Source organism: Nitrospirota bacterium, assembly GCA_035516965.1.
GTDB lineage: Bacteria > Nitrospirota > UBA9217 > UBA9217 > UBA9217 > MHEA01.
The window spans coordinates 1-57671 of the sequence record DATIZR010000065.1 but is presented as its reverse complement, the minus strand read 5'-3'; the positions used below and the strand labels follow the sequence as shown (position 1 = coordinate 57671).

At 59.4% G+C, this 57671-nt stretch carries 46 protein-coding genes and 2 tRNA genes (1 of these 48 running past the window's edge); 34 read left to right on the top strand and 14 right to left on the bottom strand.

Annotated features, from left to right (window positions below; translation table 11 throughout):
- The 8 genes from VL197_10850 to VL197_10815 form a co-directional block, all read right to left on the bottom strand.
- On the bottom strand, positions 1-1155 hold the 5' portion of the coding sequence (locus tag VL197_10850; GenBank protein ID HUJ18475.1) for a hypothetical protein. It extends 87 nt beyond the left edge of the window; 1155 of the gene's 1242 nt are visible here — the first part of the coding sequence; the start codon lies at positions 1153-1155; the stop codon falls past the left edge of the window.
- Positions 1139-2299 (bottom strand): SPFH domain-containing protein, encoded by a 1161-nt coding sequence (locus tag VL197_10845; GenBank protein ID HUJ18474.1) that lies wholly within the window; start codon positions 2297-2299, stop codon positions 1139-1141. Before VL197_10845 ends, VL197_10850 begins: the two co-directional genes overlap by 17 nt.
- Before the next feature lie 193 nt (positions 2300-2492).
- Complete coding sequence (locus VL197_10840; protein HUJ18473.1) at positions 2493-3854, bottom strand: diguanylate cyclase; 1362 nt, start codon at positions 3852-3854, stop codon at positions 2493-2495.
- Between the two features lie 3 nt (positions 3855-3857).
- Positions 3858-4718 carry a phosphate/phosphite/phosphonate ABC transporter substrate-binding protein gene (locus VL197_10835; protein ID HUJ18472.1) on the bottom strand — a complete coding sequence of 287 codons (861 nt, stop codon included), beginning with the start codon at positions 4716-4718 and terminating at the stop codon, positions 3858-3860.
- A 172-nt stretch (positions 4719-4890) separates the two neighbouring features.
- Positions 4891-5958: a PilT/PilU family type 4a pilus ATPase gene (locus VL197_10830; GenBank protein ID HUJ18471.1), complete on the bottom strand. Its 1068-nt coding sequence runs from the start codon at positions 5956-5958 to the stop codon at positions 4891-4893.
- Between the two features lie 282 nt (positions 5959-6240).
- Entirely contained in the window at positions 6241-8040 is a 1800-nt protein-coding gene (locus VL197_10825) for a DUF4388 domain-containing protein (GenBank protein HUJ18470.1), read from the bottom strand.
- Positions 8041-8418: 378 nt separating this feature from the next.
- On the bottom strand, positions 8419-10323 hold the full coding sequence (locus VL197_10820; GenBank protein ID HUJ18469.1) for an AsmA family protein: 1905 nt from the start codon (positions 10321-10323) through the stop codon (positions 8419-8421).
- 377 nt (positions 10324-10700) lie between these two features.
- Positions 10701-11276, bottom strand: coding sequence for a hypothetical protein (locus VL197_10815; protein ID HUJ18468.1), 576 nt, complete (start codon positions 11274-11276; stop codon positions 10701-10703).
- A 289-nt stretch (positions 11277-11565) separates the two neighbouring features.
- On the opposite strand from VL197_10815, the gene VL197_10810 reads away from it, so the two are divergent.
- Both VL197_10810 and VL197_10805 read left to right on the top strand, forming a co-directional pair.
- Entirely contained in the window at positions 11566-11928 is a 363-nt protein-coding gene (locus VL197_10810) for a hypothetical protein (protein ID HUJ18467.1), read from the top strand.
- Between the two features lie 159 nt (positions 11929-12087).
- The gene (locus VL197_10805) at positions 12088-12909 is read left to right on the top strand and encodes a C1 family peptidase (protein HUJ18466.1); all 822 of its coding nucleotides are present in this window, start codon (positions 12088-12090) and stop codon (positions 12907-12909) included.
- Between the two features lie 183 nt (positions 12910-13092).
- Here VL197_10805 and VL197_10800 read toward each other — a convergent pair whose 3' ends face one another.
- Together VL197_10800 and VL197_10795 are read right to left on the bottom strand one after the other, a co-directional pair.
- Positions 13093-13296, bottom strand: coding sequence for a hypothetical protein (locus VL197_10800; protein ID HUJ18465.1), 204 nt, complete (start codon positions 13294-13296; stop codon positions 13093-13095).
- A gap of 89 nt (positions 13297-13385) precedes the next feature.
- Complete coding sequence (locus VL197_10795) at positions 13386-14225, bottom strand: NADPH-dependent F420 reductase (GenBank protein HUJ18464.1); 840 nt, start codon at positions 14223-14225, stop codon at positions 13386-13388.
- A gap of 429 nt (positions 14226-14654) precedes the next feature.
- On the opposite strand from VL197_10795, the gene VL197_10790 reads away from it, so the two are divergent.
- The 3 genes from VL197_10790 (at position 14655) to VL197_10780 (ending at position 16700) form a co-directional block, all read left to right on the top strand.
- Positions 14655-15476: a prohibitin family protein gene (locus tag VL197_10790; GenBank protein ID HUJ18463.1), complete on the top strand. Its 822-nt coding sequence runs from the start codon at positions 14655-14657 to the stop codon at positions 15474-15476.
- Positions 15477-15571: 95 nt separating this feature from the next.
- A complete protein-coding gene (locus VL197_10785) occupies positions 15572-15979 on the top strand; it encodes a MaoC family dehydratase (protein HUJ18462.1) in 408 nt (135 codons plus the stop codon).
- A gap of 85 nt (positions 15980-16064) precedes the next feature.
- Positions 16065-16700: a DUF2238 domain-containing protein gene (locus tag VL197_10780; GenBank protein HUJ18461.1), complete on the top strand. Its 636-nt coding sequence runs from the start codon at positions 16065-16067 to the stop codon at positions 16698-16700.
- A 334-nt stretch (positions 16701-17034) separates the two neighbouring features.
- Here VL197_10780 and VL197_10775 read toward each other — a convergent pair whose 3' ends face one another.
- Together VL197_10775 and VL197_10770 are read right to left on the bottom strand one after the other, a co-directional pair.
- Positions 17035-18465, bottom strand: coding sequence for a hypothetical protein (locus VL197_10775; GenBank protein ID HUJ18460.1), 1431 nt, complete (start codon positions 18463-18465; stop codon positions 17035-17037).
- Between the two features lie 736 nt (positions 18466-19201).
- A complete protein-coding gene (locus tag VL197_10770; GenBank protein ID HUJ18459.1) occupies positions 19202-19741 on the bottom strand; it encodes a YtxH domain-containing protein in 540 nt (179 codons plus the stop codon).
- Positions 19742-20100: 359 nt separating this feature from the next.
- Between VL197_10770 and VL197_10765 the strand changes: the two genes are divergently transcribed.
- From VL197_10765 to VL197_10750, 4 genes are all read left to right on the top strand, one after another.
- Positions 20101-21408 (top strand): peptide MFS transporter, encoded by a 1308-nt coding sequence (locus VL197_10765; GenBank protein ID HUJ18458.1) that lies wholly within the window; start codon positions 20101-20103, stop codon positions 21406-21408.
- A 204-nt stretch (positions 21409-21612) separates the two neighbouring features.
- The gene (locus VL197_10760; protein ID HUJ18457.1) at positions 21613-22224 is read left to right on the top strand and encodes a DUF488 domain-containing protein; all 612 of its coding nucleotides are present in this window, start codon (positions 21613-21615) and stop codon (positions 22222-22224) included.
- Positions 22225-22356: 132 nt separating this feature from the next.
- Positions 22357-22899: a DsbA family protein gene (locus VL197_10755; protein ID HUJ18456.1), complete on the top strand. Its 543-nt coding sequence runs from the start codon at positions 22357-22359 to the stop codon at positions 22897-22899.
- Positions 22900-23001: 102 nt separating this feature from the next.
- Positions 23002-25482: a glycogen/starch/alpha-glucan phosphorylase gene (locus tag VL197_10750; GenBank protein HUJ18455.1), complete on the top strand. Its 2481-nt coding sequence runs from the start codon at positions 23002-23004 to the stop codon at positions 25480-25482.
- A gap of 364 nt (positions 25483-25846) precedes the next feature.
- Here the strand turns inward: VL197_10750 and VL197_10745 are convergent, their stop codons facing one another.
- On the bottom strand, positions 25847-27469 hold the full coding sequence (locus tag VL197_10745) for a methyl-accepting chemotaxis protein (GenBank protein HUJ18454.1): 1623 nt from the start codon (positions 27467-27469) through the stop codon (positions 25847-25849).
- Positions 27470-27658: 189 nt separating this feature from the next.
- Here VL197_10745 and VL197_10740 point away from each other — a divergent pair, with 189 nt between their 5' ends.
- From VL197_10740 to VL197_10620, 25 genes are all read left to right on the top strand, one after another.
- Entirely contained in the window at positions 27659-28684 is a 1026-nt protein-coding gene (locus VL197_10740) for a zinc-binding dehydrogenase (GenBank protein ID HUJ18453.1), read from the top strand.
- A gap of 354 nt (positions 28685-29038) precedes the next feature.
- Positions 29039-29875 carry an undecaprenyl-diphosphatase UppP gene (gene uppP, locus VL197_10735; GenBank protein ID HUJ18452.1) on the top strand — a complete coding sequence of 279 codons (837 nt, stop codon included), beginning with the start codon at positions 29039-29041 and terminating at the stop codon, positions 29873-29875.
- Between the two features lie 22 nt (positions 29876-29897).
- Positions 29898-32087 (top strand): DNA translocase FtsK, encoded by a 2190-nt coding sequence (locus VL197_10730; protein HUJ18451.1) that lies wholly within the window; start codon positions 29898-29900, stop codon positions 32085-32087.
- 114 nt (positions 32088-32201) lie between these two features.
- Positions 32202-32750: an acyltransferase family protein gene (locus tag VL197_10725; GenBank protein ID HUJ18450.1), complete on the top strand. Its 549-nt coding sequence runs from the start codon at positions 32202-32204 to the stop codon at positions 32748-32750.
- Positions 32751-32761: 11 nt separating this feature from the next.
- Positions 32762-33412, top strand: a complete 651-nt coding sequence (locus VL197_10720) for an outer membrane lipoprotein carrier protein LolA (protein HUJ18449.1) — start codon at positions 32762-32764, stop codon at positions 33410-33412.
- Positions 33413-33497: 85 nt separating this feature from the next.
- The gene (locus VL197_10715) at positions 33498-33995 is read left to right on the top strand and encodes a YajQ family cyclic di-GMP-binding protein (GenBank protein HUJ18448.1); all 498 of its coding nucleotides are present in this window, start codon (positions 33498-33500) and stop codon (positions 33993-33995) included.
- A 240-nt stretch (positions 33996-34235) separates the two neighbouring features.
- Complete coding sequence (locus tag VL197_10710) at positions 34236-35399, top strand: DUF4388 domain-containing protein (protein HUJ18447.1); 1164 nt, start codon at positions 34236-34238, stop codon at positions 35397-35399.
- On the top strand, positions 35396-35764 hold the full coding sequence (locus VL197_10705; protein ID HUJ18446.1) for a response regulator: 369 nt from the start codon (positions 35396-35398) through the stop codon (positions 35762-35764). The genes VL197_10710 and VL197_10705 overlap by 4 nt, the downstream gene beginning before the upstream one ends.
- A 103-nt stretch (positions 35765-35867) precedes the next feature.
- Entirely contained in the window at positions 35868-37868 is a 2001-nt protein-coding gene (locus VL197_10700) for a chemotaxis protein CheA (protein ID HUJ18445.1), read from the top strand.
- A 116-nt stretch (positions 37869-37984) separates the two neighbouring features.
- Positions 37985-38779, top strand: coding sequence for an AAA family ATPase (locus VL197_10695; protein HUJ18444.1), 795 nt, complete (start codon positions 37985-37987; stop codon positions 38777-38779).
- A 122-nt stretch (positions 38780-38901) separates the two neighbouring features.
- Positions 38902-39561 carry a chemotaxis protein CheW gene (locus VL197_10690; protein ID HUJ18443.1) on the top strand — a complete coding sequence of 220 codons (660 nt, stop codon included), beginning with the start codon at positions 38902-38904 and terminating at the stop codon, positions 39559-39561.
- A gap of 105 nt (positions 39562-39666) precedes the next feature.
- Complete coding sequence (locus VL197_10685; protein HUJ18442.1) at positions 39667-42327, top strand: hypothetical protein; 2661 nt, start codon at positions 39667-39669, stop codon at positions 42325-42327.
- Positions 42328-42357: 30 nt separating this feature from the next.
- Positions 42358-43365, top strand: a complete 1008-nt coding sequence (locus VL197_10680; protein HUJ18441.1) for a DmsE family decaheme c-type cytochrome — start codon at positions 42358-42360, stop codon at positions 43363-43365.
- A 15-nt stretch (positions 43366-43380) separates the two neighbouring features.
- Complete coding sequence (locus VL197_10675) at positions 43381-45276, top strand: MtrB/PioB family outer membrane beta-barrel protein (protein ID HUJ18440.1); 1896 nt, start codon at positions 43381-43383, stop codon at positions 45274-45276.
- Between the two features lie 10 nt (positions 45277-45286).
- Entirely contained in the window at positions 45287-46213 is a 927-nt protein-coding gene (locus VL197_10670) for an ABC transporter substrate-binding protein (protein ID HUJ18439.1), read from the top strand.
- Positions 46210-48303, top strand: a complete 2094-nt coding sequence (locus VL197_10665) for a HAMP domain-containing methyl-accepting chemotaxis protein (protein ID HUJ18438.1) — start codon at positions 46210-46212, stop codon at positions 48301-48303. Before VL197_10670 ends, VL197_10665 begins: the two co-directional genes overlap by 4 nt.
- 137 nt (positions 48304-48440) lie before the next feature.
- Positions 48441-50465 carry a methyl-accepting chemotaxis protein gene (locus tag VL197_10660; GenBank protein HUJ18437.1) on the top strand — a complete coding sequence of 675 codons (2025 nt, stop codon included), beginning with the start codon at positions 48441-48443 and terminating at the stop codon, positions 50463-50465.
- Positions 50466-50512: 47 nt separating this feature from the next.
- Entirely contained in the window at positions 50513-50818 is a 306-nt protein-coding gene (locus tag VL197_10655) for a hypothetical protein (GenBank protein ID HUJ18436.1), read from the top strand.
- Positions 50819-50854: 36 nt separating this feature from the next.
- Positions 50855-51379, top strand: a complete 525-nt coding sequence (locus VL197_10650) for a chemotaxis protein CheW (protein ID HUJ18435.1) — start codon at positions 50855-50857, stop codon at positions 51377-51379.
- On the top strand, positions 51372-53369 hold the full coding sequence (locus VL197_10645) for a HEAT repeat domain-containing protein (protein ID HUJ18434.1): 1998 nt from the start codon (positions 51372-51374) through the stop codon (positions 53367-53369). Before VL197_10650 ends, VL197_10645 begins: the two co-directional genes overlap by 8 nt.
- A complete protein-coding gene (locus tag VL197_10640) occupies positions 53362-54219 on the top strand; it encodes a protein-glutamate O-methyltransferase CheR (GenBank protein ID HUJ18433.1) in 858 nt (285 codons plus the stop codon). Before VL197_10645 ends, VL197_10640 begins: the two co-directional genes overlap by 8 nt.
- A 118-nt stretch (positions 54220-54337) precedes the next feature.
- On the top strand, positions 54338-55426 hold the full coding sequence (locus VL197_10635) for a chemotaxis response regulator protein-glutamate methylesterase (GenBank protein ID HUJ18432.1): 1089 nt from the start codon (positions 54338-54340) through the stop codon (positions 55424-55426).
- Between the two features lie 87 nt (positions 55427-55513).
- Positions 55514-56794 carry an ISNCY family transposase gene (locus tag VL197_10630; GenBank protein HUJ18431.1) on the top strand — a complete coding sequence of 427 codons (1281 nt, stop codon included), beginning with the start codon at positions 55514-55516 and terminating at the stop codon, positions 56792-56794.
- A gap of 121 nt (positions 56795-56915) precedes the next feature.
- Positions 56916-56991, top strand: a tRNA-Val gene (locus VL197_10625).
- 78 nt (positions 56992-57069) lie between these two features.
- Positions 57070-57146: transfer RNA gene (locus VL197_10620), tRNA-Asp, on the top strand.
- Positions 57147-57222: 76 nt separating this feature from the next.
- On the opposite strand, the gene VL197_10615 is transcribed toward VL197_10620, so the two are convergent.
- A complete protein-coding gene (locus VL197_10615; protein HUJ18430.1) occupies positions 57223-57648 on the bottom strand; it encodes a ferritin-like domain-containing protein in 426 nt (141 codons plus the stop codon).
- Between the last annotated feature and the right edge of the window lie 23 nt (positions 57649-57671).

Sequence of the window (57671 nt, the reverse complement as noted above, 5' to 3'; positions counted from 1 at the left end):
GAGCAGCACGATCTGAGCGTTCTTCAGCGTCAGTTCCGCAGCGGGCAGATCAGGGTAGAGTTTTTTCGGAGCGATTTTCGCCAGCGCAGCCTTGAGTCCGTTCGCGGCCTCCTGCGCCCGGAGGGAGACGGCTGCGAAGGACTGCCTGCCGGTCCAGATGCGTTTTTCGTCATTCACGACTTGGGGCTGGTCGATGGTGAGGAGCGTGGCGATCCGCAAAAAATAATCGGGGCTCGTCTTGAACGCGGGGAACCAGAAAAACAGCTCCTGCCGCTCCCACTCCGGTTTGATCGCCTTCGGCAGGTTGACGGCCCGCGCAAAATCGCCGTATGTGCGGAGATCGATTACCTTCGTGCCGACCGAGATCCTCCAGAAGGGAGCGTAGAACAGCCCCTCATCCCCGCCGGGAGCGATGATGCATTCGACCCTCCGGAGGGCCCCGCCGGACACTTCCCAGACGGAAACGCAGTTGCCGCAGATGAAGATGGCGCTTTCGTTTTCGCCGGTCAGCTGCCAGCCGCATTCGGGACAGAGCGTGGAAAGGAATTCCACGCTCCAGTCGGCCCGCGTTGCCGCCGTCCTGAGCGCTTCCGCGATCGCCGGCGTGCGCGCGGACAACGGTCTTTTCAGCACGGCATCATAGATCGTCCCGTCCCGATCATAAACAGGCGCGTAGATCATGCTGGCGGTCCTGCCGACAAAGGCATGGTGGAGCATGTTCGCGTCGCCGCCGGCATGACCTTCAACGAGGGTGAACGCATCGCTTATCGGGACGTTGGTGGGAAGAAACCTGCCGGCTGCATCGGGCGAGAGGAACCGCAGCGTCAGGACCTGGGTGCGGAACCCGAGAGTGGCCGGGAACGATCCTGAACCGAAGGCCAGGGACGTCTGGTCCATATATTTGCCCGAGACCTCGAAGGGCACAACCGTGTACGCCAGGCCCTTGAACCTCCAGTAGGGGACATAGAATATCTCCCCCTGGACGTCTTCGGCGGGCGGGATGGTGAATCTGAAGAAGTCCCGGCCGGACAGGAACAATTTCACCCTGCAGTAGGCGCAGCAGAACATGCGATCATCCTCGAGCAGGGTGATCGGCGCGCCGCACTGGGGGCATTCGTGCCGGATCAGCAAGCCGTTGTCAGAGCTTTTCTCCACAGTGATTGCAGTAGGTGGCGTCCTTCAGGTTCTCGGTCCCGCAGTGCGGACATTTCCGCGGTGCGGGCTTCTGGTCAACGGCCGCCCCGCACCGGAGACAGAATTTCGCAGTCGGCGGGAGGTCCGTTCCGCACGCGCCGCACTGCTGAACGACCATGAGTTGATGACCGCAGGCCGCGCAGAACTTTGCATCTGCCGCGATCGGGTTCCCGCACTCCGGACAGACGAGGGCCTGCTTCAGAAGCTCCGGCTTTGCGGGGTCCTTGAAAAGTCCGGCGATCATCGAGGGCATCATGAAGCCCATGCCGAGCCCCATGCCCGCGCCCATGGTCGATGCCATGTTGCCTGCCGGGCCGGCCGCAGTACCGCCTCCCGGCTGCCTGCTCACGTTCTCGAGGGACGCGGCGGCCTTCAGCTTCAGGAACGCGTTCATGTCGTTAAGCGCGCTCAGCTTTGACCGGTCGTCGATGGCCTGCTGGACTTCCTGGGGCGGGGTAATGGAATTGATATAAAGCTGGGCCAGGCCGAGCCCCAGGCGGTTGAAATCCGCTGCCAGCCGCTTCATGAGCTCCTCCGCCATCTCGTCGTAGAGCTTCGGCAGGTTCAGCATGGTATCCACCTTTTCGCCCAGCACGTCATTCAGCCGCGAGACGATCACCCGGCCGAGGTATTCTTCGATGTCGGCGGTTGAATATGCTCCCTGCGCTCCCACAATGGTGTTCACGAAGAGCACGGGCTGAAGCACCCGCATATTGAAGATGCCGAAAGCCCTGAGGCGCACCAGACCGAGTTCAGAGTCCTTGAACGCCACCGGGTCGCGCGTGCCCCACTTGAGGTCGGTAAAGAGATTCATGTTGACGAAATAGACCTCGGTCCGGAGCGGGTTGTTCATGGCCCACGGGATTGCCAGCACTTTGTTCAGAACAGGGATATTGCCCGTCTTCAGCGTATGCTTGCCGGGTCCTATTGCGTCAAAGGCTTTGCCCTTGTAGAAGAATACCGCAGCCTGGTATTCACGCACGATAAGCTGTGCGCCCCACTTGATTTCACCCGAGCCCCGTTCAGGAATCCGGTGTACGATCTCTTTGCCCGTTTCGTCGAACCATTCGATAAATTCGAGAAAGAAAAGGTTGTTGTCGCCCAAGGGTGGCTCCTTTCAATGCTTAAGAAATGCGGATCTTCTCCGACCATGAACAGGAGAGGACGTCGTTACCAAGGTTGCGTTCCTTATTCAGCCTATTTCCCGGGCCTGAACGGGATGTATTAAGGGGTGAGACCTGACTGCAGGGTGTGCGGTCCGGCGGAACGATTGAGTTATCGCCGCCAGGTTCCCCTGTCTAGGTGCTTCCCGCCCTCCCCTGCGAGGCCCCGGCCGGCTCGTAATAGCACGTCTTGTTCCTGCCGCCGGTCTTCGCCATATACAATCCCTTGTCGGCCCTGTCGAGCAGCTCGCTCACGCTCTGTGCGTCCCGGGGATAGGTGCAGACGCCCCCGCTGATCGTGATCCTGACGGGGGTGTCTGCGATGCCCGTGAACTCCGTGCCTTCGATCTTTTTCCGTATGCGCTCGGCCACCTCCCGCTCCGCGCCTTTGCTGTCCGGCATGAGCATGGCGAACTCCTCGCCGCCGTAGCGCGCCACGGTATCCATCCGCCGCGCATTCGCCTTCAGGATGTCGGACACCGCCCTGAGCAGGATGTTCCCCTTTTCATGGCCGTAGGTATCGTTCACCGCCTTGAACAGGTCGAGATCGAAGAGGATGACGCCGAAGTTCGAATTGCTCCGCTGGGCCCGGGCCTCCTCCTTTATCAGCTCGTCCATGAAGTGCGCGTAATTGCACAGGCCCGTGAGGCCGTCCGTGATGGAGACTTCGTGCAGTTTCCGGTTGACCTCCTGGAGCTGTTGGGTCGACCGTTTCATGTCCGCGACCATCCGGTTGAAGGTCGCCGCCAGTTCACCTATCTCGTCATGGGTATCGATCTCAACGCGGCAATCAAGGTCGCCTTGCGCGACGCGGTTTGCGGCGTGCTTCAGAAGCACGAGCGGACGGGAGATGGTGCCGGAAAACAGAAAGCTCAGCAGCGCCGCAATCGCCAGCGACGCCCCGATGCCGATCAGGCTGATCCGCAGGAACACCGTCCGGAAGTCCATCCATTCCGAATCGAGCATCGCGTGGAGTTTCCCGATCGCCGATGTCAGGGGTGCTTTCGAATAAATGATCTGGCCGTATCCGGCGAAGTGATTTTTTGATTGAATCGTGAAAGAAATGCGCTCCCCCTGTTCGGTATTCTCCACGATGATCTGTTGCTGCTTCAGCCGCGCAAGGTCCACGTCAAGCTTTGTTCCAAATGCGTCATTCCGCCGGGACCCGTCGGTCAGGATCATGCCTTTTGCGTCGGCCACGACGAACGAGGTGAACGGCAATCCGAGCTTCATGTCGTTGATCAGGCGGTTGACGGCGCCGATATCGCTCTGATACAGCGGAACAAAAAGATGCTGTCCCAGGTACTGGGCGATATTGAAGAGCGTTTTCCCCTGGCTCTCCCGGTAAAAGATGGCGTCATTGACCTTGATGTTCTTCCTGAGCTTCGCTCCCTTTTTGACCATGATAAAGGCGAAGGATGCGACCAGGATCAGCATGATCGCGACGCTGCTGATACCGAAGAAGAGGGCGTATTTCTTGCTGATGTTGATCCTCATGCGTCAGTCCGTGGCAAACAACAGCCGCTTAAAACGAAGAAGGGAGTATCCGTCCTCCTCCGTCAGCCGTTCAAATTTTGTCATATGGAGCGCCCTGGCCAATGCAACCCGTCCCTTCCCGTTCCCGGACATGTCGACCAGCGTATTCTCAACGACTTCCCTGAGGGCCGGAGGAAAAGACGGGTGAAAAGAGCCGAGCAGGTTGATGACCGGCGCTGTGCGGTGAATGATCCGCAATTGGGACCGTTCCTTCCGGGAAAGCTCTGACCAGTCGCTGCTGCTGAAAACGCCGGCGTCCGCCCGGTCCCGGATGACCCGGAAAGCCTGGTTGATCGCCTCGCCGGCAAACTCGCAGCGAACCGCGCCGTCGGGCGCGAGTTCGGCCGTGGTTTCGCTCACGGATACATCGTTCATGATCAGCACGGCTTTTGCCATGGCGTACCCTGCCGTGGACGAGGGTGTTCCGAAAACAAGGGTCTTTCCCCGCAGATCGCCCAGGCCCCGCAGGGAGCTCTGTCTTCGTACGAAAAATACCGCGGGGTATGCACGGTCCGTTCCTTGTACGGCGAGGACCGTGGGCACGAGCCCATCGCGCTCCATTTCAACGATCGGGAAAGCGGAGGCGAGAATGAAATCCAGTTTTCCTTCTTTTACCCGGGTGTGCATCTGGTCCACGTCTTTTGCGACGAAGACGGTTACGTCCCGGACCCCGGAACCCCTGAGCCTGCTCCTCAAATATTCCACGAAGGGATCGAAATCCTGCAAGATCTGTCCCGGGTCCGCGCCGATGAGCCCGACCCTGAATTCCCTTCCCGCATCTTCTGCCGAAGCCCCGGAACCGCAGGCGCAGGCGACGAATGCCATCAAGGCTCCAAGAAGCATGCTCCTCATAAGTGCCATATTTGCGGGCCGAATATCTCCTCTTGTCTTTTGCGGAAGTTCTGGAACAGACGCGGCGACCCAAAAGGCGATCGGGGTACGGGGCGAGAGGTTGTCGCCCTGCTCTGAGGTCATACTTGCGTCTCTGTCTCGTGTCCTAACTGTACATCAGTTTTCGCTCGAGGTCTTTTGAGCGGGAGACGCGCTTTGCCTCATCGAGCGTTATGAGCTCGTCCCTGCAGAGCTGAATGAGATGCTGGTCCAACGTCTGCATGCCGTACTCGTCGCGCCCCTTTTCGATGTACTGCTCGATCTCATCGAGCTTATTGTCCCGGATGCAGGCCTTGATGGTGGGCGTTGCATACATCACTTCGAGGACCGGCAGAACGGTCTCGCCGCTCTTTCCCCGTATGAGCCTCATGGATATGACGGCGGTGAGACTCTCTGCAAGCCTCTGCCGGGTATTCTCCTGCGCGTCGGGCGGGAAATAACCGACGATCCGGTTGATGGTCGAGGCCGTATTATGGGTATGCAGCGTGGACAATACCAGATGCCCCGTTTCCGCGGCCTTGACACAGGCGTCTATGGTCTCGAGATCGCGCATTTCTCCGACCATGATGACGTCGGGATTCATGCGCATCGCGGACCGGAGCGCGACGCTGAAACTGTCCGTATCGATGCCCACTTCCCGCTGAATGACACAGCTCTTGCTCGAGGTGAACAGGAACTCGATCGGGTCCTCGACGGTAATGATATTGTAATCGAACTGATCATTGATATACTTCATCATCGACGCGAGCGTCGTTGATTTGCCGTTGCCGGTCGGTCCGGTGACGAGTATCAGGCCGTTCGGGACCTGCGTGATCCTGCCGAGGACCGGGGGAAGATTCAGCTCCTCGAAGGTGCTTATCTGATGGGGTATGACCCGCATGACGACGCCGAGGTTGCCGCGCTGCCGGAAGATGCTCACGCGGAAACGGCCGACGTTCGCCAGGGTGTAGGATGTATCGAACTCCTTCAGGTCTTCGGGCAGCTTGCGGCTGTGCTGCTCCATGACCGTCTTTGCGACGAACTCGGTATCCTGTTTCGTCAGGTTCCCGAGCTTGGCGCGGATGAGATGGCCCCGCGCCCGGAACATCGGGGGGTTGTCGACCTCAAAATGGATGTCCGAAACCTTTTTTTCGAAGGCAATGTTCAGGATCTGATTCAGGATTGCATTGTCCATGACGGTGTTGTCCCTCCGCGTTCACTCTGAGTCAGTTGCGAATGAAATTCTTCTCAAAACGGCTGGAATATTTTCGTGCCAAGCCGCAAAGACGCAAAGAAAAGCAACCCTCCACAAGGGGAAGGAGAGAAGGTTAAGGCGAAAGGGGGAGAAGATCACGTGTCAGATTCATTCCCCGTTTCTCCCAATCTCCCCATTTCTCCTGAAAGAACTGCGTTATACGCCTTTCTCATAGCCTCTCTCCGCGTCCTCAGTGTCAAAGACCGTGATTTGCTCTTGCCTCTATGTTTTTTGCGCCGCTTTCGTCATCTGTCTGCGGAATAGCGCATATTCCAGTGAGATGCCGACCTGCTGGGCAAGGATCTCGAGTATATCGAGCTGAACCGGGGATGCCTCTTTCTTGCCGAAATCCCCGTACACGACCGCTACGACCTTTCGATCGCTTATCAGGGGCAGCAGGACAACAACCGGACTCAGGGGTTTGCCTATTTCCTGAAAGAGTCCCTTGAGCGCTTCATCGCCGCTTTCGCCGTAATACGCCAGCCCTTTTTCGAGCGCCTCCCGGAAAACTGAGGGTTTTGAGAGCGGAATCTTCAGCCTGTCCGCCGGAGTCGGTCCCGCGCTTTTTTCGGAGCTCACTCCTACGGCCCTTTCGCCGATCAGTTCTGCAGGACGGACAAGAAACGTGACCGAACGCTCGAACATTTCCGCAACAGCTGCGAGCATCACCATCGCCGCATCGGAAGGGGTGGCGATCTCGCGAAGTGATTTGATGTCCTTTTTCAGCTCCTTCACGTACCTGTCGGTGGTATCGGGCCGGTACTGAAAACCTTTGATGTACGACTTGAAGGTAGTAAGAAACTTTATTGTATCCGCGACGTACGTTTCTCTCCGGACCTCTTTGAGCGGTTTCGGAAAAACGGCCCAGACGCCGTCATTGTATGATTGAAGGATGAAGTTGCTCTCCCGGGGAGAGGCGAGTTGCAGGAGAGGAACCGAAGGGTGCCTGCCCCTCACCCGGCTCCGCAGGTCAACGATCTTTTCCTCGGGAAGCCCGACTTCGGGTCCCGCGGGACTGTCAAAAACGACCACCGGCGTTCTCATGGCAGAGAGACACTGCGATATAATCCGCTCGAGATCAGCTTCGTCGTCCGTTGCAAATACGGGCATTCCATCCTCTTTACAGATGGTCAGAACCGAATGCCTGATCAGCTGGTCACTGCTGAACATGACGACAGCCTTGCCCGCCTGCTGCGCCGCGGCGTCGGGCGGCGCCTTATGACCCAGGGATTTCCTCAGAAAAGAAACAAATGCCTCCTGCTCTTCGAAGGAAAAACCCGCGAGCATTTCCTTTATGTTCTGGCGATGGATCTCGACGGGGTCGAAGATTGCCATTTCAGAAACGGGCCGGGGTATCCTCTTTTCCAGCCGGTCGATATCGGCAAGCCCGAGATCATCCGCGGTAATGGTCGGGCGCTCTCTTTTGGTTCCCCCGGCGCCTTCCGTTGGAAGGACATCGGCATAGAGCGCCTCAAAGGACGGGACCTCTTTCCCCTTCGCACGGTCGCGCTCACGCTCGTCAAAGATACGAAGCGCATCCATCAAGACCATCTGGGCGTCGACTCCCACATCCTGCTCCGTGTCGTCGAGCGCAGCCCCGCCTTCCGGAGAGAAGACGAATGTCTCCGTATCGAACGTAAAAGTACCCTTGGTCCAGCTCATCAGCTCGACGATGGTCATCTCGACAAGCTTTTTGAGTCCCCGCAGAGCGTCTTCCCGCTTCAGCTTGCCCATCTGCATTAACGTGGCCATAAGCGGTTTGCGGTCCCCGGCAACATCGTTCGCAACGCCCAATGCCTGCTTGAGATCATCGATCGTTATGGCGCCCGACTTTACCAGAACGGTCCCGATGCGTACCCTGTTATTGATGTGATTTGCACCGACAATCGATCCACTGCTGAAGACGATCTTGCTCTCCCCCTTGTCCGCCTTTACGGAAAAAATGCCCGACTTCCGCGTTGTGTGGACCAACTGGATGATGTCTATTATTGGCAGATGTTCTAAATCTCCGGTAAATGCCATGTCGGTAATGGTCCCTCAGGGGTGCAAAACGATCAGCCGAGAAAGCACACCTTTTGTAAAGTCCGGAGGACTTCGCTCATTTGGTGCCTCAGCGAGGATATTATAGTATGACAGGGGATGAGAAGCAAGTGCCCTTCTCAAAACATCTAAGAATGAACAGGATCAGGAATCCGGCGACCTGCAATCCCCCGGCTCCAAGCGGCCGACACGGAGACCGGGGAAACACGGGGAAAGAAAGGAACAATAACGCGAAGCAATCCTGAAACAGTTCAGGGAGAATGTGACCGATTCATCTCATTGCAAGTCATGAAACACCTGATGAAAATTCCAATGCAGTTACCGACGAAAGGAGAGAGCCCCGGGGTCAGCTTCACTCGTTCACTGCGGCGCGATATCGCCCTGTTTGATGCCCGCATCCGACCTGGCTTGATCCATCAAGGCGGCGCAGTTGCTGTCCTTTTTGTCGCCGAAATCGAGAAGTGGTATCAGCCCCGCTATGCCTGTCGTCAGCGCGGCCAGTCCCACCGAGGCGCCGACACGCGTTGCCACACTGGTCGTGTCCGGCTTAAACTTCGGCTTCAGGAGCGTGCCGGTGACAAGGATCGGGCCCCGCAGCGATACCAGGCTGAACCCCTTCGACCGCGATACCAATCTCAAGTGCAGCGACTCATCGGCAAAGTTCACATCGCCGTCTCCCGTAATATTAACCTTGGGCGTCTCGAGCACCAGGTCCTGGACCTTGAAATCCCCCCCGACGGCCTTAAAGTTCGCGACCATGCATCGTATCGGGACATTCTTGTCGCCGCCCAGCAGCACCAGGAACGAGTTGGCGAAGTCGAGGTTGGATAACCTGAGCAGCATCTCGCTGATGCTGCCGCCGTCCATGATCAGCGCCGCCTCGCCGTTCGCCGTTCCCATCATTTGCGAGATCGAGTCTCCGGCGGCGTCGAGCTTTGTGCGACCGCCGATGATGCCCCGGTTGGAGGCGGTCAGCTTCGAGGTCGGGAACAGTTCGGCCAGGTGCAGGCCTTTCGCCGTGATGTCGGCACGAGTGATGATGGGTGACTTGCGCCCGTCCATCGTGATCGCCGTGACCAGATGGCCGCCGGCGGTTTCGAAGTTCAGAGGCGCAAGTTCGAGCGTCCCGTCCGTTATGATGAGATGGGCATCCATCTTTTCGATCGGCAGGTCCTCGTTAATGATCTCCTCGCCCTTGAAAAGGACATCGACATCCGCAGCGCGGATCTTTTCGAGGTTGAAGGGCTTGGTCGGCAGCACCCTGTCGCGCCGTTTTTTCCCCGGGCTTGCGCCGATGAAGCCGCCCAAGTCCTTCAAGTCCAGGCTGCGCGATTCCAGGTTGCCGGTGATCAGCTGGGGGAGTTTGCTATTGTCCACCGACAGATCTCCGTTCAGATCGCTCTTTCCCACTTTCCCCTCGATGCGCTCGAATGTCCAGATATTGCCGGTATGGGTCAGGTACCCTGATAACTTGTACGCAGGTGTCGGCGGGAAGGGTACGCCGGTGATCGGATACAGCTGCGCAAGATCGCTTCCTTCGAGAACGAAGTTCACCTTTTCTTTTTTCAGGTTCAGGGGATCGAGCAGTGTTCCGTTGATACTGGCCCTGGTCTTACCCACGATCAAGGTCGCCTTGATCGGGTAGGGCCGATCGGCTCGGCGCAGCGAAAGCAGCGCTCCGCCGCGGAGCTGGAGTTTGGCGTCCATTCCCCTGAAGGTGCCTTTCCCAACGGCCTCGACAATGGTATCCTTCTCGCCCTTGGCGGCCAATGTGTTGATCACGAACGACAGGTCGGTGTTGATCGATGGGTCGCGGAACGTGAGGGTCCCGTTGTCGATGGAGAGCGAACCTATGTGAGGGAATTCCCTGTTCTTGCCGGCCTTGCCGAATACCCAGTTCGGCGTACCGTCCTTGTTCACGTCGAGCGCCAGATGAAAGTCGGACAAGGATATTTCAGGAAATGACAGGCGGCCGATCATGAGCTTCGGTATGCTGATCGTGAAGTCGGCTCGCTTGATCCGCGCCATGGCCGGATCGTTACTCCATGCGGCGTTGCCCATCACGATGTCGTTGGCGATGATGCGCGGCCAGAGCGAAAGATGCACCTCCAGATCACCCTTGATCTCGAAGCCTCTGCCCGTCGAACGGGTGACCTGGCGCGCTATATACGGACGAGCCACATTCCAGTCAAACGCACTCACGATCACGACCAGCAGCAACAGGGCTACGCCTGTTCCGAGAAGCCACTTTCTCCGTCGGGCCATGATTTTTTCCAGCTCCTTGTATCACGTGATCCCGGGCATGCAGGTCGCACGACCGGGGTTCACCATGGTCGTCTTACCAGGCAAGATACCCTGTTCGTGCATGATTATAACACGTGATGGAAGCAAATAGAAAGGCCCCTCGCTGCATTTCGAGCGCAGCGAGTAATCCCGCTTGTGATGCTCGGGGAATCTCCGGGGGGAGTAAGGTCAGAAGTGAATCAGCAGCTATTCATGAGCGGACAATCGTTACGAGCCATAAGGGGCAGAGATTGCGCATCCCGGGCCATTGATCCGGGTCCTCCGCCCTGATCACGCGCGCATGGGGCGTGTTCCCATAAAAAAGGCTGAGGGTCAGCGAAAAAAATTCAGCGACAAACTCATTTTTCTATTTTGTCAAATAAGGAAGGATAGAGCTTGTTTGCGCATTCCGCGCACATACCGTGGGTGAATTCCGCTTTCGTGTGTCTGCTGATGTATACATCAACATCATGCCAATATCCTTCTTCATCGCGTATTTTCTTGCAATTGGCGCAAATGGGCAGTATGCCGCTCAGTTCCTTAACCGCGTTTAAAGCATTTTGCAGCTTCGTAATGAGGCCTGCTCGCTGCTGCATAGTGATCCGCAATTTGGAAAGCAGCAATGTCACGATGATAAAAAAAGCGAGGTACATAGCCATATTCCAAATCTCGATCGGGGAATTACCGTATTTTATCCCGGATATCATTCCCGAATACAGCGTCGTCATAACAGGCCAAGTCGAGAATACCATGCCGGTTCTTTTGCCGATAAACCAGGTAGCATAGGAAATCGGCATGAGATAAAATATTTTCACGCGATATTCGAAACCCGCCCAATAATCCAGGATTCCTATCGCCAGAGTAAAAAGGATGCTTATGGCCAAATGGTATCTTCTTGGTTGCTTGTCCAACCGTTCCAAAATCTTCATATCCATATGACTCCTCACCTATGATAACGAAGGCGGAGAAACAATTATTGATTAGTCTATCATATATCCGGCTGGTTGAATGAGAGAATAAAATTGAGAAGCAGCGGACGACTCGGCCTTCATGTAGGAGTAAGTGCAAGCGAGCGAATACGACAATGTTCCTACCCTGCAGTTCGAAAAAAATCTTCGTTGTATGGTGTCGCAATATTTCTTTCATGGAACTCCTGGCTCGCCCGTATTCGTGTATACTTAATTCGTATTCTTTATCCTCTTGAAGGAGGTCAGTATGAAAGCCATGTCCAAGCTTCTTGTGTTGTGTCTTATCCTCTGTCTTATCGGCTGTACGTCGGTGGCTACGTTCAAACTTCCTCAGGGTACGGAGATGAAGGTCATGGACCGGGAAGCCGAATTCAAGGCGGGTATGGTCACCACGACTCCGTTCCCCTGGAAAGCGGCGGCCGGGATAGACTACCAGCTCCTGAAAAAGGGCAAGGTCGTCAAGTCGGGAAAACTGCCGGCCAAGTTCAGGGTCGTGTCGATATTCTGGCCGCCCATTTACGCCATCATCGCCTGGCCCATGGGGTTCAAGTATGAGTGCTACGACCTGACGAAAAAGGAACCGCAGGAATGCCCCGGGTCAACGAAAAAGGAGAAATGATCTCAACGGCTCGAGGACATGTCGTGAGGAGCCGGAACCGGTCCAATGCTGTTGCACGTGCCGCGATCGTGCGCGTTGAGTTTCCAGGCAGCCCGCTGGCGGGCAGAATGCGGGTAAGCGGCCGCTCCATGCAGCAATAACCTTTTAAGGAGGACGTCTATGCCTCTAAAGAATAAGGCGGGCAAGAGAATAAACAAGGCGAGGAAAAGCGGTTACGGGTGGGTGCCGGATTTGCCCGATCAGCGTGATTACCTGTTCCGCGCTGTGAGAAAAGTGCCCGCGAAGCTCCCTTCCTCTGTGGACCTGCGGCCGCTGTGTTCAAAGGTCGAAGACCAGGGCGACCTCGGCAGCTGCACCGGGAACGCGCTCGCGGGCGCTTTGGAGTTCCTGGAGCGGAAGGACAAGGTCTCTTTCGTCGATTTCAGCAGGCTGTTCATCTACTACAACGAGCGGCTCATCGAACACTCGGTCCATTCGGATTCAGGCGCCATGATCCGAGACGGCATCAAGACCCTTGCGAAGTACGGCGTCTGCTCCGAAAGAACGTGGCCCTATGTGGTCTCCAGGTTTGAGGTGAAACCGGTCGCCGGCTGCTATAAGGAAGCCTTGACCCACACGATCACCTCCTATCACCGCATTCTGACCCTCGATGAGATGCGGACGTGTCTTGCCGAAGGGTTTCCGTTCGTGTTCGGCTTCACCGTGTATGACAGCTTCGAATCGCAACAGGTCGCCAGAACGGGCGTCGTGAACATGCCCGCAAAAGGCGAGACCGTCGCGGGCGGACACGCCGTGCTCGCCGTGGGGTACAATGATGTCAAGAAACGGTTCATCGTGCGCAATTCCTGGGGAGCGGGCTGGGGCATGAAAGGCTATTTTACGATGCCCTACGCGTACCTGAAGGACAGGAACCTGTCCGATGATTTCTGGACCATCCGGAGAGGCGGATTGATGGCGAAGCGGTCTGCAGGCCCCTCGTAGGCGGGGCTGGAGCAGTCCCGATGATCGTGAATGATGTGAGCTTGTGCGGAGCCGAAGCCTGCTGATGCCAAAACACGGGAACACCAGGCGCACGCGGAGAGAAGACCGTGAACGAACAGGACGAATCGCAAACGAACAGGACGAATCGCAGATGAGACTATTGATGCCGGCCTGCCCTCTTCCCTAGCAGTCGCAGCATGCCCCTTCTTCCAGATCCATCAGCGCCATTTTCAGCTCGCCAAGATCCTCGCTGGTGATGCTGTTATCGGTTTTCGCCCGGCTGCAGAATGCCTCTGCTGCGGGACCCGCGGTTTCCTCGCCGGCGACGCAGTCGCAGAATGAACCGACCGCATTGACCTTCGCGCATTTCAGAGGAAGTGTCTCCATAGCCAACCTCCTGTCAAATAATCCATTTTCTCTCTTAGTATGTCTCTGAAGGACTTCCCCATTCAATCACAAGCCTATACGCGGTCGAACTAAGCCGCACGCCTTGAACCGGCCGGTTTCAAGTTTAATTTTTTTCTGATCTCGCTTGCCGGGGCGCTCGTTGCATACACGGCGGTCCCGACATCGAACAATTTTGATGTGCTCAAGCTTCCCACGACTACAGGGTCAAGACCCGCACGCTCCACAAGCTCGCCGGTCACTTTCAATCCTTCCTGGTCGTCGCCGGCTATCGGGATCCCGATCTTTTCACCGCCTTCGTTCGTTGTTCTTTTGAGGTCTTCAAAATAGACAGTATTGAACGCCCTCACTATTCGCGCCCCCGGCAGGAGTCGGGCCACGAAGACGCCCATGCCGCCCGGGTCTTTTCTAGCCTCTTCAGCGATCTTCCCGTCTCTCTCAGGATAAGGATTCGACGTGTCGATCACGATCTTGCCCTTCAGGGCCTCCTTTGCCTTGGCGTCAAGCTCCGGCATGGCCTTGAGCGGAAGCGACAGCACGATAACATCTCCAAATGCGATCGCCTCGGCAACGGTCCCGGCGCAGGCTTTAGGCCCGGAGGTCTTTACAAGGTCTTTGAGCGTATCAGGATGTCTCGAACTATAAAGGACCTCGTATCCCGCCTTTGCGAGCAGAATCCCAAGATTTCCCCCGATATGACCTGATCCGACGATCCCGATTCTATTTATTTTATTTGTCTTCATGTCTTCATCTCCCTTTAGAGATCCTTTCTTCAGTCCGTGCGATTCGCCGCTGAACATTGGAGCGGGAAAAAACACGTCTACGATAATTATAGCACCGGCTTCCTTTTCAACTTTTTTGTATTGGCAGGGAGCCGAAACATATTCGGGACGTTGCAGCCCGATGAACATATACATATATCTGATCGAACGAAACTAAACCCGTCTTTAAAGGAATATCTTTCGCCTTGATATTTCGAGCCAATTATAATAAGCTTTTTGAGCTAATAGGATAAAAGCATTACGAACTGCATTAAGGTGAAAAGACGAAGCATGGCGCAAGGCCTCGAAGACATAGCGCGTGAACGGGTCGACAGCCTTCCGGTGTCCTTGGATGGAAAAGGGGGAGCGCAACGTAGGGTAGCAACGTCCCTCCCAAAGTTCCTGCGGGGCTGTAGGATGAGAGAAACGGATATGAAAAAAGGTAACATGCCGTCAAGGGGGGTGTAATAATGAGAATTCTGTTTGAAGTTTTACTCTTATCAATCGTGATAGGGGCGGTCGTGTTGTTTTATAAAATACTCATAAGCTATCTATTCCCGAAAAAGAAGGAGAAAAGCGATGGAGAATAAAGCCATGGAGAGTAAAGTCAAGGCAATTGTCATGGTGGCGCTTGCGGTGATTGCGCTTGTCGCATTTATGTCCCTTAACCCGCTCGTGATCGTACACCCTGGACAGCGCGGCGTTGTAATTCAACTCGGCGCCGTGCAGGACACGATCCTTGGTGAGGGTGTTCACTTCGTTATGCCGATTACGCAGACGGTGAAAAAAATGGATGTTCAAATACAGAAGGTCGAAGTATCGTCGGAGGCGTCATCAAAGGATCTGCAAATGGTCGCTGCACGAGTTGCCTTGAACTACCATCTGGACGCCCTGAAAGTAAATAAAATATTTCAAACGCTCGGGGACGACGTAGGCGGACGTATCATTGCTCCGGCCATACAGGAATATTTGAAAAAATCAACCGCGATGTTTACCGCGGAGGAGCTTATTTCCAAGCGGGAATCGGTCAAGGAGGAGTTCAAGAGGTCGCTGACCGCCGCGCTGTCGGTGAACAACGTGATCGTGGACAACGTGTTCATAACCAACTTTGAATTTTCCAAGGAATTCAATCACGCTATCGAGCAAAAAGTGACGGCGGAGCAGGAAGCCCTCATGGAAAAGAATAATTTAGCCAAAGTGAAGTTTTTGGCGGAACAAAAAGTGACCACGGCCACCGCGGACGCCACCGCGATCTCCATTCAGGCAAAGGCCGTTACTTCGCAGGGGGGCAAGGATTATGTGCAGCTCAAAGCGATTGAAAAATGGGATGGACGTCTTCCCACACAGATGGTGCCCGGCTCTGCGGTGCCCTTTATTGATCTGACAAAAAGTAAAAATTGACAAGTTGCCGGCCAGGGAAGAGTATCGCGCCTACTTGCAACAACAGGTCCGGTGGGCTCCAGGGACTTGGACCGGGAATAAGCAGTAGACCCTTTATGAATATATATGTCGGACAAAAAGCAAACCGCAGCATCGCTCTCACGGCCGAACATGTCAGGAGGTATGCCGAGCTGACCGGTGATTTCAACCCCCTTCATTTCGATGAATCTTTTGCTGCAGGAACCAAGTTCCGCCGGCCTGTTGTTCAGGGCGGCCTGACAACGGGTCTTTTGCATGCGCTGGTAGCCAACGATTTGCCCGGACCGGGAACGGTATTTCTGAGCCAGAACTGGAAGTTTACCGCACCGGTTTTTATCGGAGACATGATCACCGCTGAGGCCGAGGTCGTCAGCGTGCATCCCGGCAAGCCGGTCACCCAACTCAGAATCAAAGTCGTGCGGCAGGATGGGGAAACGGTCCTCGAAGGCGAGGCGTGGTGTTATACTTTCTCGCCGAAGGCTTGAAAAAGGCGATCGAGCCGGGACCGCACAGGGTCATATCTAAAAGATTGCGTCGACGCGCAGCTTCTGCTGAAAGGAACTATCAACAATGTCTCGCGAACGAATCCTGATCATGTTACTCTTTATCCTCGGCGGCGTTCTCATTGCCACAGCCGTCAGCCCCTACGATCGGGCCACCTGGCTCATGGAAGTGACGCCCGTGCTGATCGCTCTGCCCGTCCTCGTCCTGACCTATCGCCGGTTTCCCCTGACGCCGCTCCTTTACTATCTTATCTTTCTGCACGCGATCATCCTGATCACGGGCGGCGCCTACTCCTACGCACGCGTTCCCCTCGGGTTCTGGCTCCAGGACCTGTTCCAGTTCGGCCGTAACAACTATGACCGGATCGGCCACTTCTTTCAAGGACTCGTGCCCGCCCTCGTGGCGCGGGAAATCCTGCTCCGTAAGCCCTATGTTTCAAGCCGACGCATGGCCTTGTTCCTCTCGATCTGTGTTGCCATGGCGATCAGCGCCTGGTACGAACTGATCGAATGGGCTGCCGCCGTGGTACTCGGCCAGAAAGCAGACGACTTCCTGGGCACCCAGGGAGACCCCTGGGACACGCAATGGGACATGTTCACGTGCTTTATCGGGGCTGTTGTCGCCATGGCAGGCCTGTCGAGGGAACAGGACCGGCAGATCGAACGCCTCCGGAATGCCGGGCCGAAGGATGCGCAGATGTAATCGGGTTTTAACAGAGGAGCCTTGAAGAGCATCGGGGAGGCAAGGAGCCGTACGTTATGCTCACCCGACCGTTCGCAAGCGTCGGGTGAAGGCGGAAAGCGCGGAGAAGATGCAGTCGGATAGACTTGTAAAAGCCGTTAAGGGTGTGAAGAAAAGCTCGCTCTGAACTTTTTGAAGTAAGTGTACCGCCGTGGGCAGTTTTCCCCAGGATGTGCCTTCCGCGTTTCTCTGTCTTCGTATCGAGAACGCCGATTTCAAGGTGCCCGAAGGACGGGATGTCCCCATTCTGATTCACCGCAGAACGGTTCAACATCCCCGCCGTACTCCCGCCGAATCACTGCCACCAGTTTCTCGTATCCGAGTGACAGGACTGCGACGTGCAGGTCGTACCGTCGAAGTTCAGCCAGCTGTTGGTGGACGCAGACGCCGTTGCCGTGGAGATCACCTGTGAGCTTAGATCGGGGAAATGGAACGAGATATTTGAAAGCTTCAGCGTGTCATGGCAGGAAATGCAGGTGATGCCGTGCTCCATGACATGGAGGTAATGCCGTCCGGAGAAATAGCCGTTGTACAGCGTATCTCCGTACACGTGGCACGAAAAGCACTGGTTTGTGTCGTTCAGGCTGATGCTTCCTGTATACCAGTCGGGGGTCTGGGCGGGATCGGACGTCCATGTGCTTTGCGACGTGACCTGCGTATAGATCCCCTGGGCGGGTATCGTACGGATCTGCTGGGACCGCGGCCCGCCGTGACAGCTTACGTTCGAGCATGCCGCTCCGGTCGTCGTCACCAGAGACGCGAGCCCCGTTTCCGCGTTGTATGCAGGGCCGAAGAGGACCTCGACCACGCCGTCGATGTGCTGATCGCAGGTCCGGTTATGACAGGTGGCGCACGTGACGCCGCTCAGCTGCATATGCTGCGCGTGGCTGCCAGGAAGGTTCGGATACACGGAACCGATCGTCCCTGCCCCGTCGGGCGGGATGCCGTGGCAGGTATTGCAGCTGGATGCATTGGGGATCGTCGGATGACACTGGGTGCAGGAAGGCCCGCTTTTCAGCACGCCCTGAAGGCCCGCGCCATGACAGGCCGCGTTCGCGCAGCCGCCAGTTCCGTTCGCGAAAGCATACGCCCCGTGGTTCGTGCAAGCGTCGCCCGCCCACTCGGCCGGATGGAAGCTGGTGACACCTCCCAAATGGCAGGAAGTGCAGGAGGGTCCGCTGCCGGGAACGCCGGCAAGCGAAGGCCCATGGCAATACTGGCTTGAACAGGTCGTGGTGCCGTTTACCTTTGCATAGGGACCGTGAGCGCTATATACGGGGTCCCAGTTTGCCGGATGCTCCGATGTGGTGCCTCCGATATGACAGGACGAGCAGGAGGGGCCGCTTTCCGGGACGCCAGTCAATGAGGCGCCGTGGCAATACTGGTTTGCGCAGGAACTCGTCGTTTTTGTCTTCACATAGGGGCCGTGAGCGCTGTACACGGGATTCCAGTCAGCCGGATGGACCGATGAGGGGCTTCCAAGATGGCAGGAGGTGCAGGAGATGCCGGATATGCCTCCCTGCAGGTTGCTTCCGTGACAGGATTCGCAAACGACTGCGTCGGTCCTGGCCGCCGTCATGTGACCGGCGGGAAGCCAGCCTGACGCGTGTTGGCCCGTGTCGGTATTGACGACAGCCTTCGTATTCGGGTCGCTGCAGCCGGCAAGGGACAGCGCCAGTAAAAGGAAACAGCAATACAGGACCTTTTTGTCTTCTCCCCGTGGCATGGTCGGCGCCTTTCGTTGTTCCGGCGGCCGGGACAGGGGAATAACAAGGCAGCGGCCCGGTCGTCGATGGTATATTTGTGAGTGAAGCAGCCCGGAGCAACGTCTGCAGCTCCGGCGAAACCGTTCGGACCCGTTCGTTTCGGCACATCATGCGTGAACGTATCCGCGGAAGGATAATCTCTAGATGTTTTCAGGATAAAAAAAGCACGTATTGCAGTGGCAGGTTCAAAAAGCATATCGTAAGCCCGATGAGATGTCAACAATAAATATTGGTCGCGTTTTGGTTTTCAACTTGGTTTTCAACCCTCCCGGTGAAGGAGCGGGGAAGGTACCCGGCGAAAGAAGGTAGCCGTGAGCAAGGGAGGGAAAATCGGACGGGATGTCGGGCATCATAGGTATGCCCGGAGGTGTCCTTTCTATGATTATCAGGTCTGATTTTCAGGTCTTTCATTATAAGGACCGATGGTCAAACTGGCGCTGAAGCAGTTCCGTGAGATCGGAGAATATTACGGGCGCTGTTTTAACGTTGCTTTGCCTAAATTGTTATGGAGAGAGCGAGAAGCTTGAAGCCGGTGAGATGCTGATCCCTGAAAACGCTGCGCCCCTCGGGGAGACAACAAGAGGCACCGGAACCTATGGCCCCGGTGCCTCGCTACTGAAAAGCCGGTTGAACACCGATTGTTGAACGGGAGCAGAGGCCTCACCCCCTGGTGCAATCTCCCGGAGTCGCCTGCTGCTACGCTGCATGCTCAAGCCTCTCCTTCCCTTCGACGTACACTTTCTTGCCAGCTTCCACCGCCTCGGTTATCGCTCCTTTGCCTGTCTCGTAGAGATCTTTGCCCTTGTCATAGGCGGAAACAACCTTCTCCCGTGTGCGCGATGCGAACCGCTTCAGGTCCTCCCTGGTCTCGCTTCCCGATTTCGGCGCCAGCAGAAGCGCAATGCCTGCCCCAATGCCTGCCCCGATGATACTGCTCGCCAGGATCGGCACGAGGAATGAGCGCCCCTCGCTGCTCAAGGGCTCCAAGGGCTTTTCCTCCACATAGGCCTTCTTGCCGGCTTCAACGGCTTTGCTCACAAACTCTCTGCTCTCTCCGTAGAGGTCCTTGCCTATATCAACAGCCTGTGAGAGCCGGTTGCCGATCCGCTTCAAATCTTTCCTGGTCTCGCTTCCCGATTTCGGCGCCAGCAAGAGCGCTATCCCGGCCCCTAGAGCGCCGCCTGTCAGAACCGGTATCAGGATCGAACCTTTCCTATTCGTTAGTTCCTCTTTCATGATCATTCCTCCTTTCTTCCGTCACTGCCACTGCTCTCAAAAAGGCGAGAGCTCTGCACCTTCATGCTCGTTTGGGAAAAATATTCTTACTTACAATAAAGTATATCACTCGTTCCGGAAAACAGGAAAGAACGACAAGAAATCCGCACAAAAAAGGGGAGAAATGGCACAAGAAGGAGCTGCCCAAGGAGTATCTATAACGAAGGTTGTACCGTAGCCCGACCGCCGATCTCGGCATCGAGCCCATCCCGACCAGTCCATTAAAGAATTCCTTTGCGTCCTTAGCTGCTTCGCGGTAAACTCTCTTTCCCTCTTGATAAGGTTTTTGTTCTTATCTGGTTGATTTCTCGGAGCGACAGATGCGCGACGCGATAACCATATCCGTGAACGGGACCAAGGGCCAGAGACACCCTGCTGGATTGTATGTTCTCTTTTTTACCGAGATGTGGGAGCGGTTCTCCTACTACGGGATGCGGTCTCTGCTGGTATACTACATGATCAAGCACCTGCAATTCACGCAGGAACGGTCGTCCCAGATCTACGGTCTCTATACCGGGTTCGTCTACTTCACACCGCTCTTCGGCGGCATGCTTGCGGACCGGCTCCTGGGGCAGCGACGAACGGTGGTCCTGGGAGGGGTGCTCATGGCCGTCGGACATTTCCTGATGGCCGTTGAGAGCCTGTTCTTCCCGGCGCTGATCTTCCTGATCCTCGGAAACGGCGCCTTCAAGCCGAATATCTCGACGCAGGTCGGGGCGCTTTACCCTGCCCACGACCATCGCCGCGACCGCGCGTTCAGCATATTCTATATGGGCATCAATCTCGGCGCGTTCTTTTCCCCCCTCGTCTGCGGGACCCTCGGCGAGAAGGTGGGGTATCACTGGGGCTTTGCAGCAGCGGGCGTCGGCATGGTGATCGGGCTTCTCGTATATCTCTCGGGCCAGAAGCACCTTGCCCCCGATCTGATCATGCTGAAAAGGGACTCCGGGCAGCGGAAGTCTCCAGAACCGATGACGCGCGAGGACTGGCTGAAGATCGGCGCGATCTTCGTCATGATGGCCCTCTCCATTGTCTTTTGGAGCGTGTACGAGCAGCAGGGCAACACGATGGCGCTCTGGGCCGACGCTAATACGGACCGGATGATCTTCGGCTGGGAGATGCCGGCCTCATGGTTCCAATCGTTCAATCCGCTCATGATCTTCATTTTCGTTCCTCTGCTGAATCTGTTCTGGGGCTGGCAGGACCGCCGAGGAAAAGAACCGTCGAGCATCGCCAAGATGGGGATCGGCTGCATCCTGCTTGCCGCGGCCTTCCTGATCCTGATACCGCCGGCCCGGGAACTGGCCGTCACTCCCCGGGCGAGCCTCTGGTGGCTCACCGCCTGCACCTTCGTGCTCACGCTCGGCGAAGTCTATCTTTCCCCGATCGGCCTCTCGCTGGTGACCAGGATCGCCCCCGCCCGGATCGTTTCCATGATGATGGGCGTCTGGTTCCTCTCGAGCTTTTTCGGCAACTATTTGTCGGGATATCTCGGGACGTTCTGGGAGAAAATGCCCAGGGAGAATTTCTTCCTGCTGATGTTCGTCCTGTCCTTTGCGGCGGGCCTGGCGTTCTTTGCGCTGCTCACACCGCTGAAAAAGGCGATCGGCTATGGCAGGCAGGCGTGAGGATCACACGGAGTCACATCCCGCACGGTCGCTTGGTATCATTAAAACGGCACAAGCCGCCGCGGGGCGCGTTCCCGCCCGGCCTCGGTGCAAGGACCGACATGGGAACGTGGAGACGCGGAGACAGTCCTTCCGGAAAGACCGATAACTCGAATTGGGAAAGTAAGAATACTTCATCATGAACCCGCGCGGGCAAATCAATAAGTGACAACCACACTCTTCACCATCGGCCATTCGGACCGCTCAATCGATGATCTGGTCGCCCTCCTCAAGCAGCACACAATAACCGCGCTGTGTGATGTGCGTTCAACACCGTACAGCAGACGGCATCCCCAGTTCAATCGCGAGCCGCTCAAGAAAGCATTACAGGCCCACGACATCGAGTATGTGTTCCTTGGCGAAGAGGTGGGAGCAAGGCCGAAAGACCGCCCGTGTTACGTCAGCGGGAAGGCGGTTCATCGGAAGATCGCCGCCTCGGCCGTGTTTCAGAAAGGCCTGGAGCGCATCAGGCTTTGCATGCAACAAAACCGTGTCCTTGCCCTTATGTGCGCGGAAAAGGACCCGATGGCCTGCCATCGGTCGATATTGATATGCAGAAACCTGCGCTGCGCGGGCATCGCTATTGAACACATCATCGATTACGAGACCACGGAGGCACAGGCCGACCTTGAGAAGCGCCTGATCGCGCACTTAAGGCTTCAACCCGACCTGTTTGACGACGTTGACCCGGGTGCCTTGATCGAGCGCGCTTATGAGTTGCAAAGCGATCGAATTGCCTATGTTGAAAAAGGCGGGAATGAAATGAAAGAAGTGTAGAACCCCAAGTTTCACTGCAACGCCATCCCTTGTGATATCATTGAAAGAGCCGAGAGAATAACGTAAAGAACGGGACGCCCCATGACGATCAACGTCAGGATATTTTCCGACTACATCTGACCCTTCTGCTACATCGGCGAGGGCCTCGTCGACAAGCTGAGACAGGAGTTCGAGCTCTCCGTCGAGTGGCTGGGCGTCGAGATCCATCCCGAGACGCCGCAGGAAGGAACGCCCATGACCGCACGGTTCCGCCGGGAGGACATCGAACGCATGATGAAGCACCTGCGCCAGATGGGCGCCCCCTTCGGCATCACCTTTGCGGACCGCCCTCTCCTGTCCAATTCACGCAAGGCCCTCATGGCGGCCGAGTTTGCTCGCGACAAGGGCAGGTTCCAGCCGTTCCACGAGGCGCTCTTCTCCGCCTACTTCTCGCAGGGTCTCGACATCGGGAACGTCGACGTCCTCATGCGCGTCGCAGCCGATACCGGCGTTGATCCGGAAGCCATGAAGAACGCGGTTCAAGACGGGACCTATCTGCGGACGCTCCAGAAGGCACATGATGAGGCTACCCGCCTTGGCGTGACCGGGGTGCCGGCCTTTTTCATCGACGAGAAAAAGTCAGTTGTCGGCGCGCAGCCGCTCGAGGTGTTCCGCAAGGCACTCCGTTCGCGATAAGCCCTGCTCCCGAAGCCCCCTATTTCTAAGGAAAAGAACGGTCGGTTTGGTCTTTTTCAGGTACAATAAAAAAACAGGCACGTACCCCGTACCGGAGGCGCCATGGTGAACAACCATTTACCAAAAAATTTCCACTACGATCCGCTCGGAAACGACCCGGAATCCCTCAAGAGGTCCCTCGCCAACCGGCTGATCTACTCGCTCGGCAAGGACCCCATCACCGCCACCCACCGCGACTGGTTCCATACCACGGCCTACGCCGTGCGCGAGCGCCTGATCGAACGCTGGATGGAGACCATGCGCAGCTATTACCAGACCGACGCCAAGCGGGTGTACTATCTGTCCCTGGAATTCCTGATCGGGCGCCTGCTCGCGAACAGCCTGTTGAACCTCGGCGTGTTCGAGGAGTGCCGCGAGGCGTTGAGCGACCTGGAACTGGACATCGACCGCATCCGCGAGCTGGAGCAGGACGCGGGCCTGGGAAACGGCGGACTCGGCAGACTTGCCGCTTGCTTTCTGGACTCGATGGCAACACTTTCCCTTCCCGGGTACGGCTACGGCATCCGCTATGAATACGGCATGTTCAACCAGCGCATCGAGAACGGCTACCAGGTGGAGCACCCGGACAACTGGCTGCGCTACGGCAACCCCTGGGAGTTTCCCCGCCCCGAGGTGCTCTTCCCGGTCAAGTTCGGCGGCCGGGTCGTTCAGGTCAGGGACGAGCACGGCATCGCGCATTTTCACTGGGTAGACACCGAGGACGTGATGGCCATGGCCTACGATACGCCGGTGCCCGGGTACGACACCAGCACCGCGAACAATATGCGGCTCTGGGCCGCGAAGGCCTCGCGCGACTTCAACCTCAAATACTTCAACGAGGGAAACTACATCAAGGCCGTGCAGGAGAAGAACGAGTCGGAGAACCTGTCCAAGGTCCTCTATCCCGACGATACGACCCAGATGGGGCGGGAACTTCGGCTCAAACAGCAGTACTTCTTCGTCTGCGCGTCGCTCCAGGACATCGTGCGGCGCTTCATCAAATACCATCCCGATTTCACGCAGCTCCCGGACAAGGTGGCCATCCAGCTGAACGACACGCACCCATCGATCGCCATTCCCGAGCTTATGCGCGTTCTGATCGACCTCCATCACCTGGACTGGGACAAGGCGTGGGACATCACGCGGAGAACCTTCTCTTATACGAACCATACGCTCATGCCCGAAGCGCTCGAGACCTGGCCGGTAAGCCTCTTCGAGGCGATCCTGCCCCGCCACCTGCAGCTCATCTATGAGATCAACTACCGTTTCCTGGAGGAGGTGCGCCACTGCTGCCCCGGCGACATTGACCGGCTCCGGCGTATGTCCATAGTGGATGAGGAGGGCGGCCGGCGCCTGCGTATGGCGCACCTGGCCATCGTGGGAAGCCATCGCGTGAACGGCGTGTCAAAGATCCACACGGACCTCATGAAAAAAACGATCTTCGCGGACTTCGAGCAGATGTACCCGGACAGGATCATCAACATCACCAACGGCGTGACGCCGCGCCGCTGGCTGCACAAGGCCAACCCGGGCCTGTCCGCGCTCATTACGAACAGCATCGGGAAGCAGTGGATCTGCGACCTGTCGGAGCTCAGGAAGCTCGTTCCCCTCGCTGCGGATCCCGGCTTCCGGAAGAAGTTCCGCGAGGTGAAGCGGGCGCGCAAGGAGCGGCTTGCCGAGATCATCCAGGCGCGGCTCAAGATGCAGGTCGACCCCGGTTCGCTCTTCGACGTGCAGACCAAGCGCATCCACGAATACAAGCGGCAGCTCCTGAACGTGCTGCACGTTGTCACGCGGTACAACCGCATCCGTGAGGAACGGGCCGGAGACCTCGTCTCGCGCACCGTGATCTTTGCGGGCAAGGCCGCGCCGGGCTATGCCATGGCCAAGCTCATCATCAAGCTGATCCATAGCGTGGGCGACGTGGTGAACAACGACCCGGCAGTGGGAGGCGCACTCAAGGTCGTCTTCATCCCCGACTACAACGTGTCGAACGCGGAGAAGATCATCCCGGCCTGCGACCTGTCGGAGCAGATCTCGACGGCGGGCACCGAGGCCTCGGGCACGGGCAACATGAAATTCGCGCTAAACGGCGCGCTCACCATCGGCACGCTCGACGGTGCGAACATCGAGATGCGGGATGAGGTGGGGGAGGAGAATTTCTTCACCTTCGGCAAGACCGCCGACGAGGCCGCTGAGCTGCACGCGAGCGGCTACAATCCCTGGGACGTGTACAACGCGAACGCCGAGCTCAGGCAGGCGCTCGACATGATTAACAGCGGCTATTTCTCGGCCGATGCGCCGGCCAGGTTCCGCCCAATCTTCGACGCGCTCACCGGGTACGGCGACCACTACCTGCTGCTCGCCGACTATGCGTCCTATGTAGCGTGCCAGGAGCATGTCGATGCGCTCTACCGGGACACCGAAGCGTGGATGGAAAAGGCCATTTTGAACGTCGCCGGCATGGGCCGCTTCTCGAGCGACAGGAGCATTACCGAATATGCACGGGACATCTGGGATGTGAAGCCTGTCCGGCGGGACTGATGGCATGAGAATCTTTTTCCCTCTCGGGAAACGAGACGTTGCGCAATCCGGCAAAGGTCATCGCAACTGGCAGTGAGATCGGGCCGGGAAGGGCTACCACCCGGGCCATTGACCCGGCGATCAACCCGGGGAACAGGTGACAAAAAGGTCCGCAGTCCCGATGCCGGCCATAGCCGGTGCGCACTCTTGAGCGGGAACTCGAGCGAGTGGGGCATGCCGGCTGAATAGTGCTGGAGATGCGTCCTGCAGCGAAGGGGAAGAGGCTGCACCAGACAGGCGAGGAACTGCGGTGCGGGGATGCGCAGGGAGATGGCGCGACGGCGCAGGCGGTGAGGCTGAGGATTACGGGTGACGCGGGGGATGTTTACACCTTGAACTCGTCCACCGTGGTCTTCAGCTGCTGAGACAGGCTCTTTAACTCCTCGAATATAGCCTTCAGGTTTTCCGTCGAAGCCTGGGTCTTTACCGCGATGAGCGAGATGTCCTCGATGTTCTTCGCGACCTCTTCCGACGTAGCCGACTGCTCCTCGACGGAGGTCGCGATCTGGGTGATCTCGTCGGCGGTCTTCTGCACCGAGGCCACGATGCTACCCAGGGATTCGCCAGCGGTGGACATGAAGCTGACGCCGTCGGTCACGTGGCCCAGGGCGCTCTTCATCGACTGCTCGGTCTTCTCGGAATCCTCCTGCACAGCCTTGATCTTGATTGCGATCTCGCCAGTGGCGTGCATGGTCTTTGCTGCAAGCTTCCGCACCTCGTCGGCCACTACGGCGAACCCGCGGCCCTGCTCTCCGGCGCGAGCCGCTTCAATGGCCGCGTTCAGGGCGAGCAGATTCGTCTGATCGGCGATCTCGCTGATGACGGAAAGGATGCTGCCGATCTCGAGCACCCGCGCGTTCATCTTCTCGATCATCGCGGCCAGCTCGCGGGTGGACTCTCCGGCGGCGGTGATCTTGTCCATGGATTGCCTCACCACATCCTTGCCCCGGTTGGCGACTTCCATGGCATCCCGTGCCGACAGCGAGGCCGTCGTGCTGTTCTTCGAGATGCCCTGCGCGGTCTGGGACATCTCCTCGGCCGCGGTCGCGATCTGAGCAGCCTGCTGCGCCTGCTGGCCGGTCCCCCGCAGTGTTTCGTCCACAGCATCCTTGAGAAGCGTCGCATTCTTCGACAGGTCTCCGGTAACGTTCGCAACACCGCGGATGGCCGACCCCAGACCCTCCGCCATCTGGTTGATGGACGTGGACAGCTGGCCGATGTCGTCGTCGAACACGACATTGAGCCGCCCCTGGAAGTCCTTTCGCGATGCACCCTCAACGATGTGAATGACCTTCGCAAGAGGCGAGATGAGCGCGGTGTTCACGGCGAAGAGCAGAATGCCGATGCCGGCGAGGGAGAGAAGCATGGTTATGAGCGCAATAATGGTGCGGGTCTTCGCCACGGACTCCCGGGTCGTTTTCATGGAGGTGCTGATGCTGAGAGCGCCGAGGACATCTCCTTCCCTGGCTCCATCACTATGGCAGGGAATGCAGTTCGATCCCATGTAATTGGTGACATTGATGTACGGAAACACGCCCCTCAGGTATTCTTCCCCATTGATCAGATCGATGGTGAATGTCGGCTTCCCTGTTTTGAAAACCTCTTTTTCCGAATCGTCCCGCGGGTAATCTTCTGCCGGCTTCCGGCCGTACTGCCTGTTCAGGATTTCCCCCCAGACCATCCGGACCGGGAGCATCTTGTTCATATGTTCCAGAAAGGGCTTCTTGTGGTCCTTCATCATGCCCGTGATCATGTAATCCGTCATCACGCCGAACACGGTCTCCGACAGATTGGTCAGGTCGCGCCTGCTCTGCTCCATGGACAGATCATGGACCTTGAGCCCTACCCAGGTGCTGTTGGCAAGCCCTACCCCCGCCATGAGAATCACGACAGGCAGCATCAGTTTCCATTTGATAGTAATATTTTTTATTCTTTCAATTAGTCTCACGAAACACTCCATCGGCGGCATGGTTGCCGGCTTAATACTATATCGGTTTTTTATTGGAAAACTTTACTTTAATATTAAGCTGTTCGCGTTTGAGCTCACGGGCAGGAGCGGCCGATGTGGGCTTACGCGTACTCTCCTTTCATTGACAGCACGATCTGGAAGCGGCTATACTTAACTGCATGGGGGGCCATGAAAGCACTCTATTACGATGAACTGAAAGGTTTCCAGGGAATCAAGGTCGGCGAATTCCCGATTCCCGAGATTGCTGAAAACGAGGTCCTGGTCAAGGTCAAGGCCTTCTCGCTGAACCACCTTGATGTCTGGGTGATGGGAGGGAAGTATCCCGTTTCGGTGCCGTTGCCGCATATCTTCGGATCCGACGCTTCGGGCATCATAGAGCGGGCGGGAACGGCGGTCGATCATCTGAAAGCCGGAGACGAAGTAATCCTCTTCCCCGGGCTATCCTGCGGCCGCTGCGAACGCTGCCTGAGCGGCCGCGACAACGAATGCGCCGGCTTTTCGGTCCTGGGCGTACTGACCCAGGGGGTATCAGCGGAGTATGCCAGGGTCCCCGCAGCGAACATCTTCAAGAAGCCCGAAGGCCTGACCTTCGAGGAGGCTGCGGGTGTGGGCGTCACGTACACGACCGCCTGGAACTCCCTGGTGCTTCGAGCAGGCATCCAGCAGGGAGACACGGTGCTGGTCCATGCGGCCGGGAGCGGGGCGGGCAGCGCGCTCATCCAGGTTGCGAAGCTCTTTAACGCCACAATCATCGCCACGGTCGGCGACGACTGGAAGATCGCGAAAGCGAAGGACCTTGGCGCCGATTTCGTCATCAACCACCGCAGGGAGGATTTTGCCGAGTCGGTGAAGCGCATCACGATGGGCGCGCTGGCTGACATCGCCGTCGACCACGTGGGCGGGGCGACCTTCAACAAATCCCTGTCCTGCCTGAGGCGCGGGGGCAGGCTCGTCACCTTCGGCGCGACCGGCGGGGACGAGGTGCCGATCAGCCTGCGCTATGTGTTCGGCAAGAACATTACCATCCACGGCGTGTATGTGGGGCCGAAGGCTGCCATGCACCATTCTTTGAAACTGATGCCCCACAAGATCAGGACGGTGATCGATTCCGTGTTCGAATTTTCCGATGCGAAGAAGGCGTACGAGAAGCTGCTGAGCAGGCAATTCTTCGGAAAGATCGTGGTGCGGGTCTGATGGTCGATCCTGCAGTGCGCAGAGGACGCAGAGAAAGACCGGCGACCCCAACAATACTCGACACTGACAAACGCGGATGAACGCTGAAAAAGCGGGCCTAAAAAAATGAAGAGCCAACTGTCCCATCCCTCGAGGTTTTTTCATACGTTATCAGTGCCCATCAGTGTCAAAAAAAGTGTTCTTTCGCCTTCGCGGTAAAATCCCCCCTTCATTCTTGAAAAAATCCAATCGCGAGCACTTCAGAGGACGGCCATTCGCACCGGTCAATTCATTCAAAAGAGCGTTCAATTCGCCTGCCGCGGCAACATTCATGTTGAAATCATCATGCCGTTGTGAAATAATGGGTGATCACTTTTGAAAGGGAACGAAGCGGGTGTACTGATGGTTCTTGAGGCGATCATACTGGGCATTGTGCAGGGGGTTGCGGAATTCCTGCCGATCAGCTCTTCTGCGCACCTGATCCTGCTCCCCTGGATCTTCGGGTGGCAGGGCACCCTCGTGGACAGTCTGACCTTTGACGTGGCGCTGCACGCGGGCACGCTCGTCGCGATCCTGGCCTTTTTCTGGAAGGACTGGGTCGACCTGATCAGGAAACTGCTCGCCGGCCTGGGCGACGGCGCCTGGAAGACCGGGGAGGGGAGACTCGTCTGGTACATCGTGCTTGCCACGGTGCCGGCGGGCATCCTGGGGCTCAAGTACGAGCATGTCATCGAGGAAAACTTCCGGAATCCCCCGCTGATCGCCGCGGCGCTCGGCATCTTCAGCATCGTGATTTGGTCCGTTGATCGGTTCTCGCGCAAGGCCGCGACCATCGACCGGATGAAGCTGGGGCACGCCATCATCATCGGCTGCGCCCAGGCCCTTGCCCTCGTTCCTGGAGTCTCACGCTCAGGCAGCACGATCGTCGGCGGCCTCGTGACGGGGTACACGCGCGAGAGCGCTGCACGGTTCTCCTTCCTGCTGTCCACGCCGGTCATTGCCGGCGCGGCGCTCCTGAAGCTCAGGAAACTCCACCTCGCGCCGGGCGAACTGCTTCCCTTCGGCCTGGGCGTTGCCAGTTCGGCCCTGGTGGGGTACCTGAGCATCAAATTCCTGCTCGCCTACCTCAACCGGCATTCGCTGAATCTCTTCGTCGGATATCGCCTGGCGCTGGCCGCGGCGGTCATGGTGATGTGGATGCTGAGAGCATGACGGGGGACTGACTCAAGGAATTATGGCGGTTTCCGCGGAAAAACATAAGCACGGGAACGAGATGGCGGCGCTGCTGCTCTTCGCCGCCGGTCTCCTGATCATGCTGAGCCTGGTCTCGTACAGCGCGTCGGACCCCTGCTTCAGCATCTCGGGCTCGGGCGGCGAAACGAAGAACTATATCGGCATCTTCGGTGCCTATCTCTCTGACGCGCTGCTACACCTCTTCGGACTGTCGTCCTATTTCCTCCCGCTCTATCTCTTCGGCTATGCCGTTTACTTCGCCGTCCAGGGCCGTGCCGTGCATCCCAATCTTAAGAAGGTCGGAGGCCTTGTACTCTTCATCTCCTTTGCGGCCTTTTGCGGGCTCCAGAATGAGAAGGTTTCGCTCTTCCGCGAAGAGGTGCCTTCAGGCGGCATGCTGGGCGGCGCCGCTTCCTATCTTCTGCTCAAGGGATTTTCGTCTCCCGGAGCCTACATCATTACGCTGACCGCCATGGTCATCTCCCTGATGCTGCTCACGCCGTTCTCGCCGCTCAAGGCCCTGGCATGGCTCCGCGACGTGTCAGGCCGGCTTCTCGAACGCCTGGACCTGCTCATGGCGGTACGCCGGGGCAGGAGGGAGAAGGCGAGAGAGGCGAAGCAGCGGCCCGTGCTCCCCAAGGAGCCGCCGAAGATCGTCGACACGAAGACCGCCGCCTTCGCGAAGGAGCCCCGGCCCGAGAAGCAGCCGAAGCCGGTGCAGGCGACCTTCGAATTCATGGAGCCGAAGGACGGCAAGGGCGCATACCAGTTGCCGACCCCCGACCTGCTCGATCCTCTGCCACACATCACGAAAAAGATCTCGAAGGAGGACATGCTCGCCCAATCCGAACTGCTCGCGCGCAAGCTCCAGGATTTCGACATCCAGGGCCGGGTGACCCAGGTTTACCCCGGCCCCGTGGTCACCATGTTCGAGTTTGAGCCGGCGCCGGGCGTGAAGGTGAGCAGGATCGTGAATCTCGCCGACGACCTTGCGCTGTCCATGAAGGCGGCGTCCGTGCGCATCGTGGCCCCGTTGCCCGGCAAGGCGGCCGTGGGCATCGAGGTGCCGAACAACACGCGCGAGACCGTCTACTTCCGGCAGATCCTCGAATCGCCCGAATACCAGTCTCATAAATCGAAGCTTAAGATACCCCTCGGCAAGGACATCTTCGGGGCGTCGGTGGTCTCGAGCATCGAGAAGATGCCCCACCTCCTTGTGGCCGGCGCGACCGGCTCGGGGAAAAGTGTTGCCATCAACTCCATCATCATGGCGCTTCTGTTCAACGCCCGTCCGAACGAGGTAAAGCTCGCACTCGTGGACCCCAAGATGCTCGAGCTGTCGCTTTACAACGATATTCCCCACTTGTTGACGCCGGTCGTGACGCAGCCCAAGAAGGCGGCCGAGACGCTTCGGGCGCTGGTCGCCGAGATGGAGCGTCGGTACCGCCAGCTCGCGGAAAAGGGTTCGAAGAACATCGAGTCCTTCAACAAGGCCGTGTCCGACGCGGAGCGGCTGCCGTTCATTGTGGTGATCATCGACGAACTGGCGGACCTCATGATGACGGTGCAGCGCGAGGTCGAGGACTCGATCATGCGTCTGGCCCAGATGGCCCGCGCCGCGGGGATCCACCTGATCGTGGCGACCCAGCGGCCGAGCGTGGACGTCATCACGGGGCTCATCAAGGCCAACCTCCCCGCGCGGATCTCCTTCCAGGTGTCATCCAAGACCGACTCGCGCACGATCCTGGATGCGAACGGCGCCGAGAACCTCCTGGGCATGGGCGACATGCTGTTCCTCCCGCCAGGCTCCGCCCACCTCGTCCGCGTCCACGGGTGCTTCGAGTCCGAAGCCGAGATCAAGCGCGTCGTGGAGTTCGTGAAGAGGCAGGGAAGGCCGAACTACGAACTTCTCCAGCAGCGGGTCAAGGAGGTCGCCGAGGCCGAGGTCGCGGAGGTGGAGGACGGAGAGCGGGACGAGCTGTACAACCGGGCCGTGGAGCTGGTCCAGCTGAACGGCCAGGCCTCGACGTCCTTCCTGCAGCGCAGGCTGCGCGTGGGCTACAACCGCGCCGCCCGCATGATCGAGATGATGCAGGAGGACGGCATCGTTGGCCCGGCGGACGGCGCCAAGCCGCGGGAAGTGCTCGTGCGCAAGAACATGGACGGGACCGTGAGGAGCCTCGATGATTGACCGCGGCCGTGCGATGCAGTTTCTGTCCTATACTAAAATTGATGTTTCCTGCCCGTTCCACCTGTCCGCTCCCGGTGATCGAGCCCCTTCTGCGTCCTCGTGCCGGAGGGTTTCTTGAAAAAGCTCGGCTATCTGGAAAGTCTGCGTGGGATTGCCGCGCTGGTCGTGGTGTTCGCCCATTATGCCGTGGGCTTCTACCCAGCCCTCTTCTGGCCCGGGGCAGACCATGCCCATACAGCCGGGAACGTGGAGTTCCTCATTGCCGGAACGCCGCTCAACGTGCTGTACAACGGCGACTTCTCGGTCTCCATCTTCTTCGTCCTGAGCGGATTCGTCCTGAGCTACAAGTTCTTCAAGGACCGGACGTCGGACGTTCTGCTTGCGCCCCTCGTTGCCAAGCGATACGTACGCCTGCTCGTCCCCGTCCTGTTCTCCAACGTCCTCGCCTACGCAATGCTGTCATCATCGCTTTTTTTCAGCGGCCCCGCGAGCGCAATTACCCGATCAAGCGAGTGGCTGGTCGGGTTCTGGCGCTTCGGTCCTAATATCTGGACCATGCTCCGGGAGTCCTTCTACGGCAACTTCCTCCACAACGAAAACTTGTACAACAGGGGAAGAGGTTCGATCCTCAGTTCTTGCGCCGGATGGCAATTAATACTATAATGGCACCTGTGATGAAACGGCTCCCCCGGACAAGCAAGGCTCTCATCATTCTCGCGTCAGCGGGCCTCGCGGTGCTCACACCCGCCCTCCTGCCCGCGCAGAGCGTGGACGAGGCCGTTCTTTCCGTCGAGAAGCATTATCAGGGCGTCAGCGACCTGACGGCCAATGTCATCCAGAAGAACTTTCTCAAGACGCTGGACAAGACACAGACCTTCGAAGGCAGGCTCTGGATCAAGAAGCCGGGCAAGCTCAAGCTCGAGTACGCGAACGGGCAGCTCATCCTCATCGACGGCAAGGCCGCGCTCTTCTATTCGAAGAAAAGCGAGCAGGTGATCAAAAAGGCCTTCTCCGATTTCGAACATATGAACGTCCCTGTTGCGTTCCTGCTCGGAGCGGCGCATATCCGCAATGATTTTGACGTTCTGCAGCCCGACCCGAGGGCGCCCCGCCAGCTCGAATTGATTCCCAGGAAGTCCGGGGCCGCCATGAGGAAACTGCAGCTGGACTCGGACGAGAACGGCCGCGTCACCGGCCTCACGATCCATGACCGGTCCGGCAACGTAACGGAAATACGCTTTACCGGCGTGCGGGAAAACGAGGGACTGGATGACAGGCAATTCACGTTCACGGCGCCGAAGGGGACGGAAGTAATCGAACAGTAGGATCATCGCAAAACGAAAGGATCATCGCAAAACGAAAAATGCACGTTGAAAATTCGCCACACTTCATTTTCGCCGGAGGTGTCACATGGCAGCAGAGAATTCATTCGACATCGTTTCGAAGATCAATATGGCAGAGGTGACGAATGCCGTGAGCCAGGCGATGAAGGAGATCGGGCAGCGGTTCGACTTCAAGGGCAGCAAGTCGAACATAACCCAGGAGAAAGATGCCCTCGTGATTGTATCGGACGATGAGTACAAACTGAAAAGTGTGGTCGACATCCTGCAGACGAAGCTTGTCAAGCGGGGTGTGCCGGTCAAGAACCTTTCCTTTGGCAAGATGGAGTCGGCCCTCGCAGGAACCGTCCGCCAGCGGCTCGGCCTGCAGCAGGGCATCCCGACTGACAAGGCAAAGGAGATCGTAAAAGCCATCAAAGACTCGAAGATGAAGGTTCAGGCGGCGATCCAGGCCGACCAGGTCCGCGTATCGGGCAAAAGCAGGGATGATCTGCAGACAGCTATCCAGCTCCTCAAGGGAAAGGATTTCGGGATCGAACTGCAATTCGAGAACTACCGGAGCTCATGAGGGGCTCAAGCGCATCGAAATCGCGGCTGTCCCACCAATCCGTCCCCTCACCTGGCAGGGTCTGGCATCTGCCGGAATAACGGCCGGGAAGTACGGCAGACAGTAATCAAAAAGCATCAACGACTCTGCAACAAAGGTATTCCCTGCCACCAGCGGTCCCGCCGCCTAACCGATTATTAAACCGTTGCTTTTTTCATTCAAATTGATATAATCGGATGACAATTCGGAGCAGGAGATTTCATGAGTCTTGTGGGCAGGCTGGAAGACCTTGCGCTACCCGATATCTTCCAGATTATCAGTCTGAGTAAAAAAACAGGCACGCTCATCGTGCGCAGCCGCAAGGGCACCGGCATGGTCGTGTTCAAGAACGGTCAGGTGATCCAGGCCGCGAGCGACAGCATTCGTGATTCTCTCGGCAATATGCTCGTTTCCCAGGGCATGCTTTCCGAGACCGCCCTCTCACAGGCGCTCTCCGTGCAGCGGCGGGAGGCAGACAAGCCCCTGGGCATGATCCTCCAGGACATGGGGGCCGTGACCGCCCAGACGCTCGAAGCCGTTGTGCGGAAGCAGATCGAGGAGATCATCTATGACCTGCTTGCCTGGGAGGAAGGTTTTTTCAACTTTGAGCTCGGCGAGATAGCCCCGAAGGACAAGATCGAGATCGATACGCAGGAATTCCTGCTGAAGCACGGCATCAGCGCCGAGTACCTCCTGATGGAAGGCACACGGATACTCGACGAGAGGCGAAAGGGCACGACCCGGCCCGCGCCCCCGCCCAAGGTGCACGGCGCATCCCCCCCGCCCCTAACACCATCCCCTCTCTCCTATGAACCTGCCAGGGAGGAGTTCCGCGCCCGCATCGAGACGGAAACGCCGCAAAAAGAGATCTCCACCCTCAAGTCCATGTTCGATGAGCTGCGGTTCCCAACGGCCACGGCGGAGGTGACCCTCCTCATTCTTCGGTACGCGAGCGAAGTGGTGAACCGGGCGATCCTGTTCATGGTGAAGAAGGACGAAGTGCGAGGCCTCGGCCAGTTCGGCATCGAGCTTACGGGCCAGTCTCCGGACCAGGTGGTCCGCAATATCAGGATCCCGCTGAACCAGCCCTCCCTGTTTCTTACCGTGATCGAAAACCGCCGCACCTACCAGGGGCAGATCGAGCAGAATGAGAGCAACAAGTACCTCGTGAACGAGTTGGGCGGTGTGATGCCCGATCAGGTGCTTGCCATCCCGCTCGTCGTGGACGGAAAGGTCGCCCTCGTCGTCTACGGCGACAACATCCCGGAACGAAGGCCGATCAAGGGCGTCGATACGCTCGAGATCTTCATGAACCAGGCGGGCATGGCGCTCGAAAAAGCACTGCTCGAAAAACGGATCGCCGAGCTTCAAAAGGAGAGAAGATGAGGAACGTTCTGATCGTCGAGGACTCCAAGGCGATCCGCTCGATGATGCGCGTCTCCCTTGAGGAGGCAGGCGGTTTCTTCGTCGTGGAGGCCGCCAACGGCTTCGAGGCGCTCAAGGCCCTTCCCTCCCGCCGGTTCGACCTCATCGTGACCGACATCAACATGCCCGATATCAACGGGCTGGAGCTCATCGGTTTCGTCAGGTCCAACCCGGCATACCGGGAGATACCGCTCATCATCGTGAGCACCGAAAAGAGCGACGAGGACAAGAAGCGGGGCCTCGCCCTCGGCGCCTCGAGCTACGTGATCAAGCCGTTCACCAAGGAAGACCTGATGTCGGCCGTGAGGGGAGCGCTGGGCGGCTGATAGGCGGCGGGGCGGCCCGACGCATGAACCAGCGAAGATTGAACATGGAGAACAGGAAGCGACCACTTGAAATTTTCCCATCCTCCAGGGAGCGAACCGACCCATGAAGTCAGACCGGAACATAAAAGATTTTCTTGCCGAGGCCGAGGACATCCTCGAGAGCGCCAGCCAAGCGCTGCTCACGATCGAGTCCGGGCAGAGCGAGGGGCGTCCGGAGCCCGAGCAGGTGAACGCGCTGTTCCGCGCCATCCACTCTTTCAAGGGGCTTGCCGGCATGTTCGACCTCAAGGTGCCGGCTGACCTGTCCCACAAGATGGAGTTCCTGCTCGATGAGGTCCGGCTCGGCAAGGTGGGGTTGAGCCGCGAGGCGCTCGATGTCCTCTTCGATGCGGCGGCGCTGCTCGGCCGCCTGGTCCAGCAGGCGGGCAGCGGGCAGGAGCCGGAAGAGATCGCACCCATGGTCGAGCGGATCGACGCGGTCCTCCAGGCGAAGCCCGCGGCCGCTTCCGACCGGTCGGTCCTGAACGAGATCGATCTCGACCGGGGGCTGCTCCAGGTGCTGACCGAGTACGAGGAATTCCGGCTGAAGGAGAATATCAGGGGACGCAAGAACCTGTTTCTCGTCAAGGTCGTCTTCGAGCTGGCCGATTTTGAAGCGGGCATCACGGGGCTCAACGAAACGCTCAAGAAGGAAGCCGAGATCATCTGCACGCTTCCCACGGCGGGCGCCGGGGGTAGCGGCATCGGCTTCACGATCATGGTCGGGACGGCCAAGTCGCGCGATGAACTGAAGGCGTCGGTCACCGTGCCCAACGCGGCAATCGAGCAGGTTCCCTACGTGGAGGGACGGAAGGCCGAGGAACCGCGGCAGGAAGCCGGGCTCCGGTCCGTCAGCAATACGGTCCGCGTCGACATTTACAAACTCGACAGCCTGATGAACACCGTAGGCGAAATGCACCTCGTCAAGAACATCATAGGTCGCATCGTGCGGGAGCTCAAGTCCCAGCAGGGCGCCAGCAGCCTTGCCGCAGACCTGCACAAGGCGCAGCGGGGGCTCGAACGCAAACTGAACGAACTGCAGGAAGGCATCCTTGAGGTCAGGATGGTGCCGATCGGGCAGATCTTCAACCGCCTGACGCAGATGGTCAGGAAATACGCGAAGGACGCGGGCAAGGAGATCGACCTCCGGCTGTCCGGCGAGGAGACCGAGCTCGACAAGCTGATGGTCGAGGACCTCGCCGACCCGCTGATGCACCTGATCCGGAACGCCGTTGACCACGGCATCGAATCTCCGGAAGTCCGCAGACAGGGCGGGAAGCCCGAACAGGGCGTGGTGGTGCTGTCCGCTTCTCCGAAGGGAAACCATGTTGTCATCACCGTGGAGGACGATGGCGCGGGGATGGACCCGCGGAAGATCCTCGCGAAGGCCGTCGAGAAGGGCGTGCTGACGCCCGACCACGGGCTCGATCCCGAAACGGACCGCAAGGAGATCCTGGACCTCGTCTTCCTGCCGGGATTCACCACCCGGGAAACGGTCACGGAAATCTCGGGCCGCGGCGTGGGCATGGACGTCGTGAAGAAGAACCTTTCGAAGCTTTCGGGCATGATAGACGTCGAAACGGAAATCGGCGAAGGCAGCCGGTTCACGATGACACTCCCGATCACGCTCGCCATCATCAAGGCGCTTATCGTGGAAGCCGGCGGACAGACGTTTGCCGTGCCGCTCAGTTCCGTCCTGGAGATCATCAGGACCACCGAGGACCAGGTGGAGACCGTTGAAACACGCGAGGTCATCGCCATCCGCAACGAAACGGTGCCGCTCCTGCGGCTCACCGAGGCATTCATGCTGCCGGTCCGGGAAGGGCGTTCATCCCTGTATCTTATCATCGTGGGCCTCGCCGAGCGCCGGCTCGGCATCGTGGTGGAGGCGCTGCGGGACCAGCAGGAAATCGTTATCAAGCCCATGGGAAAACGGCTTTCGAAGGTGCGGGGTATTGCCGGCGCAACCGAATTGGGCGACCGGCGCGGTGTCGTGCTGGTGCTGGACGTGGAGTCCCTCATGGAGGGCGTGCTAAAGAAAACTTCGGCAGGGCCGATAAGATAGGAAAGGAAAAGACCGAAATCCCGATGTCAGAAGACTGACGGTCAATCGTCGGACAGCCTGAAAGCATTGGTCAGGCCCGCAGTTGCCAGTGTTCTGCTCTCTGTCATCTGACTGATATGTACGAGGAATTCTACGGCTTAAAGGAAAAGCCCTTCAACAAGACGCCGGACCCGCGCTTCCTTTTTCAAGGCGCCAAGCACGCCGAAGCGTTGGCCAGGATGCAACTCGCCGTGGACGAGCAGGACATCGTGCTCCTGACCGGCGAGATCGGATCGGGCAAGACGACCCTGTCCCGGGCTCTGATCGACTGGATGGACCGGAGCTACCATCCGGTCCTCATCATCAACCCGCGGCTTTCGCCGTCCCAGCTCCTGCAGATGGTCGCCCTGCGGCTGGGGATCGAGGATGCCGGCCGGCAGCGTCACGGCCTCCTTGAGGCGATCAACGCAAAACTGTTCGAGCTCTTCGAGGCCGGGAAGCGGACCGTCCTCATTATCGACGAAGCGCAGCTCATCCCCGGCAAGGCCACCTTCGAGGAGTTGCGGCTGCTCACGAACTTCCAGCTCGATGACCGGAACCTCCTGGCGCTTGTCCTGATCGGCCAGACCGAGCTGAGGGACCGGCTCGATCGTCGTCCGTACCGGGCGCTCCGCCAGCGGGTCGCCATGCAGTTCCATCTGGGGCCGCTGGAAGCACAGGAAACGCGGGAGTACGTAGCGCACCGGCTCAGGGTCGCGGGCAGGGAGGCCAGGCTCTTCGATGAGGGAGCGCTCGAACTCCTGTTCCGCGAGAGCGGCGGAGTGCCGAGGCGCATCAATATCATCGCCGGGAATGCCCTGCTCGAAGGGTTCGGCAGAGGCGTCGAAATCATCGGCCCCGAGATCATCGAGAGCGTCGTAAGAGATCAATGAACCGGGATCTCGAAAGGCAAAGCGCAAATTGTAAATTGCGCAGGGGAACAGGAAGTCAAAGGGAAGATCAATTGCAATTTTAAATTTGCACTTTGGAATTTTCAGTGGAGCGTTAGCGACGTATGGACATTTTGGCAGCCCGGAAAAAAGCGGCGGAACGTGCCCGCGCAAGTACCGTCAAGGAGCAGGCGGCGGAGACCGCACCTGCTGCGCCGGGGGTCAATGAGGATCTGTCGCAGCATGGGCAGCCCGAACAGGCCGTCGAAGCGTTACCTGCGGCGGCCGTTCCCGAGGACACTTCTCCTGCGGGCGAAGAGGCCGAAGCCGGTCCACCGCCAGAACCGGTCGCTGAGGAGCAACAGGAACAGGAGCTCGAGATGCTCTCGTTCCGTCTCGGCGACGAACACTATGCGGTCATGGTCGACGACGTGAAGGAAGTGCTGAAGAGCAGGGACCTGACGCCCGTGCCGAACGCCCCCAACTATGTCCTGGGCGTGACCGCACTGCGCGGCGCCGTCCTTCCGGTGATCGCCCTTTCAAAGCGTCTCGGTCTCCCTGCGTCCGCACGGGACGAGAAGTCGCGTATCCTGGTCGTGAGCGTGACCGATGAGGACGCGGGGCTCATTGTCGACCGCGTGTCGGGAGTCGTCAAGATCCATCCCGAGGCCATACGGCCGGTACCGGAAACGATTGAGCACGGTGCGGAATACCTGAAGGGTATCGCGCGGAAGGACGACAAGCTGTATATCCTGCTCGATGTGGAGCGGGCATTGGGGACATGATCCAATAAGAAATGTGCGAGAGGCGATTGACGGCCGGTGAAGCGTCGCGTGAAAGCGAAACGACCGTCCTCTGTCCCTCGTATCCAAAAAGGGGGAGGTACGAGTATGAAGCAGAAAAGAGGAAGCAGAATGGCGTTCGCTCTGCTGGGCGCGATGCTGGTTGCCGCAGCGCTCAACGGGTGCGGATCCAGCACGGAGAACAGGCCGCCGGCATCGGGAACGGTGCTCTCGGCATCGACGCCGACCGCGGGCATCGACGTCTGCGCGGGCTGCCACACGGACACGGCAGCGGATTGGCTCTCCACGACGCACGCGAACCTGAACCCGGCGGGAGACCTGGGCAGCCCGGGAAGTCCGACGCTCGGCCAGATAGGCACCTGCACCAAGAACTGCCATAACCCGAACGGGGACAGCGCGCGTGTGGCGCTCGCAGGCTCTCTGGGGACGACGGCCCGTCCGGTCGTTGGCTGCGAAGCCTGCCACGGCCCCGGCAGTCTGCACGCGAACGCGGGCGGCGTGCAGCCCATATCGCTCCTTTCGAACACAACCGGTACCGTCCTTGGCAGCGGTCCGACCGTTACCCTGTCCGGTCAGTTCGTCATGTGCACGTACTGCCATGAACTGCTGAATTCAACGGGCACGGGGACCGTAGTCGCGGCGCATGACGCGGGAGGAGCAGAGGCGGCGAGTGCCAGCGGTAACAATCTGATCATCACCGATACCCACTTCGCCACCGCTCTCACGAGCTTTGGTTCCATAACCCCGACGGGTTACGCCATGGACTTTTCGCGCGAGACGGTCTGTACCGACTGTCACAACCCTCACAAGAACAGCGATATCGCTATCAGTAACGAGTGGGCGGAGTCGGCGCACGCTTCGCGGGCGCCGAGCGAGGCGTGGTCGAGAACCAACTGGTCCAGAAGCCCGACGTGTCAGCGGTGTCATACGACGACCGGGTATGCACAATATGCCGACGCTCTGGCAAGCGGCAATGCCGTTCAGGCCAAGGCCATCCTGTACGGGACCCTTGCCACCTTCCCGGTGCCCTCGGCCGCGAGCTGGAAACCCGAGCTGCTCGAATGCACGGGCTGCCACTCGGACAACAAGGGCGCCCTGCGCAATCCCGGCCCGTATACCGCGGATTACAGCTACAGCTTTTATGTGACCCCCCCGGCGGTCGCCACGATCAGCTCGGTGGCTTCCTTTGCCTATCCGGACCTGGCAGGCTCGAATATCTGCATGCCCTGCCATACCGGCAGGCAGAACGGAGATTCGATCAAGAACATGAACGTCGGGGCGGTGGTCCCCGTGGATTTCACGAACCGGACGATCATCGACGGCCACCACTTCATGGTCGGCGCCGTCATGTTCCGGACCGCGGGATACAACTACAGCGGCAGGGATTACACGAATATCGCCAGATACCTGCACGACAAAATCGGCACGGCCGGCGCCCCGGACACGGGAACGAACGGTCCCTGCGTCGGCTGTCATATGTCCCGCCCGAACGGCGTCGGCGATCATCTGTTCTTTCCGGCCGCGTTCGACGACAACCAAACAGTCATCTCGAGCATCACGGGCAGCATCACGAGCATTCCGAGCGAGGTCTGCTCAAAATGCCACGGCCTGAACGACTCTTCCTTTGTTGCCATGATCAATAACGAAAAGAACTTGTTCGCCAACGCGCAGAGCGCCCTTCAGAAAGTGCTGGATCAGGCCGGATTCTACCAAAGAACGGGCAGCAACACTTTTTACCGCGCCAGGAACCTGTCCTTGATTACGGCGGGAACCGTGACCGCAGTGACCGGAAGCGCGGTCATAACCGGCATAAAGACGAACTGGACTGCGCTTTCACTCGATCCGGGCGATCAGTTCCGCATTGACAGTGACGGGGCATGGTACCCCATTGCCTCCGTGGACCTTGCGACCCAGATCACGCTCTCCACGCCCTATACCGGCGCGACCTTTACTTCGGCGAGCGGGGTCAGTTATACCATCCGCAGGAACGAAACGGTATCGGTTACATACAGCTCGCCGATCGTCACCGGAACCAATACGAATTGGACGAGCCTGATAGCAACAGGAGACAAGTTCCGGGTAGACAAGAACGGCGTCTGGTATTCCATCGCTTCCGTTGACTCCGATACCCAGATTACCTTGACGACGAACTATCTCGGCGCGTCAACGACCACGTCTGGCTTCTCGCTGCAGAACAACGCCACGGCATCGGTAACTTCGGCCAGCGCGACGGTCACGATAACCGGAGCCAATCCTCTCACCCTCGATGTGGGATTGCCTGGTTCGGGCACGACGGGCGACTATTTCCGCCTTGACAGCGATGGGACGTGGTACAAGATCAACAACCGGGATGCGACGACGCTGACGCTGTCATCTGTGTACACCGGCGCAAGCGCCACCGGGGCTTTCACCATCATCAGGAGCAGCGCCAATAATAACTGGCTCTTCAGGGGAGACACCGATATCACCGGCAACACGACGGGCAAGAACACCATGGGCGCAGCCGTCAACCTGGTGGTGTTCAGCAGCACGGAAGAGCCCGGCGCTTTCGTGCATAACCGGTACTATGCGAAGCGGCTCATTTATGACTCGATCGACTGGCTGGATGACGGCGTCCTGAACTATTCCGCCGGCGCCACGCTCACGGCGATCTGCGCACCCGGACCCGGGCGGCCGGCCTGGTGTGACGGGGCGATGACCTATCTTCTGCCAAACGGCGTGATCGGCATTTCCGCGGAACGGCCCTAACCGATACTCAGCACAAGGAGGTTGTCTATAATGGAACAATTCATTCTATGGAGAAAATGGCTGGCGGTCGTGGCCTTGGGCGCCTTTTTCGTCGCCGGGTGCGCTGCGCTCAAGGAATCGAGGCCGCTCCTGCCGATCAAGGAGTATGAAAAAATGATCGTGGGGCGGCTTGACGCGGACTATATCGGAACCGACAACTGCCTCAAGGCGTGCCACGAGCATGACAAGAGGCGCCGGGACTTCGACCTCTCGACCATGGGCGCGCAGCTCTCGCGGGAATCGGGCCTGCCGCTCGTGAACTGCGAAAGCTGCCACGGCCCCGGAAGCCTTGCCGTCGAGCAGCTGACACCGCAGAAGCTCGCGGCCGACGCACAGGTGGGAAAGAAGACGCCCTGCGACTTCAAAACGCTGGTGGACATCAAGAACCTGCCGGCGCCGGCGAAATCCCTTATCTGTCTCAAATGCCACGCTGCCAATGCCACGTTCAACCTGCACAACTGGAACGCAAGCACCCATGCCGTGAACGATATCTCCTGCTCGGACTGCCACCGGATCCACGGCAGTCATAACCTCAAGGTGAAGCCGCGGGATGTGGCGGAGATGTGCGAGCGCTGCCACAGGGACGTGGAGGCGTCCTTCAGCCTGCCGAATCACCACCCCGTTCCCGAGAAGAAGGTCTTCTGCACCGACTGCCACGACCCGCACGGCGGCAGCGGCGAGAAGAACCTCCGCCGGGATACGGTGAAGGATACGTGCACCCAGTGCCATGCCGAGAAGGCAGGCCCCTTCGTGTACGAGCACGCGGACCTGAACGACGACTGCCGCACCTGCCATCTCCCCCATGGATCGGTGAACAACAACCTGCTCACGGCGCGGGAGCCGTTCCTCTGCCTCCAGTGCCACCCGACCCACCCGATTTCGGGAGCGACCACGGCAGAGCAGAAGCGGGCATACTACACCCGCTGCACCGACTGTCATTCCCAGATCCATGGTACCGATACGCCTTCGGCGACCGGCCAGGGCACTTTCGTACGTTAGAGGAGGCTCATTGTTATGAAGAAAATCATCTATTCAATCGCATTCCTGATGCTCTGGGCCTCTCCGCTTCTGGCACAACAGGCGCCCGAAGAGAAGGCGACAGAAACGAAACTGGAGGTCCCGCCCGAGTTCCGGGTCGGCGCAGGCTGGTACGGGGTGGATCAGAACGGAAACACTAAAGCAGGGGAGTACGACCATCTGAAGTCGTCACCCGCCGGCGGGTTCGACATGGAGTGGGACCCCCTTCCGCAGCGCTTCCTGCTCGAATCCTACTTCCTGAACAATAAGGACTACTTCGGCGAGGTGAACTACGCGTTCGGCGATCTCGTCCTGATCAACGGCCTCACGCGTGGCCTGTTCCATAATCTGGATCATTATAGCTTCGGGGCAGACGACCTGTCAACGCCGTCGCCGAGCTTCACGGACCTGAACCCCTTTGATCTCTACGGCGTCGAGAGCCAGCTGCGCAGGGGGTCCGTTCGGTTCAAGACCCCCGACTTCCCCCTCCATCTCTACGTCGAGGCAGTAACCCTGGACAAGGAGGGGCTGGTCCAGCAGCGCTTCCTGACCCTTGGCGGTCTGAACAAGGTTTCCGAATCAAGACCCATCGACTGGAACACGAGCGAGTACCGGGTCGGCTTGAACAGCCACCTGGGTCCCGTCGAGGCTGACTACAGCCATACGGAGATGAAGCTCGCGGTCCTCGATCAGAAGTTTCTGACCGACGCAGATGCGGGAGGTCCCCACAATCTGGTCCCTGACCTCAAGTCCTCCACGGACACGGTCAAGCTGCATACGTCCTATTCGGGCAGGCTCGTGCTGTCCGGCACGTACTCGAACGGGGACCACCAGAACGAGGACAGCAGCGCAAAGGCGAAGTTCACGAACGCGGCGGGCGACCTGATGTTCATGCCAGTGACGAGCGTGATCCTGACCGTCAAATACCGCCACTATGACACGGAAGTGACGAACCCGGCGGTCTTTAACACGGCGACGGGCATCACGCCGATCGATGTGCGCCAGTCCATCTCGTCAACGCGGGACACGGTGAGCGGAGTGGTCCGCTACCGGGCCACCGACCGCCTGACGCTCCGGGGCGAGTACGTGGGCGACAAGACCGACCGCACCAACACGAACATAGACGGGTCGACGAACCCGGCCTTCTGGGACCTGCCCCAGAGCACCACAAAAAACACGGCAAAGATCAACGTGACCTACCGCATCATGAACAAGCTGTCCTTCCGCGCCGATGTCAGCGAGACCAAGGTGGACAATCCGGCCTATGCCACGGACCCCGACAAGGCCCATGGGGCACGCACGGTCCTCACCTGGACGCCGACGCCGAAGTTCAACACCATGCTGAGCTACTCCCTGGTCCGGGAAACACGGGACAATCTCAGCGCTCCGCTCGGCGGCGGCACCCGGGACGCCAAGCGCGACCAGGGGCTCGCCAGCGCGACGGTGATGCTCGGCAACCGCTCCTCGCTCACGGCGAGCTACGGCCTGTATAAGAACGATGTCAACCAGACGATCACGCTTACGGACGGCACGTCGGGAGCGTTGACGACGGAGCCCGGGGTTCCCTACAACGATGCTTCCCAGATGGGTTCGCTGACGCTGACCGTCGCGCCCTCCGAGGGCCTGAACCTGATCGGATCGGCGAGCAGGAGCTACTCCCGCGGCAACTTCGTGATCGCGGGGGCCAACGGTGTGACGAATGTGTCAGGCATCTCCGAGCTTTCGGACATGAAAGTGGTTGACTCGCTCTACAGCATTGGAGCCGAGATGCAGCTCACGAGGCTGGCGAGCTGCGAGATCCGGTATCAGTACCGGCATTACGACGACAAGGTCGACAACTCTCAGGACGGCACGGTGAAACTGACATTGGCCACCCTGTCCATGAAATGGTAGGGGAGGAACTATGAAACCACAGCAATGGCTACTCTCAGCAATCCTGGCCCTGGTGGCCTCTACCGCCTCTGCCGCGGACAAGACGGTGGGAGTTATCATGACCGGGAACCTGGGCTTCTACCAGGAGGTTCACAAGGCGTTTGCGGGCACCCTCGGCAAGGAGGGGTTCGATCACCGCAAGGTTGATACCCTGCTCCAGATGCCGTCCCCGGACCCCCTCTCCTGGACGAACGCCGCCCGCAAAATGGCCGTGGCCGAGGTGAATGTGATCGTGGCCTACGGCGCTCCCGCAGCGATCTCGGCGCTCAAGGAGACGAAGAGCATCCCGATCGTGTACGCCGGGGTCTATGATCCGCAGGCAATCGGCGTAGCTGCGCGGAACGTCACGGGGATCAGCTGCAAGGTTCCGATGACCAGCCTGCTCAAGTATCTCCGCAAAATGATGCCGTTCACGAAGCTCGCCGTCGTGTACAACGAGAACGAACCGGACTCGGTGCGGCAGGCCGATGAACTGACCCAGCTCGAAGGCCAGTACGGGTACCAGAGCGTGCGGATGCCTATCAAGAAGCCCGATGACGCCCGGAAACTCGTCTTCGCCGGAAAGGCCGACGTCGTGTTCATCACCATGAGCTCGGCGGTCAACGAGGCGCTGGAGGGGATCGTGAAGAGCGCCCATGCGTCCAAGATCCCGACGGTGAGCCAGACCGGCGGTTCCAGCGAGAAGGGCGTTATCCTGAGCCTCGCGCCGAGCCCCGTGGAACAGGGAGAGGCAGCGGGGCGGATCGCCGCGCGGCTGCTCAGAGGCGAGAGCCCCGCGAGCATCCCGCCCGAGGTCCCGAAGCTGGTGGAACTCGTCCTGAACCTCAAGGAGGCGAACGCCCTCGGCATCAAGGTGCCCATGGACTTGATTACCGACGCGACGAGGATCATAAAATGAAACTCCTGTCCCGCATGAACCTGAAAGCACGGGCCGTCTTCGCGACGGCCTGCATTCTCCTGCTCGTGCTGGCGTTCAACGCGATCGTGAACATCTCTGTCACGACCAGCCGGTACCGGGAAGCCCTGATCGCCCGGACAGCGGCGACGGCCGATGGCGTCAGGAAGGACATCGTCAAGGCCGTCGGATTCGGCCTTCCCCTGAATGCGCTGGAAGGCATGGGTGACAAGCTTCGCGCGCTGAGCGATGAAGACAAGGACCTCTCCCTCGCCATGATCATGGACATGGATGGCCGCGTGCTCTACGCAAGCGACCGGGCCCTGGAGAATTCGGTGCTGACCGATGCGGCGAGCAAGACGGCGCTGGGCGCCCGGAGCCCCCTGGTGCATTCCTATTCCACGGACAAGGGCGGCCAGTATGAGAAGGTGATCCCGATCATGAGCGTTGACAACAAGCAGCTCGGCGTGTTCCGGATCGCGCTCAAGGAGAGCGCCGTGAACAAGCAGATCGGGAGCCTCCTCCTGTGGGCGCTCATGGTTGCGTTCGTCAGCTTCGCCGCCGCAACGGTCCTGGTCTATCTTTTCGTCGACCGGGTGATCACGAAGCCGATTGGCGAGCAGGTGACCATCGCGAGCAGCATGGCGGCCGGTAACCTCTCGCGGGAGATCGATGTCCGGGGAGAGACGGAGATCGCGACCCTGGGCATCGCCATCAACACGATGTCGGCAAACCTCCGGCAGATGCTCGGGAAGATCAAGCAGACCGCGGCCAGCCTCGGCGAGGCAACGGCGCTCATGAGCAGCGCGACGGTCAAGATGAGCGAGGGCGCGCGGGTGCAGCAGGAGGCGACGGAGCAGAGCGCAAGCACCGTGAGCGAGATGTCGGCGTCGATCAGGAGCGTGGCCGAGAACGCGGAAGAGATGTCGCAGGCCTCGACGAACGCATCGTCGTCTGCCACGGAGATGGCGTTGTCCATCGAGGAGGTCGCGCAGAGCGCCGTATCGCTCACGGCGGCCGCCGAAGACACGGCCTCGTCCATCGAGGAGATGCTCGCGTCGATCAGGCAGGTATCGGAAAATACGGAGCAGCTCTCGACCTCTGCCGAACAGACGTCGTCGTCCGTCACGGAAATGAGCTCGAACGTCAAGGAGGTCGAGCAGCGGGCACTCGAGTCCGCCCGCCTCGCGGAGCGCGTGTCCCGTGAAGCGTCGGAGCGAGGGATGACCGCGATCCGCGAAGCCATCAAGGGCATGCAGAACATCAGGGCGGAGGTGGAAGCCACGGCAGATGTCGTCAACCGGCTCGGCAAACGCTCCCAGGAGATCGGCCAGATCCTGAAGGTCATCGATGAAGTGACCGACCAGACCAGCCTCCTGGCCCTGAACGCGGCGATCCTGGCGGCGCAGGCAGGTGAGCACGGGAAAGGGTTTGCCGTCGTCGCCGACGAGATCAAGGACCTCGCGGAGCGGACGGCAGCTTCTACGCAGGAGATCACCGGTCTGATCATGGCAGTTCGGGAGGAGACAGAGCAGAGCGTGCAGGCGATGGCGCGGGGGATCCAGGCCGTGGAGGCCGGCGCTTCTCTGGTGAATGTGACGAGCAACGTGCTGGAGCAGGTTGCCGAGAGTTCGAAACAGTCCGCCGAAATGGCGCGGGCCATCGAGCGGGCGACGGCGGAGCAGGCCCGCGGCGTGGCCCAGATCACCGAGAATTCCGTCAACATCGCGAGCCAGATCGAACACATCGCCAGCGCCATGCAGGAACAGCAGCGGGGGAGCGAACGCATCGCCCGCGCGGCCGACAAGATGCGCGACATCACCCGCCAGGTGAAGACCGCGACGCAGGAGCAGACCACGGGGGGCAAGCAGATCGCAGCGGCTGTCGATTCGGTGAAGCAGCAGGCGGCCCAGATCGCGCGGGCCACCTCCGACCAGAACGTTGGCGCAAAGAACATCAGCGACGCGGTCGGGAGGATCCAGAAGATCACCCAGGAGACCGTGGATGTTTCCATCGAGATGGACATGGCGGTCCAGGCTCTCAAGGCCCGGGCCGACGTCCTGCACAGCGAACTCGAAAGCTTCCGCCTGTGAGACGTTCCGGGCAGCGATCGCTGATCGACCGCGCCGCGCACCGATGCATCGATGCGGACGGATCATGATCCAGGAGCCTCTCAACCCGTCCATTCGTACCGCGCTGTTCCACTAAAACCACATTCTCGGGAGGGATCGTGCGACTCGGTGTCCGCCAGCGGCTCATCTTCCTCATATTCTCCGGCCTGTTCGTCACCATGAGCCTGATCATCGGCTACCGCTCTGTCATGGAAAAGCGGGCTATCCTCAGCAGTACACAGCAGAACGGCGAGCAGACCGGCAAGCTCATGGCCGAGCTTGCGGCTCCGCTTCTGATGACCTCGGATCTCACTGCCCTCAACTACATGGCGCAGAACTTCCTGCGCACCTCCGACGGGCAGGAGGTCGTGATGCTCGACGTCAAAGGCAATGAGATCGTGCGCGCAATCCGGCCCGACCCCGCCGGGGAACGCATCGCCCTCGGCCCCTTTCCGATCGAGGTGAGCCAGTCGAGGATAGGCGAACTGCGGATCGCCGTCTATCCAGCGGACCTGGCCGGCCGGCTCAGGGCCTACGCGGCGAGCGCGCTTATCGAACACCTCTTCATCTTCCTCATTCTGGCGGTCATCCTGTACCTCTCCGTTTCCCGCAGCATCACCGGTCCGATCCAGGAACTGGGGGCCGCGCTCAAGGACGTGATCGACCGGAAGGATTTCACGCGGCGCGTCGATGCCAGCAGGGATGACGAGATCGGCGCCCTTGCCGCCGGGGTGAATTACCTCATCGAACGCCTCGAAGAGATCGTGATCGACATGAGCGCCATTGCATCCCGGATCAGCGAGCTCAGCCCGCGCATTGCGCAGGCAACGAGGGATATCCGGCAGGACGCCGCGGCCGAAGCAGCGACGATCGCGAGCGTCGTGGCCTCTGTCGGGAAGATGTCGGCATCGGTCCAGGCCGTGGCGGAGAGCGCGGGGACCCTGTCGACGTCCGCCGAAGAGACCTCATCGTCGATCCTCGAGATGAACGCGTCGAACCTGGAGGTGACGCGTCACACCGGTGAGCTTGCCTCGGCCGCGGAAGGCGTCACCACGTCGGTCACGACCATGAATGCGTCTCTCCGCGAGGTTGCCGAGCACATCGAATCGGTATCCTCGGCGGCCGAAGAGACGTCCGCGTCGTCGATCCAGATCGAAGCAACGGTCCGCGAAGTCGAGCAGGCGGCGAGAGAGTCGGCCCGCCTTTCCCAGCAGGTGTCGTCCGAAGCGCACGACATCGGTGTCCATTCCATCCATGAGATCACCGGGGCCATGAGCCGCATCAAGGAGTCCATGGCCAAGTACGCCGGCCTGATCACCCACCTGGGCAGCCGCTCCGAAGAGATCGGGAAGGTCCTGGGTGTGATCGTGGACGTGACGGAGCGGACCAACCTGCTGGCGCTGAACGCCTCGATCCTGGCAGCGCAGGCCGGCGAGCAGGGCAGGGGGTTCGCGGTCGTAGCCGGGGAGATCAAGGCGCTCGCGGACCGCACCGCGGGATCGGCCCAGGACATCGCGAAGCTCATCGCGTCGGTCCAGCAAGAGACCCGGGAGGCCGTCGAGGCCATGAACGAGAGCCTGGCCGCCGTCGACGAGGGTGTAAGCCGGTCCGATGCCGCCGGCGGCGCGCTCAACAAAATCCTGTCCAGCGCAGGCCAGTCCGCGGAAACAGCGAATATGATCGAACGGGCCACGGCGGAACAGTCGCGCGGGATCAAACAGGTGAGCGACGCCATAGCCAATGTCAAACAGATGATGGGCCAGATCTCATCGGCCACGCAGGCGCAGAGCAAGAGCACCGAGATGATCCTGAACGCTTCGGAAGGCATGCGGGAAATCGCACGCCGCGTGAATACGGCGATGGTCGAACAGGAGCGGGGGGGCAAGCGGATCGCCGAGGCCGCCGAGAACGTGACCGCGGGCGCCGGCACGATTGCAGCGAGCTCCTACGAGCAGGGCCAGTTCGGCAGCCAGATCCTGGACGCGATGCTGCGCGTTCAGGATCTACCCCGGAAGACCATGAAGCGGATGGAAGAGCTGGAGGCTTCGATCGGGAGCCTTGAGGAGCAGACACGGCTTCTGAGCCAGGAACTGATCACCATGACGGTGAGAACATCGGCTGCCCGGCCTTCCCGGCAGGCGTAATCGGTTTTGCCCCCGCCGAGGGCCGGGCGGGCTCCAGGAGAAGGGCGATGCCGGTTCGTGCGAAGGAACTCATACGGACGATTACGCTGAGGAAGCAGATCGAAGCCAGCAGAGGCCTTCAGATCGCGGTGGCGTTCGCCGGCATCATCTCCGCGCTTATGGTTCTCGGCACGATCTTCGAGGCTCCCGTTCTGATCTACGGCCAGTACCGCGCCATCGAAACTCGCGGCCGCGAACGGGGCCTCTTCCTCGGCAGGGCCGGGACCGATCCCATCACGGGCAAGGACATGGTCGCGCTGGACGCACTCGTGGCCGAAGCCGTCACGCGGGAGATCGATAAATTCAAGGTATGACCGCTGCCTGCCGGCAGGGGGGAATGGGGAGGCGCCGTGTTCGTAAAAAACAAAAAGAGCCAGACGCCGGCCGCTGCTGAGGAGAACGTCCTGCTCGTGACATTCCGGGTCGGGGCCGAGGAGTACGGGCTCGACATCAATGCGATCACCGAGGTGATCCGTCCGCTGAAGATCACTCCCCTCCCCAAGATGCCGGCGTTCGTCGAAGGGGTGATCAACCTGCGCGGCGCGATCATCCCCATCGTTGACCTGCGGAACCGGTTCGAGCTGAAGGACGTACAGAACGACATGCGGAAAATGCGGATGATCGTAACGCGGGGCGCACTGCCGGCGCCGGGGCGCTCGGCGGGCCTGCTCGGGCTCGTGGTGGACAACGTCGACGAGGTTATTTCCGTACCGAAAAAGGACATGGCCGCGGCGCCCGATGCGGCCAAAGGAAGGAGCGCGGATTTCATCGCGGCGATGGCAAAGGTTGGCGAGCGCCTGATCATCGTGCTCGACATCACCCGCATATTGAGCCAGCAGGAGCGGCGGGCGCTGGCGGAGGCAAGCAATGGCTGATCTGGAAGGGCTGGGTGGAAAACTGCAGAGCACGGACGCCGAAGAACGGCGGGAGGCCGCGGTCGATCTCGGGCGATACGGACGCGAAGCCGTGCCCTACCTGTTTCGCGTCATCGGCGACAGCGACTGGCGGGTGCGGAAGACCGTTGTCGAGGCGCTGGTCGGTCTTGCCGATAGCGACGTGGTAGCGGGTCTCGTGCACGCCCTTGCGGCCCATGACAATGCCGGGGCCAGGAACTCGGCGATCGAAGCGCTCGTCGAGATCGGCGCAGCGTCGGTCGGCCCCCTCCTCGCATCGCTGCCGGACCCCGATCCCGACGTCACGAAGTTCATTGTCGATGTGCTCGGCGACATCCGGGACGTGCGGAGCGTGCCGGCGCTGATCGAGAGGCTGTCTGACCCCGACGAGAATATCCGGGTCGCGTCCGCCGAGGCGCTGGGCAAGATCAGGGACCGCAGGGCCGTGGACCCCCTGCTTGCCTGTCTTTCGCGGTACGATCAGGGCTGGCTCGATTATGCGGCGGCCGAGGCGCTGGGCGAGATCGGCGACGACCGGGCGCTCGGACCGCTCATTGCGGCGCTCGGCCGGAGCAGTCTACGGGAGCCCGTTCTGGAGTCCCTCGGCAGGATCGGGAACGTGGACACGCTTGCGCCGCTCCTGGCCGGAATCGCCGACCCCCTCAGGATCGTGCGCGAAGTTTCACTCACGGCGCTCATCGCGATCCACCGGAAGAGCACGGAGGCGGACCGGGGCCGGATCGTTGCAGCCGTGAGGAGCGGCGCGAACGACCGGATCGTGAACTTTCTCGAGGAAATGCTGATCACGAGCACCGGTGAACTGCAGCAGGCGGCCATCGCAGCCCTCGGTTGGGCAGGCAGGGAAAGCTCGATCAGGAAACTGCTGGCGCTCCTCAGAGAAGAGGATATGGAAGAACCGATGGTGCGCGCGCTGGTTACCCTCGAAGCGGACGCGACCGGCTTTCTGCTGGAGTACCTGCGCGATGACAACGCGCTCGTCAGACGGACCGTGGCCCGCGTTCTGGGCAGCAAGGGGCGCGCCGAAGCAGAGGAACAGCTCATTGAGCTGCTGCAGGACGAAAACGGACATGTCCGGAGCACCGCCGCCGAGGCGCTGGGCCATCTGCACAGCCGGACCGCCATCGGTCAGCTTCTGGAACTGCTGACCGACGAATATGAAAGCGTCCAGGAGTCGGCGATCATCGCGCTGGCGGAGATCGGCGAGGAGTCGGTGCTTGACGGCCTTCTGAAGGACTTTACCTCCCGGGACCCCGCTCTTCGCAGGAACATTGTGCTGCTCATGGGAAAGTTCTCGAGCGACCGGGCGATCGAGGCGATGGCCTTCGCGCTCAAGGACGAGGAGCCGGCCGTCCGCAAGGCAGTGGTACACTCGCTGGGAACCCTGACGGGCGAACGCTCGTACCGGTCACTCATGCTGGCGGTCACCGACGACGACCCGGAAGTGCGCATGCTGGCTGCCGACGCGCTGGGGGGCACCGGCCGGCCGGAGGCGGCTGATACGCTTCTGTCCCTCCTCCAGGACCCCGACCTCTGGGTCAGGGCAGCGGCGGCGCGGGGTCTGGGCAAGATCGGCGGCGACCGGATCGGCAACGCGCTTGCCGGACATCTTTCCCAGGCCGCTGACATTTTTCTCCTCGCCATCGTTGAGGTCCTGGGACAACTCAGGCCTCCCGCCGCGCTCGAACGGCTCCTGAAGCTCGCCGACCATACCGATCCCGAAGTGCGCAAGACGGTCATCGGCGCGCTCGCCGGTTATCCCTGGGGCCTGGTCCGACAATCCGTCATCGCTCAGCTTTCGGACCAGCATTGGAGCGTGCGGAAGACGGCGATCGAGGTCCTGGGCCAGAAAGGGGACGCCGCTGCGGCGCCGCTGCTGGAGCGCATCGCCGACGAGGACCCTGACGGCACGGTGCGGGAGACTGCCAAGGACGCGCTCAAGAATCATGTTTGAAGAGAAGATCATTCCCCTGCCTGACGATGTCTTCAGGCTCCTCCGGGACTTCATCCACGACTACTGCGGTATCTACTTCGACGACGGGTCAAAGTTCCTGCTCGAACGGAGGCTGTCGCGCCGGCTCGAGCAGCGCCAGCTCAAGACCTTCGAAGAGTACTACCATTTCCTCCGCTATGACCGGAAGCGTGAAGAGGAACTGACTGTCCTCGTCGACAACCTTACGACCAATGAGACCTATTTCTTCCGGGAGAGCCCGCAGCTCCGGGCCTTTTCCGAGGAGATCCTGCCCGAACTACGGCAGACCCTCGAGCCCCGCAGGACGCTCCGGATCTGGAGCGCCGGCTGTTCAACCGGCGAGGAGCCCTACACGATCGCAATGCTGCTGCTCGAGTCGGGAACCTGGTGGCGCGACTGGCAGGTGGAGATCCTCGGCAGCGATATCAATCAACGGGTTCTCCATACGGCGAGAAAAGGCGTGTACAAGAAGGGTGCCTACCGGGCCACAAGCCCCGAGATGCTCGCGAAATATTTCATCGAAGAAGAGAAGGGCAACTACCGGATCATCGACAGGGTGCGGGAACTGGTGTCCTTCAGCTACCTGAACCTGCTCGATCCCTACAAGACCGCCCTGATCAGCAACATGGACATCATATTCTGCAGGAACGTCATCATCTATTTCGACAAGGAAGCGAAGAAAAAAGTCATCGCCAGTTTTTATGACAAGCTCCGGGAAGGCGGCTACCTGCTGCTCGGGCACTCGGAGTCCCTGATCAACATTTCGAACGCCTTCCTGCTGCGCACGCTCAAATACGACATGGTGTACCAGAAGCCTGTCAGGGGGAAGTGAGCGGAAGGCCGATGAGCAAAGCCCGCATTGCAAGCACCGGGTGTGAACGGGAAGCCGACAAACGTCATCGCGGCCGCAACATTGAGAAAAGACGCGGGACCGCGGGACAGGACGAGATATGAAGACGATCAAGGCCCTCGTTGTTGATGATTCGGCCTATAACCGGACCACCATCTCCCACATGCTGGCCTCTGACGCGGGGATCGAGGTGGTCGGCACGGCGCATGACGGCGTTGACGCCGTTGCAAAGACGCTGCGCCTTGCCCCCGACGTGATCACGCTCGACCTGGAAATGCCGAACATGGACGGGTTCACCTTCCTGCGCTGGCTCATGAGGGAGCGGCCGACGCCGGTGTTGGTGATCTCGTCGCGCTCGGACAGCCGCAGCGTCTTTCGCGCCCTGGAGCTCGGGGCCGTTGACTTTTTGGCGAAGCCCGAGGCGCGCATTTCGAGGAGCATCGAGGGTGTCCGCGAGGAGCTGGTCGCCAAGGTCCAGGCCGTGCTACACCTCGAAATGGCGAAGGTCCAATCCGCGATCGGGCTGCTTGCCGCCGAGAAGGCGGCCCCGCCCCCCCGTAAGGAGGACGACGTCCGGTTCGAGAAGAGCAACGTCGAGGTCGTTGCCGTGGCATCTTCGACCGGAGGCCCGCCCGCGGTGCAGGCCATTGTGACCGCCCTGCCGCCCGATTTCGGAGCCGCCATTGTCGTCGCGCAGCATATGCCGGCCGGGTTCACCAAGAGCTTCGCTGAACGACTGAACAAGCTCTCGTCCCTGGTCATATCCGAGGCCGGCCCCGGCGACCGGGTCCGCCCGGGACTGGTTTTCATCGCGCCCGGAGGGTACCACCTTGTGCTGAAACGGGACCGGACCGGATTGTTCACCGATCTGGTTTCCCGCGGACCCTCCGACAAATACGTGCCGTCCGCTGACCAGCTGATGACCTCGGTGGCCGAGGCCTGCGGAGCTGCCGCGCTGGGCGTCGTGCTGACAGGAATGGGCAGAGACGGCGCAGAAGGCGTCCGGGCGATCAAACGGCGGCAGGGGCAGTGCCTGGCCGAGAGCGAGGAGAGTGCCGTCATCTTCGGCATGCCTCAGGAGGCCATCCGCACGGGGTCCGTTGACAAGGTGCTGCCGCTTGGTGCGATGGCAGGGGAGATCCTGGCGCGCTGCAGGACGGGAAAGAGCACGAATCACCGTGCCGAATGAAGAAATTGTTCTGTTCTCCCAAAGTGATAATGTCGTATTTCTCCCAAGCAGAAATGTCGTATTGTCCTCCCGTCAAGGGAGGGCGCGATGGGGAGAGGCATTATCACGATGAGCATGAGGGAAGCAAAGCGGCTGCATTTGGTCCGGAAAGCCATAGAGAGAAGGATAACGCAGGCAGAGGCGGCAGAGCTGTCTGGTTTATGCCTGCGGCAGCTGCAGCGGATTATTCGGCGGGTCAGAAGGGAGGGTGACCCGGGAATTTGTCACCGTGCGCGCGGCAGGAAACCGAACAACCAGATACCGGAGGCAATGAAGCACAAGACAATCGAGCTTTGCCGAGAACGGTATCGGGAGTTCGGCCCTACCCTTGCGAGTGAAAAGCTTCTGGAAAAGAATCGTATCAAGGTAAGCGTCGAGACGCTGCGGACCTGGTTTCTTGAGGCAGGATTGCCGTACCGGAAGCGCAAGAAGCGACCACATCGCCAGTGGCGGGAACGGAAAGCGTGCCGGGGCGCCATGGTCCAGTTGGACGGTTCTCATCACGACTGGTTCGAGGGTCGGGGACCGAAGTGTGTGCTGATGGCATTTGTGGATGATGCCACGGGAGAAGTGTACGCCAGGTTCTATGATTACGAGGGAACCCTCCCGGCCATGGACTGTTTCAAAGGATATATCAAGCAGTACGGCATTCCTCAGAGCGTGTATTTAGACCGTCATTCGACCTATAAATCGACTGTTCACTACCAGACGATCGAGGACCAGCTTGAAGACCGGCATCTGATGAGCCAGTTCGAAAGGAGCCTTCAGGAACTCGGAGTGACGGTGATCCATGCCTATTCCCCGCAGGCCAAGGGCCGGGTGGAGCGGCTGTTCGGGACATTTCAGGACCGGGTGATAAAAGAAATGCGGCTGGCAGGCGTCAGGAATAAAGACGAGGGGAATGCCTTTTTGCAGACGTACTTGCCGGATTATAACCGGCGGTATCGGGTGTCTCCAGCCAAGGACACGGATATGCACCGTCGGTTCAAGAACCATCGGGAATTGGATCGGATCCTGTCAATTCGTTGCTCACGGGCCTTGCGGAACGACTTTACCGTAGCGCACGACAAAAGACTTTATCAGATCAAAGACAATATCCGGGCCAAGAAGGTAACCGTGGAAGAGCGTACAGACGGATCAATGAGGATTCTGCATAACGGCCAGCGGGTGCAGTACCAGGAGATCACTGCTCGCCCAGAGAAAGAACGTAAGGAGTCGCCCAAGCTGTACAAGACGTGGGATCGGGGAAAACCGACGCGCATACACCCATGGAGAGCAAGCTTCAACCCTGATCGAAGGCAAAAACCAGCAGTGTCCACTGTTCCTTAAAATAGGACATTTCTGCTTTGGTAAGAATACGACATTTCTGCTTGGGCTTGACAAATGAAGAAATTGTTCTTGACTTTTCAGGCCGAATAATAGATATTTATACTTCCTTTTTGGGGGAACCGGGCGGATAGCTCAGCTGGGAGAGCACAGCCCTTACAAGGCTGGGGTCACAGGTTCGATCCCTGTTCCGCCTACCATATCATGCTCGTTTGGAGCGATGAGTTTGTTGTACCCTCCACTCACTGCTCCGGACTCTCTTCGACGCACTCATCCGAGGGGTGGTAGTTCAGCTGGTTAGAACGCCGGCCTGTCACGCCGGAGGTCGCGGGTTCGAGCCCCGTCCGCCCCGCCATTCAGTCCGACAACAGAATAAAAAAGCCGAGGCATGGTGCCCCGGCTTTTTTGCTTTCCCTCGGGAACGAACGCGGCTATTTCCCCAGCAGCGTGGTGAAGGTATCGTGGTGGCTCTCCTCATCGGCGAGGATCTGTTCAAAGAGAAGCCGCGTCGTGGAATCCCCCTCTGCCGAGGCCTGCTTGATGATGGCCTTGTAGAGTTCGATAGCTTCTTCCTCGGCCTTGGCATCGGCCTCGAGCATCTCCTGCATGGATCCGCCGACCTTGATCGGGTCGGGCTTGGTGGTGGGAACGATGTCAAAGTAGAACAGGCGCTCAGCGATCTTTTCCGCATGTTTCATCTCGGCGATCGCCACGTCCTCGAACACATCGGCGATCCCGGCGGATTCAAGGCCCTTGGCCATCACATGCTGCCACATGTACTGGACGCTCACCTGGATCTCCCGTGCGATTGCCTTGTTGAGCAGATCTGTCAATGCCGCGCTTGCTTTCTGTACCATAAGAATCTCCTTTCCCTGGTGAA

Excerpts from the sequence above, each read along its gene's own strand:
- VL197_10840 (HUJ18473.1), bottom strand. The coding sequence starts at position 3,854 with ATGAGGATCAACATCAGCAAGAAATACGCCCTCTTCTTCGGTATCAGC.
- VL197_10835 (HUJ18472.1), bottom strand. The coding sequence starts at position 4,718 with ATGGCATTCGTCGCCTGCGCCTGCGGTTCCGGGGCTTCGGCAGAAGAT.
- VL197_10830 (HUJ18471.1), bottom strand. The coding sequence starts at position 5,958 with ATGGACAATGCAATCCTGAATCAGATCCTGAACATTGCCTTCGAAAAA.
- VL197_10825 (HUJ18470.1), bottom strand. The coding sequence starts at position 8,040 with ATGGCATTTACCGGAGATTTAGAACATCTGCCAATAATAGACATCATC.
- VL197_10820 (HUJ18469.1), bottom strand. The coding sequence starts at position 10,323 with ATGGCCCGACGGAGAAAGTGGCTTCTCGGAACAGGCGTAGCCCTGTTG.
- VL197_10815 (HUJ18468.1), bottom strand. The coding sequence starts at position 11,276 with ATGGATATGAAGATTTTGGAACGGTTGGACAAGCAACCAAGAAGATAC.
- VL197_10810 (HUJ18467.1), top strand. The coding sequence starts at position 11,566 with ATGTCCAAGCTTCTTGTGTTGTGTCTTATCCTCTGTCTTATCGGCTGT.
- VL197_10805 (HUJ18466.1), top strand. The coding sequence starts at position 12,088 with ATGCCTCTAAAGAATAAGGCGGGCAAGAGAATAAACAAGGCGAGGAAA.
- VL197_10800 (HUJ18465.1), bottom strand. The coding sequence starts at position 13,296 with ATGGAGACACTTCCTCTGAAATGCGCGAAGGTCAATGCGGTCGGTTCA.
- VL197_10795 (HUJ18464.1), bottom strand. The coding sequence starts at position 14,225 with ATGTTCATCGGGCTGCAACGTCCCGAATATGTTTCGGCTCCCTGCCAA.
- VL197_10790 (HUJ18463.1), top strand. The coding sequence starts at position 14,655 with ATGGAGAATAAAGCCATGGAGAGTAAAGTCAAGGCAATTGTCATGGTG.
- VL197_10785 (HUJ18462.1), top strand. The coding sequence starts at position 15,572 with ATGAATATATATGTCGGACAAAAAGCAAACCGCAGCATCGCTCTCACG.
- VL197_10780 (HUJ18461.1), top strand. The coding sequence starts at position 16,065 with ATGTCTCGCGAACGAATCCTGATCATGTTACTCTTTATCCTCGGCGGC.
- VL197_10775 (HUJ18460.1), bottom strand. The coding sequence starts at position 18,465 with ATGCCACGGGGAGAAGACAAAAAGGTCCTGTATTGCTGTTTCCTTTTA.
- VL197_10770 (HUJ18459.1), bottom strand. The coding sequence starts at position 19,741 with ATGAAAGAGGAACTAACGAATAGGAAAGGTTCGATCCTGATACCGGTT.
- VL197_10765 (HUJ18458.1), top strand. The coding sequence starts at position 20,101 with ATGCGCGACGCGATAACCATATCCGTGAACGGGACCAAGGGCCAGAGA.
- VL197_10750 (HUJ18455.1), top strand. The coding sequence starts at position 23,002 with ATGGTGAACAACCATTTACCAAAAAATTTCCACTACGATCCGCTCGGA.
- VL197_10740 (HUJ18453.1), top strand. The coding sequence starts at position 27,659 with ATGAAAGCACTCTATTACGATGAACTGAAAGGTTTCCAGGGAATCAAG.
- VL197_10730 (HUJ18451.1), top strand. The coding sequence starts at position 29,898 with ATGGCGGTTTCCGCGGAAAAACATAAGCACGGGAACGAGATGGCGGCG.
- VL197_10720 (HUJ18449.1), top strand. The coding sequence starts at position 32,762 with ATGAAACGGCTCCCCCGGACAAGCAAGGCTCTCATCATTCTCGCGTCA.
- VL197_10715 (HUJ18448.1), top strand. The coding sequence starts at position 33,498 with ATGGCAGCAGAGAATTCATTCGACATCGTTTCGAAGATCAATATGGCA.
- VL197_10710 (HUJ18447.1), top strand. The coding sequence starts at position 34,236 with ATGAGTCTTGTGGGCAGGCTGGAAGACCTTGCGCTACCCGATATCTTC.
- VL197_10705 (HUJ18446.1), top strand. The coding sequence starts at position 35,396 with ATGAGGAACGTTCTGATCGTCGAGGACTCCAAGGCGATCCGCTCGATG.
- VL197_10700 (HUJ18445.1), top strand. The coding sequence starts at position 35,868 with ATGAAGTCAGACCGGAACATAAAAGATTTTCTTGCCGAGGCCGAGGAC.
- VL197_10695 (HUJ18444.1), top strand. The coding sequence starts at position 37,985 with ATGTACGAGGAATTCTACGGCTTAAAGGAAAAGCCCTTCAACAAGACG.
- VL197_10690 (HUJ18443.1), top strand. The coding sequence starts at position 38,902 with ATGGACATTTTGGCAGCCCGGAAAAAAGCGGCGGAACGTGCCCGCGCA.
- VL197_10685 (HUJ18442.1), top strand. The coding sequence starts at position 39,667 with ATGAAGCAGAAAAGAGGAAGCAGAATGGCGTTCGCTCTGCTGGGCGCG.
- VL197_10680 (HUJ18441.1), top strand. The coding sequence starts at position 42,358 with ATGGAACAATTCATTCTATGGAGAAAATGGCTGGCGGTCGTGGCCTTG.
- VL197_10675 (HUJ18440.1), top strand. The coding sequence starts at position 43,381 with ATGAAGAAAATCATCTATTCAATCGCATTCCTGATGCTCTGGGCCTCT.
- VL197_10670 (HUJ18439.1), top strand. The coding sequence starts at position 45,287 with ATGAAACCACAGCAATGGCTACTCTCAGCAATCCTGGCCCTGGTGGCC.
- VL197_10665 (HUJ18438.1), top strand. The coding sequence starts at position 46,210 with ATGAAACTCCTGTCCCGCATGAACCTGAAAGCACGGGCCGTCTTCGCG.
- VL197_10655 (HUJ18436.1), top strand. The coding sequence starts at position 50,513 with ATGCCGGTTCGTGCGAAGGAACTCATACGGACGATTACGCTGAGGAAG.
- VL197_10645 (HUJ18434.1), top strand. The coding sequence starts at position 51,372 with ATGGCTGATCTGGAAGGGCTGGGTGGAAAACTGCAGAGCACGGACGCC.
- VL197_10640 (HUJ18433.1), top strand. The coding sequence starts at position 53,362 with ATGTTTGAAGAGAAGATCATTCCCCTGCCTGACGATGTCTTCAGGCTC.
- VL197_10635 (HUJ18432.1), top strand. The coding sequence starts at position 54,338 with ATGAAGACGATCAAGGCCCTCGTTGTTGATGATTCGGCCTATAACCGG.
- VL197_10630 (HUJ18431.1), top strand. The coding sequence starts at position 55,514 with ATGGGGAGAGGCATTATCACGATGAGCATGAGGGAAGCAAAGCGGCTG.
- VL197_10615 (HUJ18430.1), bottom strand. The coding sequence starts at position 57,648 with ATGGTACAGAAAGCAAGCGCGGCATTGACAGATCTGCTCAACAAGGCA.